Source organism: Pseudomonas fluorescens (assembly GCF_902497995.1).
Classification (GTDB): Bacteria; Pseudomonadota; Gammaproteobacteria; order Pseudomonadales; family Pseudomonadaceae; genus Aquipseudomonas; species Aquipseudomonas fluorescens_BK.
Window position 1 is genome coordinate 288,358 of sequence record NZ_CABVII010000002.1, and the last position, 55,998, is coordinate 344,355.

At 60.6% G+C, this 55,998-nt stretch carries 54 protein-coding genes (2 of these 54 cut by a window edge); 24 read left to right on the plus strand and 30 right to left on the minus strand.

Annotation, left to right across the window (positions count from 1 at the left end; genetic code table 11):
- On the minus strand, nt 1–404 hold the start of the coding sequence (gene leuS, locus F8N80_RS03255; RefSeq protein WP_150744020.1) for a leucine--tRNA ligase. 2,203 nt of this gene lie to the left of the window's left edge; the window shows 404 of its 2,607 coding nt (coding positions 1–404); its start codon is at nt 402–404; its stop codon lies beyond the left edge, outside the window.
- Nucleotides 405–682: 278 nt separating this feature from the next.
- On the opposite strand from leuS, the gene F8N80_RS03260 reads away from it, so the two are divergent.
- On the plus strand, nt 683–1,021 hold the full coding sequence (locus tag F8N80_RS03260) for a hypothetical protein (RefSeq protein WP_150744021.1): 339 nt from the start codon (nt 683–685) through the stop codon (nt 1,019–1,021).
- Nucleotides 1,022–1,111: 90 nt separating this feature from the next.
- Complete coding sequence (locus tag F8N80_RS03265; protein WP_150744022.1) at nt 1,112–1,891, plus strand: YdcF family protein; 780 nt, start codon at nt 1,112–1,114, stop codon at nt 1,889–1,891.
- Between the two features lie 133 nt (nt 1,892–2,024).
- Here the strand turns inward: F8N80_RS03265 and lnt are convergent, their stop codons facing one another.
- The 5 genes from lnt to miaB form a co-directional block, all read right to left on the minus strand.
- The gene (lnt, locus tag F8N80_RS03270) at nt 2,025–3,548 is read right to left on the minus strand and encodes an apolipoprotein N-acyltransferase (RefSeq protein ID WP_150744023.1); all 1,524 of its coding nucleotides are present in this window, start codon (nt 3,546–3,548) and stop codon (nt 2,025–2,027) included.
- A gap of 15 nt (nt 3,549–3,563) precedes the next feature.
- Nucleotides 3,564–4,403 (minus strand): HlyC/CorC family transporter, encoded by an 840-nt coding sequence (locus tag F8N80_RS03275; RefSeq protein ID WP_064675727.1) that lies wholly within the window; start codon nt 4,401–4,403, stop codon nt 3,564–3,566.
- Nucleotides 4,404–4,408: 5 nt separating this feature from the next.
- Nucleotides 4,409–4,903 (minus strand): rRNA maturation RNase YbeY, encoded by a 495-nt coding sequence (ybeY, locus tag F8N80_RS03280; protein ID WP_150783205.1) that lies wholly within the window; start codon nt 4,901–4,903, stop codon nt 4,409–4,411.
- A complete protein-coding gene (locus tag F8N80_RS03285; RefSeq protein WP_150744025.1) occupies nt 4,896–5,912 on the minus strand; it encodes a PhoH family protein in 1,017 nt (338 codons plus the stop codon). The genes ybeY and F8N80_RS03285 overlap by 8 nt, the downstream gene beginning before the upstream one ends.
- Nucleotides 5,913–6,119: 207 nt before the next feature.
- Entirely contained in the window at nt 6,120–7,448 is a 1,329-nt protein-coding gene (gene miaB, locus F8N80_RS03290) for a tRNA (N6-isopentenyl adenosine(37)-C2)-methylthiotransferase MiaB (protein ID WP_191632850.1), read from the minus strand.
- Nucleotides 7,449–7,582: 134 nt separating this feature from the next.
- Here miaB and F8N80_RS03295 point away from each other — a divergent pair, with 134 nt between their 5' ends.
- Complete coding sequence (locus F8N80_RS03295; RefSeq protein ID WP_007894425.1) at nt 7,583–7,912, plus strand: DUF1820 family protein; 330 nt, start codon at nt 7,583–7,585, stop codon at nt 7,910–7,912.
- 112 nt (nt 7,913–8,024) lie between these two features.
- On the opposite strand, the gene F8N80_RS03300 is transcribed toward F8N80_RS03295, so the two are convergent.
- The 4 genes from F8N80_RS03300 to F8N80_RS03315 all read right to left on the minus strand — a co-directional run bounded on the left by F8N80_RS03300 (nt 8,025) and on the right by F8N80_RS03315 (nt 11,573).
- Entirely contained in the window at nt 8,025–8,579 is a 555-nt protein-coding gene (locus F8N80_RS03300) for a tetratricopeptide repeat protein (RefSeq protein ID WP_150744027.1), read from the minus strand.
- Nucleotides 8,580–8,804: 225 nt separating this feature from the next.
- Nucleotides 8,805–10,088 (minus strand): glutamate-1-semialdehyde 2,1-aminomutase, encoded by a 1,284-nt coding sequence (gene hemL, locus F8N80_RS03305; RefSeq protein ID WP_150744028.1) that lies wholly within the window; start codon nt 10,086–10,088, stop codon nt 8,805–8,807.
- A gap of 31 nt (nt 10,089–10,119) precedes the next feature.
- A complete protein-coding gene (gene thiE / locus F8N80_RS03310; RefSeq protein ID WP_150744029.1) occupies nt 10,120–10,743 on the minus strand; it encodes a thiamine phosphate synthase in 624 nt (207 codons plus the stop codon).
- A 32-nt stretch (nt 10,744–10,775) separates the two neighbouring features.
- The gene (locus tag F8N80_RS03315; protein WP_150744030.1) at nt 10,776–11,573 is read right to left on the minus strand and encodes a hydroxymethylpyrimidine/phosphomethylpyrimidine kinase; all 798 of its coding nucleotides are present in this window, start codon (nt 11,571–11,573) and stop codon (nt 10,776–10,778) included.
- A gap of 301 nt (nt 11,574–11,874) precedes the next feature.
- Here F8N80_RS03315 and F8N80_RS03320 point away from each other — a divergent pair, with 301 nt between their 5' ends.
- The 4 genes from F8N80_RS03320 to F8N80_RS03335 all read left to right on the plus strand — a co-directional run bounded on the left by F8N80_RS03320 (nt 11,875) and on the right by F8N80_RS03335 (nt 18,378).
- Nucleotides 11,875–14,253, plus strand: a complete 2,379-nt coding sequence (locus F8N80_RS03320) for a hybrid sensor histidine kinase/response regulator (protein WP_150783206.1) — start codon at nt 11,875–11,877, stop codon at nt 14,251–14,253.
- Nucleotides 14,254–14,328: 75 nt separating this feature from the next.
- Nucleotides 14,329–15,978, plus strand: a complete 1,650-nt coding sequence (locus F8N80_RS03325; RefSeq protein WP_150783207.1) for an acyl-CoA dehydrogenase family protein — start codon at nt 14,329–14,331, stop codon at nt 15,976–15,978.
- A gap of 186 nt (nt 15,979–16,164) precedes the next feature.
- Nucleotides 16,165–17,664: an AMP nucleosidase gene (gene amn, locus F8N80_RS03330; RefSeq protein WP_191632851.1), complete on the plus strand. Its 1,500-nt coding sequence runs from the start codon at nt 16,165–16,167 to the stop codon at nt 17,662–17,664.
- Nucleotides 17,665–17,739: 75 nt separating this feature from the next.
- On the plus strand, nt 17,740–18,378 hold the full coding sequence (locus tag F8N80_RS03335) for a pseudouridine synthase (protein WP_150783208.1): 639 nt from the start codon (nt 17,740–17,742) through the stop codon (nt 18,376–18,378).
- Here the strand turns inward: F8N80_RS03335 and F8N80_RS03340 are convergent.
- From F8N80_RS03340 to F8N80_RS03355, 4 genes are all read right to left on the minus strand, one after another.
- Complete coding sequence (locus F8N80_RS03340; RefSeq protein WP_064675738.1) at nt 18,370–18,579, minus strand: DUF2788 domain-containing protein; 210 nt, start codon at nt 18,577–18,579, stop codon at nt 18,370–18,372. The genes F8N80_RS03335 and F8N80_RS03340 overlap by 9 nt on opposite strands.
- 212 nt (nt 18,580–18,791) lie before the next feature.
- Nucleotides 18,792–19,271 (minus strand): Lrp/AsnC family transcriptional regulator, encoded by a 480-nt coding sequence (locus F8N80_RS03345; RefSeq protein WP_150744035.1) that lies wholly within the window; start codon nt 19,269–19,271, stop codon nt 18,792–18,794.
- 343 nt (nt 19,272–19,614) lie between these two features.
- Complete coding sequence (locus tag F8N80_RS03350; RefSeq protein WP_150783209.1) at nt 19,615–20,520, minus strand: cation diffusion facilitator family transporter; 906 nt, start codon at nt 20,518–20,520, stop codon at nt 19,615–19,617.
- Between the two features lie 27 nt (nt 20,521–20,547).
- On the minus strand, nt 20,548–20,967 hold the full coding sequence (locus F8N80_RS03355) for a polyribonucleotide nucleotidyltransferase (protein WP_150744037.1): 420 nt from the start codon (nt 20,965–20,967) through the stop codon (nt 20,548–20,550).
- A gap of 110 nt (nt 20,968–21,077) precedes the next feature.
- Between F8N80_RS03355 and hrpB the strand changes: the two genes are divergently transcribed.
- A complete protein-coding gene (gene hrpB / locus F8N80_RS03360; protein WP_150783210.1) occupies nt 21,078–23,594 on the plus strand; it encodes an ATP-dependent helicase HrpB in 2,517 nt (838 codons plus the stop codon).
- A 103-nt stretch (nt 23,595–23,697) separates the two neighbouring features.
- On the opposite strand, the gene F8N80_RS03370 is transcribed toward hrpB, so the two are convergent.
- On the minus strand, nt 23,698–24,627 hold the full coding sequence (locus tag F8N80_RS03370) for a LysR substrate-binding domain-containing protein (protein ID WP_150744039.1): 930 nt from the start codon (nt 24,625–24,627) through the stop codon (nt 23,698–23,700).
- A gap of 13 nt (nt 24,628–24,640) precedes the next feature.
- Between F8N80_RS03370 and F8N80_RS03375 the strand changes: the two genes are divergently transcribed.
- Complete coding sequence (locus F8N80_RS03375; protein ID WP_150744040.1) at nt 24,641–24,877, plus strand: hypothetical protein; 237 nt, start codon at nt 24,641–24,643, stop codon at nt 24,875–24,877.
- A gap of 146 nt (nt 24,878–25,023) precedes the next feature.
- On the opposite strand, the gene F8N80_RS03380 is transcribed toward F8N80_RS03375, so the two are convergent.
- Nucleotides 25,024–26,097, minus strand: a complete 1,074-nt coding sequence (locus F8N80_RS03380; RefSeq protein ID WP_150783211.1) for an endonuclease/exonuclease/phosphatase family protein — start codon at nt 26,095–26,097, stop codon at nt 25,024–25,026.
- 69 nt (nt 26,098–26,166) lie between these two features.
- Entirely contained in the window at nt 26,167–26,841 is a 675-nt protein-coding gene (locus F8N80_RS03385; protein ID WP_150744071.1) for a YciC family protein, read from the minus strand.
- Nucleotides 26,842–27,019: 178 nt separating this feature from the next.
- Between F8N80_RS03385 and F8N80_RS03390 the strand changes: the two genes are divergently transcribed.
- From F8N80_RS03390 to F8N80_RS03410, 4 genes are all read left to right on the plus strand, one after another.
- Complete coding sequence (locus tag F8N80_RS03390; protein WP_150744042.1) at nt 27,020–27,778, plus strand: DUF2076 domain-containing protein; 759 nt, start codon at nt 27,020–27,022, stop codon at nt 27,776–27,778.
- A 137-nt stretch (nt 27,779–27,915) separates the two neighbouring features.
- Nucleotides 27,916–28,395, plus strand: a complete 480-nt coding sequence (locus F8N80_RS03395) for a LabA-like NYN domain-containing protein (protein ID WP_064675757.1) — start codon at nt 27,916–27,918, stop codon at nt 28,393–28,395.
- 22 nt (nt 28,396–28,417) lie between these two features.
- Nucleotides 28,418–29,029 carry a 3'-5' exonuclease gene (locus F8N80_RS03400; protein WP_150744043.1) on the plus strand — a complete coding sequence of 204 codons (612 nt, stop codon included), beginning with the start codon at nt 28,418–28,420 and terminating at the stop codon, nt 29,027–29,029.
- 529 nt (nt 29,030–29,558) lie between these two features.
- Nucleotides 29,559–30,077, plus strand: coding sequence for a BRO-N domain-containing protein (locus F8N80_RS03410; protein WP_150783213.1), 519 nt, complete (start codon nt 29,559–29,561; stop codon nt 30,075–30,077).
- 144 nt (nt 30,078–30,221) lie between these two features.
- Here the strand turns inward: F8N80_RS03410 and F8N80_RS03420 are convergent, their stop codons facing one another.
- Nucleotides 30,222–30,677 (minus strand): Lrp/AsnC family transcriptional regulator, encoded by a 456-nt coding sequence (locus F8N80_RS03420; protein ID WP_150783214.1) that lies wholly within the window; start codon nt 30,675–30,677, stop codon nt 30,222–30,224.
- 163 nt (nt 30,678–30,840) lie between these two features.
- On the opposite strand from F8N80_RS03420, the gene yedA reads away from it, so the two are divergent.
- Together yedA and F8N80_RS03430 are read left to right on the plus strand one after the other, a co-directional pair.
- Entirely contained in the window at nt 30,841–31,767 is a 927-nt protein-coding gene (yedA, locus tag F8N80_RS03425; protein ID WP_150783215.1) for a drug/metabolite exporter YedA, read from the plus strand.
- 78 nt (nt 31,768–31,845) lie between these two features.
- Complete coding sequence (locus F8N80_RS03430; protein WP_150744046.1) at nt 31,846–33,180, plus strand: DEAD/DEAH box helicase; 1,335 nt, start codon at nt 31,846–31,848, stop codon at nt 33,178–33,180.
- 199 nt (nt 33,181–33,379) lie between these two features.
- Here the strand turns inward: F8N80_RS03430 and F8N80_RS03435 are convergent, their stop codons facing one another.
- Nucleotides 33,380–34,621 carry a TIGR03862 family flavoprotein gene (locus F8N80_RS03435; protein ID WP_150783216.1) on the minus strand — a complete coding sequence of 414 codons (1,242 nt, stop codon included), beginning with the start codon at nt 34,619–34,621 and terminating at the stop codon, nt 33,380–33,382.
- 282 nt (nt 34,622–34,903) lie between these two features.
- Nucleotides 34,904–35,824 carry a histone deacetylase family protein gene (locus F8N80_RS03440; protein WP_150783217.1) on the minus strand — a complete coding sequence of 307 codons (921 nt, stop codon included), beginning with the start codon at nt 35,822–35,824 and terminating at the stop codon, nt 34,904–34,906.
- 87 nt (nt 35,825–35,911) lie between these two features.
- Here F8N80_RS03440 and F8N80_RS03445 point away from each other — a divergent pair, with 87 nt between their 5' ends.
- From F8N80_RS03445 to F8N80_RS03455, 3 genes are all read left to right on the plus strand, one after another.
- Nucleotides 35,912–36,481, plus strand: coding sequence for a GNAT family N-acetyltransferase (locus F8N80_RS03445; protein WP_150744049.1), 570 nt, complete (start codon nt 35,912–35,914; stop codon nt 36,479–36,481).
- 104 nt (nt 36,482–36,585) lie between these two features.
- Nucleotides 36,586–37,455, plus strand: coding sequence for an acyl-CoA thioesterase II (tesB, locus tag F8N80_RS03450; protein WP_150744050.1), 870 nt, complete (start codon nt 36,586–36,588; stop codon nt 37,453–37,455).
- Nucleotides 37,452–38,045: an HAD family hydrolase gene (locus F8N80_RS03455; RefSeq protein WP_150783218.1), complete on the plus strand. Its 594-nt coding sequence runs from the start codon at nt 37,452–37,454 to the stop codon at nt 38,043–38,045. Before tesB ends, F8N80_RS03455 begins: the two co-directional genes overlap by 4 nt.
- 99 nt (nt 38,046–38,144) lie before the next feature.
- On the opposite strand, the gene F8N80_RS03460 is transcribed toward F8N80_RS03455, so the two are convergent.
- The 4 genes from F8N80_RS03460 to F8N80_RS03475 form a co-directional block, all read right to left on the minus strand.
- A complete protein-coding gene (locus F8N80_RS03460; RefSeq protein WP_150783219.1) occupies nt 38,145–39,104 on the minus strand; it encodes an alpha/beta hydrolase in 960 nt (319 codons plus the stop codon).
- On the minus strand, nt 39,104–39,994 hold the full coding sequence (gene ypfJ / locus F8N80_RS03465) for a KPN_02809 family neutral zinc metallopeptidase (RefSeq protein ID WP_150744053.1): 891 nt from the start codon (nt 39,992–39,994) through the stop codon (nt 39,104–39,106). The genes F8N80_RS03460 and ypfJ (F8N80_RS03465) overlap by 1 nt, the downstream gene beginning before the upstream one ends.
- A 148-nt stretch (nt 39,995–40,142) precedes the next feature.
- Complete coding sequence (gene ypfJ / locus F8N80_RS03470) at nt 40,143–41,009, minus strand: KPN_02809 family neutral zinc metallopeptidase (protein ID WP_150783220.1); 867 nt, start codon at nt 41,007–41,009, stop codon at nt 40,143–40,145.
- 191 nt (nt 41,010–41,200) lie between these two features.
- A complete protein-coding gene (locus tag F8N80_RS03475) occupies nt 41,201–42,949 on the minus strand; it encodes an FAD-dependent oxidoreductase (RefSeq protein WP_150783221.1) in 1,749 nt (582 codons plus the stop codon).
- A 167-nt stretch (nt 42,950–43,116) separates the two neighbouring features.
- On the opposite strand from F8N80_RS03475, the gene F8N80_RS03480 reads away from it, so the two are divergent.
- The 4 genes from F8N80_RS03480 (at nt 43,117) to F8N80_RS03495 (ending at nt 46,993) form a co-directional block, all read left to right on the plus strand.
- Nucleotides 43,117–43,893: an IclR family transcriptional regulator gene (locus tag F8N80_RS03480; RefSeq protein ID WP_150744056.1), complete on the plus strand. Its 777-nt coding sequence runs from the start codon at nt 43,117–43,119 to the stop codon at nt 43,891–43,893.
- Nucleotides 43,894–44,133: 240 nt separating this feature from the next.
- Entirely contained in the window at nt 44,134–45,189 is a 1,056-nt protein-coding gene (locus F8N80_RS03485; RefSeq protein ID WP_150744057.1) for a Gfo/Idh/MocA family protein, read from the plus strand.
- Nucleotides 45,190–45,191: 2 nt separating this feature from the next.
- Nucleotides 45,192–46,007 (plus strand): sugar phosphate isomerase/epimerase family protein, encoded by an 816-nt coding sequence (locus tag F8N80_RS03490; protein WP_150744058.1) that lies wholly within the window; start codon nt 45,192–45,194, stop codon nt 46,005–46,007.
- A gap of 107 nt (nt 46,008–46,114) precedes the next feature.
- The gene (locus F8N80_RS03495) at nt 46,115–46,993 is read left to right on the plus strand and encodes a DMT family transporter (RefSeq protein ID WP_150744059.1); all 879 of its coding nucleotides are present in this window, start codon (nt 46,115–46,117) and stop codon (nt 46,991–46,993) included.
- Between the two features lie 122 nt (nt 46,994–47,115).
- Here F8N80_RS03495 and F8N80_RS03500 read toward each other — a convergent pair whose 3' ends face one another.
- Nucleotides 47,116–48,450 (minus strand): MFS transporter, encoded by a 1,335-nt coding sequence (locus F8N80_RS03500; RefSeq protein ID WP_150744060.1) that lies wholly within the window; start codon nt 48,448–48,450, stop codon nt 47,116–47,118.
- 594 nt (nt 48,451–49,044) lie between these two features.
- On the opposite strand from F8N80_RS03500, the gene quiC reads away from it, so the two are divergent.
- Both quiC and F8N80_RS03510 read left to right on the plus strand, forming a co-directional pair.
- Nucleotides 49,045–50,949, plus strand: a complete 1,905-nt coding sequence (quiC, locus tag F8N80_RS03505) for a 3-dehydroshikimate dehydratase QuiC (RefSeq protein WP_150744061.1) — start codon at nt 49,045–49,047, stop codon at nt 50,947–50,949.
- Nucleotides 50,950–51,051: 102 nt separating this feature from the next.
- Nucleotides 51,052–51,729 (plus strand): TetR family transcriptional regulator, encoded by a 678-nt coding sequence (locus tag F8N80_RS03510; protein WP_150744062.1) that lies wholly within the window; start codon nt 51,052–51,054, stop codon nt 51,727–51,729.
- Nucleotides 51,730–51,802: 73 nt separating this feature from the next.
- On the opposite strand, the gene F8N80_RS03515 is transcribed toward F8N80_RS03510, so the two are convergent.
- From F8N80_RS03515 to F8N80_RS03535, 5 genes are all read right to left on the minus strand, one after another.
- A complete protein-coding gene (locus tag F8N80_RS03515) occupies nt 51,803–52,657 on the minus strand; it encodes a shikimate dehydrogenase (RefSeq protein WP_150783222.1) in 855 nt (284 codons plus the stop codon).
- 5 nt (nt 52,658–52,662) lie between these two features.
- Nucleotides 52,663–53,103 carry a type II 3-dehydroquinate dehydratase gene (gene aroQ / locus F8N80_RS03520; RefSeq protein ID WP_150744064.1) on the minus strand — a complete coding sequence of 147 codons (441 nt, stop codon included), beginning with the start codon at nt 53,101–53,103 and terminating at the stop codon, nt 52,663–52,665.
- Between the two features lie 208 nt (nt 53,104–53,311).
- The gene (locus F8N80_RS03525) at nt 53,312–54,223 is read right to left on the minus strand and encodes a LysR family transcriptional regulator (protein ID WP_150744337.1); all 912 of its coding nucleotides are present in this window, start codon (nt 54,221–54,223) and stop codon (nt 53,312–53,314) included.
- 168 nt (nt 54,224–54,391) lie between these two features.
- Nucleotides 54,392–55,471 carry a tRNA (uridine(54)-C5)-methyltransferase TrmA gene (gene trmA / locus F8N80_RS03530; RefSeq protein WP_150744334.1) on the minus strand — a complete coding sequence of 360 codons (1,080 nt, stop codon included), beginning with the start codon at nt 55,469–55,471 and terminating at the stop codon, nt 54,392–54,394.
- A protein-coding gene (locus tag F8N80_RS03535) for an NCS2 family permease (RefSeq protein ID WP_150783223.1) crosses the window boundary here: on the minus strand, nt 55,468–55,998 show its end. 765 nt of this gene lie beyond the right edge of the window; only the last 531 of its 1,296 coding nucleotides appear in the window; its start codon lies off the right edge, out of view; its stop codon occupies nt 55,468–55,470. The genes trmA and F8N80_RS03535 overlap by 4 nt, the downstream gene beginning before the upstream one ends.

A 55,998-nucleotide genomic window follows, 5' to 3' on the forward strand; every position in this document is an offset into this window, starting at 1 on the left:
CAGCGGTAGTAATCCGGCTTGCACGTGGTGACCTCGCGGGACCAGTCCACCGCCAGGCCCAGGCTGCGCAGCTGGTTTTTCATGTAGGCGATGTTTTCGTAGGTCCACTTGGCGGGCGCTACGTTGTTCTTCATCGCGGCGTTTTCCGCCGGCATGCCGAAGGCGTCCCAACCCATGGGTTGCAGGACGTTCTTGCCTTGCATGCGCTGGTAGCGGGAGATCACGTCGCCGATGGTGTAGTTGCGCACGTGCCCCATGTGTAGCTTGCCGCTGGGGTAAGGAAACATCGACAGGCAGTAGAAAGTCTCCTTGCCTGGCTGTTCACTGACTTCAAAGGACTTTTGCTCGTCCCAGAACGACTGGGCGGCGGCTTCGATTTCACGGGGCTGATATTGTTCGTGCATGGCTACTTTTGAACTGAATAGGGGTGGCCTAGTCCTCTTCGATACACGCTGGACGGTGATTGCGCCAGATTGGCGCTTCGGTGTCCAGACGAGCTGGAAGTGGAGTTACAGGAAGCGTCGTAGCATACATGACCGCACTCTACCGAGGGAAACCCTGATTACTGCCCAAGACCTGGCAAAACCGGCTGCGAGGGCCGTTGGTCGCGGCACCCAGCCGGTTTATCCATGGAAGCTAAGCTCTAAAAGGGGAGCGAGTCTTATCTTCAATGAGGTGAGGGATGGTTGAGTCACGGCAAAAAGTTACAAAACCGGAGCTGTACGAAAGACTGATCGATCGTCTCGGAATGGCCCTGGACGCGGCAAAAACCGCTGACCGGCTGCGCGATGAGCGTCCCTTGGAGCTGGAACTGCGCGGCCTGAGCCCCGCAGAGTTTGCATTGGTCAAAGCGTATCTGGATCGCAGCGAACGTGAATCACATGGATGCTTGTCAGAAGCAGTGAAGCAACTCGACGCACCACGTTCGGCCAAGATCATCTGGCTCAAGGACAAGGTACCTGGCAGGGACTCGGTAAAGGTCCGGTCTTTGCAATTCAAGCAAGGGCACTTGAAGCCATGAAATAGGGTTGTTTAAAAGCATAGTCCTTCCGCATTTGTTGTCGCATTGCGTCAACCCACCTAGGCTTCGGGCATCTTCAGGAGATGCTCGATGCCTTTTCGTTATTTCGTCAAACAACTTCTACTGCCTCCCGGTGTTCTGTTGCTGCTGTTGCTGCTTGCCTGGTGGTTGCGCCGCTCATGGCCGCGACTGGCGGGCCTGTGCTTTGCCTTGGGCGTGGGTGGCTTCTGGTTGATGAGCCTGCCGATAGTGGTGGAGTGGAGCGCCAGGGCGCTTGAGCGTGAACCGCCGCTGGCTCGCAATGAATGGGCAACACTGGGTCGGCATGCGGATGCGATCGTGGTGCTGGGTTCGGGGCGCGAGCGTGGCGATCCGGCCTGGGGCGCCGACCAGCCGACCGGTATAGGCCTGGAGCGCCAGCGCTATGCGGCGCGGCTGGCCAAGGCGTCGGGCTTGCCGATCCTCACCAGCGGCGGACTGCATTACGGTACCCCGCCGACCGAAGCCAGGTTGATGGCGGACTCCTTGCACGATGATTTTGGCGTGACTGTGCGCTGGCAGGAAGGGCGCAGCCGCACGACCTGGGAGAACGCGCAGTTCAGCGCCGAAGTGTTGCTGCCCCAAGGCATCAAGCGTGTCGTGCTCGTGACGCACGCCTCGCACATGTCGCGAGCGGTCTGGAGTTTCAAGCAGGCGGGGTTCGAGGTGGTGCCGGCGCCGATGGGGTTTCTGGGCGTAGACAACGCCCGGCCACTGGGTGGGTGGCTGCCGGAGTTCAAGGCGCTCTGGCAGAGCGGGCAATTGATGAATGAGGCGGTGGGACAGATCGGGTATTCGGTGTTTTATCGAGGAGATGCCGGCGCTGATTGATTAGTTGCTAATGATGCCGCCTTCGCGAGCAAGCCCGCTCCCACATTGGAATCTTCAGTGAACACAATACTTGTGAACGACAGAGATTAACTGTGGGAGCGGGCTTGCTCCGGGCGGCGTTCCGACGAAGCTTTTAAACGGTTTTTGCCATCCGGCTAGCGATCAGTGCCCAGCCAAACAACAACACGCAAACAATGATCAGCGGCCACGAACGCCATTCCAGATAAGGCGTCAGGTTGTGCATCGGCACCACTTCGCCGTACAAAATACCCCGTTCGAACTGCGGGATCTGCACCGTGATCTGGCCGAACGGGTTGATCAGCCCGGTCACGCCGTTGTTGGTGGCGCGGATCATCCAGCGTCCTGCTTCAAGTGCGCGCATCTGCGCCATCTGCAAATGTTGCAGCGGGCCGATGGAGGTGCCGAACCAGGTGTCGTTGCTGATGGTCAGCAGCAAATCGCTACGGGCCGCGAGGCTGGCGGCGAATTCCGGATAGACCACTTCATAGCAGATGTACGGCGCAATCTGGTAGCCCTTTGCTTGCAGCATCGGCTGATCGGCAGGGCCACGGGCAAAGTCCGACATCGGCAAGTCGAAAAAGGCGATCAGCCCGCGCAACACCTCCTGCAACGGCACGTATTCGCCAAACGGCACCAGCTTCTGCTTGAGGTAAGTGCCATCGCCTTCGCCCACGACGGTGATGCCGTTGAAAAAGCGCTTCTGGTGATGCACTTCCTGGCGGATCGGTACGCCGGTAATCAGTGCGGATTTACGCTCTGCGGCGAAGTCTCCCATCATGTTCAGGTAGCCCTCGGCGGACTCCTTGAGCACCGGGACCGCGGTTTCCGGCCAGATCAACAGGTCGACCGGTTTGGAGCTGAAGCTCATGTCGCGGTACAGCGCCAGCTGCGCGTTGAGCTGTGCCGGGTCCCACTTCATGCTTTGTTCGACATTGCCCTGGATCGCCGCGACGCTCAGCGGCGCCCCCGCCGGGCTGGTCCAGGCATGCTCTTTGAGCGCCACGCCGGCCACCCATGGCCCGACCAGCAGCACCACACCAGCGGCGATGAAGCCTTTACGACCGGTTTTCACCAAGGGCAACGCGTTGTAGATCAACGCGGCCGTCAGGGCCAGGGTAAACGAAATCAGCCACATTCCGCCGACGGGGGCGAGCCCGGACAGAGGGCCGTCGAGTTGGCTGTAGCCGGAATAGAGCCAGGGGAAGCCGGTGAGAAACCAGCCACGAAAGGCTTCCTGGGCGACCCACAGTGCCGCGAACGCCAACGCATCGGCCAGCGGCGCTTCGTTACGGCGCAGCCAGCGCGCCCAGATCCAGGCGGGCAGGGCGAAGAACCAGGCAATCGCCGCGGTGAAGATCAGCATCAGGAAGCCGGCCAGTAGCACCGAAGCGCCACCAAAGTGGTGGATGCTGTAGTAAATCCAACTGGTACCGGCGCCAAACAGACCAAAACCGAAGCACCAGCCTCGGCCCAGGGCCTGGCGAGGGTTCAGTTCACGCAAGCCGGCATAGAACAAACCGACCGCCAGCAATGCCAACGGCCAGATATCGAACGGCGCCAGGGCCAGGGTGGTGATTGCACCGGCCGCCACGGCCAGCAGGTTACCGGGCCAGCCGGGGCGGGTGATCCAATGCATTTCTATCCTTAGGTGTTACCGGGCAATAGGCGTCAGGCGCAGCAAATGAATCCGACGGCTGTCGGCGTTCAGGATGCGGAAGCGATAGGGGCCGATTTCAGTGATTTCGTTGCGTTTTGGCAGGTGCCCGAATGCACTCATTACCAGACCGCCAACCGTGTCGAATTCGTCATCGGAGAATTGGCTGTCGAAGAACTCGTTGAAGTTTTCGATCGGCGTCAGGGCCTTGATCAGGAAGTCACCGCTGGGCAGCGGCTTGATGTAGCTGTCTTCTTCGACGTCATGCTCGTCTTCGATGTCGCCGACGATCTGTTCCAGCACGTCTTCGATGGTCACCAGGCCCGCCACACCGCCGTATTCGTCGATGACGATGGCCATGTGGTTGTGGTTGGCGCGGAACTCGCGCAACAACACGTTCAGGCGCTTGGACTCCGGCACGAAGGTGGCCGGGCGCAGCAGGTCCTTGATGTTGAAGTTGTCGCCATTCTCCTTGAGGATCAACGGCAGCAAATCCTTGGCCAGCAACACACCCATCACGTCATCGTGGCTTTCGCCGATCACCGGGTAGCGGGAGTGGGCCGAGTCGACCACGGCGGGCAGGAACTCGCGAGGGGTCTGGGTCGCCTTGATGCTGATCATCTGCGAGCGCGGGACCATGATGTCCCGTACTTGCAGGTCTGCAACCTGGATGGCGCCTTCGACGATGGCCAGCGCTTCGCTGTCCAACAACTTGTTCTGGTGTGCATCGCGCAGCAGCTCCAGCAGCTCCTGGCGGTTCTTCGGCTCGTGGGCAAAAGCCTGGGTGAGCTTACCCAGCCATGACTTTTGCCCGTTGCTCGATCGATCTTCGCTCATAGCGATTACTCTGAATCCTTTGTTGTGGCGATAGGGGATGTGTCTGTTTCGTCGTCCGCATACGGGTCGGGATAGCCCAACTCTGCAAGCAACGTTCGTTCCAGTGCTTCCATTTCTTCGGCTTCATCGTCATCTATATGGTCGTAACCCAACAGATGCAAGCAGCCGTGAATGACCAGATGAGCCCAATGGGCCTTGAGTGCCTTGCCTTGTTCGGCGGCTTCGCGCTCGACCACCGCCACGCAGATCACCAGATCCCCCAGTAGCGGGATATCCAGAAATTCGTCGGGAACGTCTGCGGGGAACGACAGAACGTTAGTGGCGTAATCCTTTTGCCGCCAGGTGTGATTGAGCTCACGACCTTCTGCTTCGTCGACCAGGCGAATGGTCATCTCGGAGTCAGCGGTGCGCTGGCGCAGGGCCAGTTCGCTCCATTGGCGGAACTCGGCTTCGCTGGGGGCGGCTCCCCGGCTTTCAAGCTGTAGATCAAGCTCAAGCATCGTGGCGATTGTCCCTGGAAGAGAACTTTGCCGGTTCATCGGCCACGCGATTCTCGAAGCGCTCATAGGCTTCGACAATGCGCTGCACCAGTGGATGGCGCACGACGTCCTTGGGCTGGAAGTGGGTGAAGCTGATGCCCGGCACGTCCTTGAGGACCTCGATCACGTGGTGCAGCCCGGATTTGGTGCCTTTTGGCAGGTCGACCTGGGTGATGTCACCGGTAATGACCGCGGTGGAACCGAAGCCGATCCGGGTCAGGAACATTTTCATTTGCTCGACCGTGGTGTTCTGGCTTTCGTCGAGGATGATGAAGCTGTTGTTCAGCGTACGACCGCGCATGTAGGCCAGCGGCGCGACTTCAATGACCTGGCGCTCGATCAGCTTGGCCACGTGTTCGAAGCCGAGCATTTCGTAGAGTGCGTCGTAGAGCGGGCGCAGGTACGGGTCGATCTTCTGCGACAGGTCGCCGGGCAGGAAGCCGAGCTTTTCGCCCGCTTCCACGGCCGGGCGTACCAGCAGGATGCGGCGAATCTGCTCGCGTTCCAGCGCGTCTACCGCGCAGGCAACGGCCAGATAGGTCTTGCCGGTACCGGCCGGGCCGATGCCGAAATTGATGTCGTTACCGAGGATTTCCTTCACGTAGCGCAACTGATTCAAGCCGCGAGGGCGAATCATGCCTTTCCTGGTGCGCAGGGCGACGGACGGTTCGGCGGGGGAGTGGTTGTCCAGCTCTTCGACGGCCGATTCCTGCAGGAACAGGTGAACCGTGTCCGGCGACAGCTCGGTACCTTTGGTTTCCCGGTACAGGCGACGCAGCAGGTTTTCCGCTGAGGTGGTGTGTTTGGGTTCGCCGATCAGTTCGAACTGGTTTCCGCGGTTACGGATCTCGATGGTCAGGCGCTGTTCGATCAAGCGCAGATGCTCGTCGAATTGCCCGCACAGATTGGCGAAGCGGCGAGCTTCAAAGGGCTCGAGGATGAAACGATGTGGTTCCATGGGTGCGTTCAAGGTCGTATTTAGCCGCCCTGGGGCAATTGAGATGAAATCAAGGATAACGCCAGTGGGCTGGGTGCGAAAGCTCTTAAATATCTCCACCCCGAACACCGTCCCCTGTAGGAGCGAGGCTTGCCCGCGAAGAACGTTAACGCGGTCAGTCAGGTAGAACAGCGGTGCTGCCTTCGCGGGCAAGCCTCGCTCCTACAGGTCAGGCGGCGGTTATTGGATCAACGAGCCCCGCAGCGAGTGCGGTTGCGCGGCATCGATGTGCACGTCGGCGAACTGCCCGATCAAGGTTGGAGTATCGCAGCGGAAGTTGACGATACGGTTATTCTCGGTACGGCCCTGCAGTTCACCGGGGTCCTTTTTCGAATAATCGGTGACCAGAATCCGCTGAACGGAGCCCACCATTTGTCGGCTGATCTCGAAACCTTGCTGGTTCAGGCGATGTTGCAGGGCGTTCAGGCGTTCTTTTTTCAGCGCTTCCGGCGTGTCGTCAGCCAGATCGGCAGCCGGCGTGCCCGGACGCTGGCTGTAGACGAACGAATAGGAGAAGTCGAAACCGACGTCTTCGATCAGCTTCATGGTCTGTTCGAAGTCTTTTTCGGTCTCGCCCGGGAAGCCGACGATGAAGTCCGAGCTGATGCAGATCCCCGGCACGGCGGCCCGCAGCTTGCGTAGTTTGGATTTGTATTCCAGTGCGGTGTGGTTGCGCTTCATTGCCGACAGAATGCGGTCAGAGCCCGATTGCACCGGCAAGTGCAGGTGTTTCACCAGTTCCGGCACGTCGGCATGAGCCTGGATCAGGCTGTCGGAGAACTCCAGCGGGTGCGAGGTGGTGTAGCGGATGCGGTCGATGCCCTCGACGGCGGCGACCACGCGGATCAGCTCGGCCAGATCCGCCAGGCGACCATCGTGAGTGGTGCCGCGATAACCGTTGACGTTCTGCCCCAGCAAGGTCACTTCACGCACACCGTTTTCGGCCAGGTGGATGATCTCGGCAATGACGTCGTCGAACGGACGGCTGACTTCTTCACCGCGGGTGTAGGGCACCACGCAGAAGGTGCAGTACTTGCTGCAGCCTTCCATCACCGATACGTAGGCGCTCGGGCCGTCGATGCGTGGCTCGGGCAGGTGGTCGAATTTTTCGATTTCCGGGAACGAGACGTCTACTTGCGGCAACTTGGTGGCGCGGGCGGCGTCGATCATTTCCGGCAGGCGGTGCAGGGTCTGCGGGCCGAACACCACGTCGACATACGGCGCGCGGTCACGGATGGCGGCGCCTTCCTGGCTGGCCACGCAACCGCCGACGGCGATCACCATGTCGGGGTTGGCCAGCTTCAGTTCGCGCCAGCGGCCGAGCTGGGAGTACACCCGGTCCTGGGCGCGTTCGCGGATCGAGCAGGTGTTGAGCAGGATCACGTCCGCGTCTTCGGCGCGAGCAGTGACTTCCAGGGCCTGGTGTTCACCCAGCAGATCGACCATGCGCGAGCTGTCGTACTCGTTCATCTGGCAACCGTGGGTTTCGATGTAAAGCTTCTTGGCCATGGATACAGTCATCACGTGATTCAAAGAACCGTGCATTATAGGGAACATGTCCCAAGGTTCCTACCGCTGTGCGTCCGGTGGCTATGCTATAGTTCGCGCCCTCATTTTTATCCCCGATGTGTTGCTCGCCCACCATGACCAAACGTGAAGCTCCAATCTACAAGGTGATTTTTCTCAATCAGGGCCAGGTGTACGAAATGTACGCCAAGCAGATCTATCAAAGTGATCTGTGGGGCTTCCTGGAAGTGGAAGAGTTCGTCTTTGGCGAGCGCACGCAAGTGGTCGTCGATCCGAGCGAAGAGAAGCTCAAGGCTCAGTTCGAAGGCGTTGTGCGCAGTTTTGTGCCGATGCATTCGATCGTGCGCATCGACGAGGTCGAGCGCCTCGGCACGCCGAAAATCAGCGAAGCCCGCGGCGCGGTCGGCAATGTCATGCCGTTTCCGATGCCGATGCCTGAGAAGTAGGTTTCAAGACCGAGTCGCACCCTTCGCGGGCAAGCCTCGCTCCTACAGGTCAGCGCTGTACTTGTAGGAGCGAGGCTTGCCCGCGAAGGGGCCAGTCAGAACAACGCAAAAATCAGGGCAGTGGCGAGAAAGGCGTACGCCCATCGGCGCTCTGCAATTCCATCAGATACTTACGAAATATTTGCCCCAGCACCTGCGTGGCCACCTCAAGTTCTTCCCGAGGCATCTTCTCGGCCACTTCGTCAGCCGTATCCAGCGCTTCTTCAGCGCCATTGACCGCGGCCATTTTCAGCACGATATACGCCTGAACGTTATTGGCCGGCACGCCTTCGCCGTGGAAAAACATGGTGCCGAGTTTGAATTGTGCCTGGGCGTGGCCTTGCAGCGAGGCCTTTTCGAAGTAGCTCAGGGCTTTTTTGAGGTCGCGCGGCGTATTTTTGCCGTCGTAGTAGAACTCACCCAACTCGTATTGCGCTTGCGCATCCCCTTCATTCGACGCTTTCTGGCAGGTGGCGAGTGCCTGTGCCAAATCTTGCGGCTGAGTATTGAGGGTGCAGCGACCCATCGCCGGGATTAACAACGAGTTGCCGCCTGCCTGTGCGAGCGCGAGCAGGGGCTGAAGGAGCAACAGGCAGCCCAATGCAAGGGTGCGGCCGGTGCGGTTCATGGGAATCGACTTACCTCTGGAGGGCGCGCGGACCCATCGAGGGGGATCCAATAAGCGCGCATTATGAAATAAGCAGGGCCAACCTTACAAAGTCTTTACTCGTTTTTCTGCTGCGCGGGGAATATATCGCCCACTTTGCCGGGAATTATTCGCAGATCAGCAGGAAAATGACGGGAGTGTAGGTAAAAGCTGACGCTGGCAATGGCCAGCGTCAGCGCCACCGGGTTATTTCAATGCGGCGAATGCGCGCTCGGCAGCATCCAGCGTCAATTTCAGCTCGGCTTCGCCATGGGCGATCGAAGTGAAGCCGGCTTCGAAAGCACTCGGCGCCAGGTACACGCCACCTTCAAGCATCAGGTGGAAAAAGCGCTTGAACAGATTGGCGTCGCTGGACATCACATCATCGAAGGTCACGATGTCGTCGGCACCGCTGAAGTACAGCCCGAACATGCCACCGGCCTGGGTGGTCACGAACGGGATGCCCGCGGCATCGGCGCGCTGTTGCAGGCCGTCGAGCAGGCGGCTGGTGTAGTCGGTCAATTCTTCGTGGAAGCCAGGGCGGCTGATCAGGCGCAGAGTCGTCAGGCCGGCAGCCATCGCCAGCGGATTACCCGACAGGGTGCCCGCCTGGTAGACCGGGCCCAGTGGCGCGATGTGCGACATGATTTCGCGTTTGCCGCCGAAGCAACCGACCGGCATGCCGCCACCGATGATCTTGCCAAAGGTGCTCAGGTCTGGCGTTACGCCGTAGTGGGCCTGGGCGCCGCCGAGGGCGACACGGAAACCGGTCATCACTTCGTCGAAAATCAGCACCACGCCGTGCTTGTCGCACAGAGTCCGCAGGCCTTCGAGGAAACCCGGTGCGGGCGGTACGCAGTTCATGTTGCCGGCCACGGGCTCGACGATGATGCAGGCCACGTCCTGGCCAACTTCGGCGAGCATGGTTTCTACTGCGTCGATATCGTTGAACGGCAGGGTCAGGGTGTGTTTGGCGAAGGCCGCCGGCACACCGGCCGAGCTCGGCACGCCCTGGGTCAGCGCGCCGGAGCCGGCCTTGACCAGCAGGCTGTCGGAGTGACCGTGGTAGCAACCTTCGAACTTGATGATGCTGTCGCGACCGGTGAAACCACGGGCCAGGCGAATGGCGCTCATGGTCGCTTCGGTGCCGGAGCTGACCATGCGCACCATTTCCATCGATGGCACGATCGAGCAGACCAGGTCGGCCATCTCGGTTTCCATCTCGGTCGGGGCACCGTAGGACAGACCGTGCTCAAGCTGTTTACGCACCGCGTCCAGTACGTCCGGGTGGCTGTGGCCGAGAATCATCGGCCCCCAGGAACCGACGTAATCCACATAACGCTTGTCGTCTTCGTCGGTGACGTAGGCGCCTTCCGCGTGTTTGAAGAACAACGGCGTGCCGCCAACGCTCTTGAATGCGCGAACAGGCGAGTTCACGCCACCGGGAATGTGTTTCTGGGCATTGGCAAACAGCGTTTCGGAACGAGACATGATCGGGCTCTCAAATCAGACTTTAAGCTACTTAAATAGACAGCAGTTCGTTGAATGCGCGGGCGCGGCGGGTCACTTCCGCCGTGCTCTCGGCACCAAACAGGCCATGGACCACCGCCAGCAGATCGACCCCATGGGCCACCAGCGGGGCGGCGTTATCCAGGGTGATGCCGCCGATCGCGCAGATCGGCAGGTGCAATTGGCTGCGGGCCTGGTCAAGCAGTTCGAGGCTGCAGGCTGGTGCGCCGGGTTTGGTGTTGGAGTTGAAGAAACGACCGAAGGCGACGTAACTGGCGCCTTCCTTGGCCGCTTGTTCGGCGAGTTCGAGTTGCGCGTGGCAGGTCGAACCGATGATCGCCTGGCGACCGAGCAGTGCGCGGGCCGGGGTCAGCGGCCCATCGGTCTGGCCCAGGTGCACGCCGACGTTCAGGCGTGCGGCCAGTTCGGCGTCATCATTGATGATCAGTCGGGTCTTGTAGCGCTCGCACAGATCGCGCAGGGCTTCGGCCTCGCGCAGGCGGCGGGCCTCGTCGCTGCTCTTGTCGCGGTATTGCAGCAGGGTGACGCCGCCTTCCAGCGCCGCCTCCACGTACGACAGCAATTTACCGGCCAGTAACTGGCTGTCGGTAATGGCGTAAAGGCCACGTAGTTTCATCGGACAATCCTTTTGGCTTTACGCATGGACAGTTACGAACAGAAATCCAGCGGCAGGCGGCGCGGTACGAACTGGCCTTTGCCCAACTGCTCGGCGTCACGCAGGGTACGCCAAGTGTAGTCAAGCGCGGTTCGCACGGCGCTGGGGAGGTTTTCACCCAGGGCCAGACGACCGGCCAGGGCGCTGGCCAAGGTGCAGCCGGAGCCGTGATAACTGCCGGGCAAACGCTGGCAGGTGAAGGTTTCACAGCTGCCATCACGGCTGTACAGACGATTGTGTATTTCGTCTTCATCGCCATGACCGCCGGTGATCAGCAAGTGCTTGACGTACGGCAAGAGTTTTTCAGCGCACTGGTCCGCGGTGCCTTCTGGCAGTTCGGCGAGAATGCGCGCTTCGGGAAGGTTAGGGGTGGCAATGATGGCCAGGGGCAGAAGACGTTCGCGCATGGCATAACCGACTTCGTCCTTGCCCAGTCGTCCGCCACCACCGGCGCGCAGCACCGGGTCGCAGACCATCGGCAAATGCGGGTGCGCCTGCAGCAGTTCGACCACGGTGTCGACCATTTCCAGGGAACCGAGCATGCCCAGTTTGACTGCCGCGACTTCGGCATCGTTGAGCACGGCATTGGCCTGGGCCAACACCCACTCACGGTCGAGGACGCGGAAGTCAGACACGTTGACTGTGTCTTGCACGGTCAGGGCGGTGACGGCCGGGGCTGCATGACAACCCTGAGCGAGCAGGGCTTCGATATCTGCCTGCAAGCCGGCGCCACCACTTGGGTCGTGGCCGGAGAGACAGAGGACAACGGGGCGAGAGCTGTAGATATTCATGGTGCGCGAGCTTACCACCAAACTTCGTTTTTCGGGTGTCGTCCGATCAACCTTCAAGGAGGAATACCCATGCCCGTTCGAGGCATTGTCGCAATCTGACCGGGGAAACAGCTCTAGCTCAGGGTGTACAGCTGGAACGCCCGTTCTAGAGCCTTTGTAGGAAAAATTTCAATGGTGCACAATAGCCATCAACGACTATGCTAGGGTGGATCCAAGCCAATACAGGTATACCGGTTTTACGTCTACTCAAAGGGAATGAGGGGCTTCCTGAGATAACCGGACAGGCCACGCTGGGGCTTAAATGCGCTATTTGCTGATATTGCTGGTGTGCTTGCCCCTCATGGCGAGCGCCGTCGAGTTCGATGAATTCACCCAAAGCCTTCCCCTGGGCCGAACCCTGCAAGTGTTCGAAGACGCGAGTGGTCAGGCGACCATCGCCGATGTCCGCGCGCAAGCCGCTGCCGGACATTTCAAAGCCCACGATAAAGACACCCTCAACGCCGGGTATTCGCGTTCGGCGTTCTGGCTGAAAATCGACCTGCATTACCGCCCGACCAACCCGGCGGCGCAACGGACCTGGCTGCTGGAGCTGGCCTATCCACCCCTTGATCACCTTGATCTGTACGTGCCCGATACGACCGGTGGCTATCAGCTGGCCAGGCAGACCGGCGATGCCTTGCCGTTCGCCAGTCGCGAGATTCGCCAGAACAATTATTTGTTCAATCTGGGGATCTCCCCCGATCAAGCGCAGACCCTGTACCTGCGTCTGCAAAGCGAGGGGTCGATCCAGGCGCCGGTGACGTTGTGGTCGAGCACCGCTTACCTCGAAGAACAGCCGGTGCGCCTTTATGTGCTGGGCGTGATCTATGGTGTGTTACTGGGGATGCTGGTCTACAACCTGTTCATCTACCTCAGCGTACGTGACACCAGTTATCTGTATTACATCTTCTATATCGCCTCGTTTGGCTTGTACCAGCTGTCGGTGAACGGCGCGGCCGTGGAGTATTTCTGGCCGGACAATCCCTGGTGGACCAACGCGGCGACGCCATTCTTCATCGGTTGGGCAGGACTGTTCGGCAGCCAGTTCGCTCGCAGCTTCCTGCAGACCGCCACCTACAGCCGCTGGCTCGACCGCTTGCTGTTGACGCTGATTGCGTTCGGCGCAGTGGTAGTCGGGCTATCGTTGATGACCAGCTATGCCCTGGCCCTGCGTCTGGCGACGGCCCTGGCGCTGACATTCACCGTGGTGATTTTTGCCGCGGGGATTTTCGTCTGGGTGCGCGGCCTGCGGGTGGCGCGGTATTTCATCATCGCGTGGTCGGCGTTTTTACTCGGGGGCATCATCAATACGCTGATGGTGCTGGGGTATCTGCCGAACGTGTTCCTGACCATGTATTCCAGCCAGATCGGCGCGGCGATTGAGGTGGCGCTGCTGTCGCTGGCCCTGGCCGACCGCATCAATGCCATGCGCGAGCAGCAGGCGCAGACGTTGTTTGGCGCCGGACAAAAGCTCGAAGTGCTGAACCAGCAACTGGCGCACAGCAACAGGCTCAAGGATGAATTCCTGGCGACCCTGACCCACGAACTGCGCACACCCATGAACGGTGTGATCGGTTCGCTGGAACTGATGCAGACTATCGAGATGGACGCCGAACTGGAGCAATACCAGCAAACGGCGGCGGGCTCGGCGCGCGACATGATGCGCATGGTCAATGGCATCCTGACCCTGACCGAACTCCAGGCCGGCAAGCCCAAGGCTGTTGCGGTCATCTTCAGTTTGCGCGGCGTGATCGACGCCTTGCGAGTGCAGTTCGAGGGCAATGCCTCGGGCAAGTCGCTGGATTTCAAGGTCGACGCGGCGCCGGGGCTGCCGGATCGCCTGCACGGTGACAGTGCCAAGTTGGCGCAATGCCTGGAATGTCTGCTGGATAACGCCATCAAGTTCACCCGGATCGGCGGGGTGGCGTTGCGGGTGACGGGTAAACCCGTGGGGGCCGACCGGCTGGCACTGTCCTTTGTGGTGATCGACACCGGCATCGGTTTCACCGACCTGGGAGAGGCGACTCTGTATCAGCGGTTTTTCCAGCTCGACGGTTCGATGACCCGTGAATACGGTGGCCTGGGCATCGGACTGGCGATCTGTCGGCAATTGATCGAATTGCTGGGCGGGCGTCTGACTCACCGCTCCGAGCCCGGGCGCGGCAGCCGTTTTCAGCTCGACGTCGAATTCGAACTGCCCGTGGTGGAACGCTCATCAGTGCCTTCGATGGCTCGGGCGCGCCTGCGACTGCCTGAGGACTGCACCGTGCTGTTGATCGATGACAACAGCGTCAATCAACTGGTGATGCGTGGCATGTTGCTCAAGTTGGGGTTCCGGGTGCGCACGGCCGACACCAGTAGCGCTGCGCTTGGTCATTTGCAGCGCGAAGCGTGCGACGCCGTACTGCTCGATAGCCAGTTGCCGCCACTGGATGGCATGTCCGTGCACTGCCGGATCCGCACATTGCCGGGTTGCGCCGAACTGCCGGTATTCGTGGTTGCCCCGGGCACTGCTCGGGAACGTTGCCCGACCGGCGCTTTGATCGATTACCTGAGCAAACCGGTGAAATTCGAGGACCTGCAGGCCGTGCTCTATCGTCGGGTGCTTTGTTCCGGACAAGGCGAAAGCGCCGACAGTTAGGCAGATATGACACTTTGTTCGGCCGTGGGGCGGTGCTTAACTGAAAATCCCTTGGCTGACCAAAGGAGCCCCGTCATGAACCTGCATCAGTTCGCCGAAACCCACGAAGTCACCAACCAGCCACCGTCGCTGGACGGCACCAACCTGTATCGCATCGACCTGCCCCTGCAGGAGTGGTCGCGGCGTTTTGGCGCCGGTTGGGCCGAGTCGCGGATCGACGCCTACGGCGCACTGGCCGGCGGGCCGCTGATGGAAGCGGGTTTTTTGGCTAATCTGAACAAACCGGTGTTCAGCAGTCACGATCGTTATGGGCATCGCGTCGACCTGGTGGAATTTCACCCGGCGTATCACCAGCTGATGCGCACGGCGGTCAAGCACGGCTTGACCTCATTGCCCTGGGCGCATCCGCAGTCCGGCGCCCACGTCGCCCGCGCCTCCATGACGTACCTGCACAGCCAGGCCGAAGCCGGCAGTGGCTGCCCGTTGACCATGACGTTTGCCAGTGTCCCGGCGATGCGCCTGCAACCGGATCTGGCGCAGCTGTGGCTGCCGAAAATCCTCGCCACCGAATACGACCCGCGCAACGTCGGCATGGCGCACAAGGCCGGTGTCACCATCGGTATGGCAATGACCGAGAAGCAGGGCGGCACTGATGTGCGGGCCAATACCACCAAGGCCTATCCGGTCGGCGCCAGCGGTCCGGGCCAGGCCTATGAACTGGTGGGCCACAAGTGGTTCTGTTCGGCACCGATGTGCGATGCCTTCCTGACGCTCGCCCAGACTGACAAGGGGTTGACCTGTTTCCTGCTGCCGCGCCATCGCCCGGACGACACGCGCAACCAGTTCTATATCCAGCGTCTGAAGAACAAGCTGGGCAATTGCTCCAACGCCTCCAGCGAAGTGGAGTTCCGTGGAGCCCTGGCCTGGATGGTAGGCGAAGAAGGCCGAGGTGTTCCCACCATCATCGAAATGGTCGCCATGACCCGCTTCGATTGCATGGTCGGTTCAAGCGCCTTGATGCGCCAGGCGTTGACCCAGGCCAGCCATCACTGCGCTCATCGCCGGGTGGGTGGCAAACTGCTTAGCGAACAACCCTTGATGCAAAACGTATTGGCCGACCTGGCGCTGGAAAGCGAGGCGGCCCTGGCCTTGAGCCTGCGCATGGGGCGGGCGCTGGATCATCTGGATGACAGTCACGAAGCGAAATTCGCCCGGCTGGTCACGGCGGTGGGCAAGTACTGGATCTGCAAGCGCGCGCCCGCAATGATCAACGAAGCCGCCGAATGCATGGGCGGCGCCGGCTATGTCGAAGACAGCATCCTGCCGCGTTTGTACCGTGAGGCGCCGGTCAATTCGACATGGGAAGGCTCCGGCAACGTGCAATGCCTCGACGTGCTGCGAGCGTTGTCCAAGGAGCCGGGTGTGCTTGATGTGTTGTTCAGCGAATTGGGTGATGGTCATGGCGACAAACGGCTGGCCGCGCATATCAGCCAATTGCAGGCCGCGTTCAAGGACACCGACGACATTCAGTACCGCGCCCGGCAGCTGACCGAAGACATCGCGCTGGGGCTTCAGGCCAGGCTGTTGCTGGAGGCGGGCAATGCGGCGGTCAGCGATGCGTTTATCGCCAGCCGCCTGGGTTCGGCCGGTCGGGTGTATGGCGCGTTGCCGCGAGGATTGGATGTGCAAGCGATAGTAGCCCGTTCGACCCCGCAAGGATTCTGACCCGGTTTCGTGAACGACACCGAACCCATGTGGGAGCGGGCTTGCTCGCGAAGAGGCCGTGTCAGTCGATAGATATGTCGACTGACACACCGTATTCGCGAGCAAGCCCGCTCCCACTTTGGATCTTCTGTGGACTTGGCATTTGTGTAACAACCACTGTTCCCGTGAAGCGATGTTGCAGGCAAGATGAAGGCCTGCAAGTCAGACCACAGGATGCTGATCGTGACCGAAGCTTTTATTGTCGTTCAAACCGCCGAGCAAGCCGTGGATCGGCTTGCGCTCTTGCACAATCGTGCAACCACCGCGCTGAACCAGGCGCTCAAGCGTTACCTCAAGGATCGAGTCGAACCGGACGCCGAACAGCGTGCAATGTTTCGTTATCCCGAATTGCGTCTGACCTACCACTGCCAGGGCGAAGTCCCGCAGACCACGCGCGCTTATGCCAAGGTTCAGCTGCCCGGAACCTATAGCGTCACCGTCACTCACCCGGCCGCTTTCCGCAAATACCTGCTGGAACAACTCGTTCCCCTGATGCACGACTTCACCGTGACCGTGGAAGTGGGCATCAGCCAGCAGAACATTCCTTATCCCTACGTGGTCGAGCAGGGCGATGAGCTGGCCGGCTCCGGCGTCACCGCCGCCGTGCTGGCGCGGGTCTTCCCCAGTACTGACCTGTCGGCCGCGACCGATGGCATTGCCGATGGTTTGTACGATTGGGAAAACACCGATCCGCTGCCGCTGGCGCTGTTCGATGCCGCACGGGTGGATTTCTCCCTGCGTCGGCTGGTGCACTACACGGGCAGCGACTGGCGTCATGTGCAGCCGTGGATTCTGCTGACCAACTACCACCGCTACGTCGACCAGTTCATCGTCCATGGCCTGGAACAGTTGCGCAATGATCCGCGTTTCGTGCGCATGGTTCTGCCGGGCAACGTGATCATTGAAAAGAGCATGGACCACGGCGAAGCCTCGGCAATTGCCGCGGGTGTGGTCTGGCACCGTTACCAGATGCCGGCCTATCACCTGATCGCCAGCGATGGTCACGGCGTGACCCTGGTGAACATCGGCGTCGGCCCATCCAACGCCAAGAACATCACCGACCACCTGGCCGTATTGCGCCCGCATTGCTGGTTGATGATCGGTCACTGCGGCGGCTTGCGTCAGTCCCAGACCATTGGTGACTATGTGCTGGCGCACGCTTACATGCGCCGCGACGGGATTCTCGACCGCGTGGTGCCGCCGAACATTCCGATTCCGGCCCTCGCCGAAGTGCAGATGGCCTTGCAGCAAGCCGCGGCGAATATCACTGGCGAGAAGGGTGACGAGTTGAAGAAACGCCTGCGCACCGGCACCGTCCTGACCTATGACGACCGCAACTGGGAATTGCGCTGGGCCCAGGAGCGGCCGTTGATCAACCTGTCGCGCGCGGTGGCGGTGGACATGGAAAGCGGCACCATTGCGGCCCAGGGTTATCGCTTGCGGGTGCCGTACGGTACGTTGCTCTGCGTGTCCGACAAACCCTTGCACAGCGAAATCAAACTGCCGGGCTCGGCCAACGCCTTCTATGAACGTGCGGTCAGCCAGCACTTGAAGATCGGCATCGAGGCGGTGGATCTGTTGCGCACCGAGCTCAACTCGCTGCACTCGCGCAAACTGCGCAGCTTCGACGAGCCGCCGTTCCGCTGATAGCGCGTTGTCATGGTCATTTGGCGGTCAGGGCACTAGCATTAGCAGCCCTGACCGTTAGATGTTCCCTTGCCCATGTCTCGTCCTCAACGTCCCGTCTCTCGCCGTCCTGGCGCGAATAATCCGCCATCAGCCCCGCGCCGTGTCGCCAAAGCGCCGCCGGCCGAGCCGAAGCTGATTCTGTTCAATAAACCCTTCGATGTGTTGACGCAGTTCAGCGATGGCGAGGGGCGGGCGACGCTCAAGGATTTCATCGATATCCCCGGGATTTACCCGGCAGGCCGTCTGGACCGCGACAGCGAAGGCCTGTTGTTATTGACCAACGACGGACAGCTGCAGGCGCGGATCGCCGACCCGAAACACAAACTGGCCAAGACCTATTGGGTGCAGGTGGAAGGCGAGCCGAGCGCCGGACAGTTGCAGCGTTTGCGCGACGGCGTCGAGTTGAACGACGGCATGACCTTGCCAGCCCAGGCGCGGCAGCTTGAAGAGCCGCAATTATGGCCGCGCAATCCGCCGGTGCGCTTTCGCAAGAGCGTGCCAACCAGCTGGCTTGAGCTGGTGATTCGCGAGGGTCGCAACCGTCAGGTGCGGCGCATGACAGCGGCGGTCGGCTTGCCGACGTTGCGCCTGGTGCGCGTCAGAATCGGCGACTGGTCGATCGAAGGGCTCGACCAGGGCCAGTGGAAGGAAGTGCCGGCGCGTTTAAATTGAGCCGGACTCGATCAGGCCGATGACCACGCTTTTGATCACGAACGCGGCCACGCCCAGACCGAGCACGAAGAACAGGATGAACGAGCCAAAGCGCCCGGCCTTGGATTTTTTCGCCAGATCCCAGACGATGAAACCCATGAAAATGATCAGGATGCTGACCAGTCCGGTCATCATCCACTCTTCGAATACTGCAGGATCCATCGGACATCTCCAGCGCGGGCGGGGCTAAAAGGCGCTGGAGTATACGTCATGGGGGAGTGGTGGGGGATTGACCTGCGGCAGTGTGTCGCAGCTATTCGTCGGCCTTTGCCGGCCCCTTCGCGGGCAAGCCTCGCTCCTACGGGTTTGTGCCGTTCACGAGATTACGGCCCACAACAACCCCGTAGGAGCGAGGCTTGCCCGCGAAGGCGTCTTCAGCTACGCAGATGAGTCAAAGGCAATTCAGTACTGTTGAGCACCTGATTCAACACAAAACTCGAGCGCACACTGGTCACCCCGTCAATCCGGGTCAGATGTCCCAGCAGCAGCTTCTGATAGTGATCCATGTCTGGCACCACCACCTTGAGCTGGTAGTCCGCATCCATCCCCGTCACCAAACTGCATTCCAGCACCTGAGGCAATGTCCGGATCGCGGCTTCGAAGTTCTCGAACCGCTCCGGCGTATGCCGGTCCATGCCGATCAGTACGTAGGCAGTCAGGCTCAGGCCGAGCATTTTTCGGTCCAATAGCGCCACCTGGCGGGAGATGTAGCCGTCGTCTTCCAGTTGCTTGACCCGGCGCGAGCAAGGCGAGGGTGACAGGCCGATGCGTTCGGCCAGCTCCTGGTTGGAGATGCGCGCGTCGCGCTGCAATTCCGCCAAAATGCTCAGGTCGTATCGGTCGAGTTTGCTCATCAATCAGGCCTTTGTCATATCAATTGCGGCAGATTATCTATCCAGGGTTAAAAATTGCGCAAGTCATGTTTATTTGAGCAATCTTCGCAATCCTCTGCCAAGGCCTCCAGCCTATTCTTATCACCAGAATCACTGCTCGGACAAACAGTCCACAGCGGCTCGCCCAATCAGGCCAGCTGCGGTCGCCACCCCCACAGGGGATGAGTCGGCCCCCGAGCTGCACACTGTCCAGAAGACGGCGTGAGGTGAGCCGGCGTCAAAAGCGTCGAGCACGGACGAAGTTCTCAAAGGGAGGCCGACGGGTCTCCCTTTTCTTTTGCCCGCCATTTACCTTCCGTCCTTATCAGGTGTCTTGTTGAGCCCTGGCTGCCAGCACCACTTCCTGCGGGTCGGCGTGCACCAGCACTTCGGCTCGCGGATAAGCCGCGTGAATCGCATCGGCGGCTTGGTCGCTGATGCCGTGGGCGACTGACAGCGTCAACTCGCCCGGCAATTCCAGGTGCAATTGCACAAACCACTGGTTACCGGAAACCCGCGTGCGCAGGTCATGCGCGCCCAAGACTCCCGGCACGCTGCACGCCAGTTCGAGCATGTGCTGGCTGACATCCGGCGGCAGTTCTTCATCCATCAGCACCGTGAAGCTTTCCCGGGCGATCTGAATCGCGCTCCAGAGAATGTAGGCGGCGATCCCCAGGCCGAACCAGGGGTCGACCTGATGCCAGCCAAACCCGGCCAGCACCAACGCCACCAGGATGCTGCCGTTGAGCAACATGTCCGAGCGGTAATGCAGGGAGTCGGCACGTACCGCGTTGGAACCGGTGGCCTTGACCACCCGATGTTGCAGCATCAGCAGCGCCAGGGTCAGCGCCAGGGAAAATACGATGACTCCGATGCTGATCCAAGGTGCTCCCACCGGTTCCGGGTGCTTCAACCGGTCGACGGCCTGCAAGGCGATCAGCACCGCGCTGCCGCCAATGAACAGGGCCTGCGCCATACCCGCCAACGACTCGGCCTTGCCATGCCCGTATCGGTGATCCTCATCGGCGGGGCGCAAGGCGTAATGCACCGCCAGCAGGTTGAGCAGCGAGGTGACGCCGTCGAGGGCCGAATCGGTCAGCCCGGCAAGCATGCTCACCGAGCCACTCAACCACCAGGCGATGGCTTTGGCGACGATCAACGCACAGGCCACCGCTACCGAGGCACGGGTCGCCAGCCGCAGCAGGCGGGCGTGTTCGGAGCTGGAGATCATAGGGGCGGCGTGTCCTTTCAGTGCGAATTATGCGGCAGGTTGCAGGCCGAACATCGCCAGTTGCTGAGCACTGCCCTTGTGCTGGATCAGGCGTGGGTCGTCCAGCGGGAAGCTGCGGCCCAGTTCGGTTTCGAGAATGGTCTGCAATTTATGGGTATCGACCTTGCCGTCCGCGCCGATGGCTTCCTTGAGTTTTTCCGGAGCCACCTGGGCGGTCTTGCCTGGCTCGAAGTAAATCGCGCCGGTAGCGAAGTCCACGGCAAAGGCGATCAGGCCGGGGATGATGTAGAACAGCAGGCCCACAGCATCGAGTACGGCGATGGCCGGGTCGATTTTACCGTCAATCTGGCCACGACGGTCAGGGTAGAAAATCGAACCGCAGGCGGTGACCTGGGTCAGCAACGTCGCGATCAGTACACCGCCAATCAAGCGAAAGGGAGCACGCATATGAAATCTCCTGAGTCATCTGGAAAACGAAGCGTCGTCAATATGAATTAGGACCGCGACAAACGCCGAGCAGTTCGCCGTTATACTCGCCGCTCTGTTTTGGAGCCAGCATGATTTCTTTGCCGATCGATGAAGTTTTACCCGCCCTGCGTGAAGCCTTGGCGACACGCCACGAAGCCGTGCTCGAAGCACCGCCCGGCGCCGGTAAAACCACCCGCGTGCCTTTGGCCTTGCTCAACGAGACCTGGCTGGCCGGGCAGACCATTCTGATGCTCGAACCGCGTCGGCTGGCCGCGCGGGCGGCGGCGGAGCGTCTGGCGAGTGAGCTGGGTGAGAAAGTCGGTGAAACTGTCGGCTATCGCATTCGTCTCGATAGCAAAGTCGGCCCCAAGACCCGCATTGAAGTGGTCACCGAAGGCATCCTCACCCGGCGTTTGCAGGACGACCCGGCACTGGAAGGCGTGGGCCTGCTGATTTTCGACGAATTCCACGAGCGCAGCCTCGATGCCGACCTGGCGTTGGCCCTGAGTCTGAATGGCCGGGAATTGTTTCGCGACGATCAGCCGCTGAAAATCCTCTTGATGTCGGCAACCCTGGAAGGCGAACGCCTGGCCGGGTTGCTCGATGACGCGCCGATCCTGCGCAGCGAAGGCCGCATGTACCCGGTGGCGATGCGCTGGGGCCGACCGTTCCAGCCGGGTGAATTCATCGAGCCGCGTCTGGTGCAAACCATTCTCGACGCCTTGAACGATGAAACCGGCAGTGTGCTGGTGTTTCTGCCGGGGCAGGCGGAAATCCGTCGCGTGCATCAACAACTGGCCGATGCGCTGGGTGAGAGCACGCAGGTGTTGCTCTGCCCATTGCACGGTGAGCTGGACCTGGCGGCCCAACGCGCCGCAATCGATCCGGCCCCCGCAGGCAAACGCAAAGTGGTGCTGGCGACCAACATCGCCGAGACCAGCCTGACCATCGACGGCGTGCGCGTGGTGATCGATGCCGGGCTGGCGCGGGTGCCGCGGTTCGATCCCGGCAGCGGCATGACCCGGCTCGACACCCAGCGCATCTCCCGTGCCAGTGCCACGCAGCGCGCGGGCCGGGCAGGGCGGTTGGAGCCGGGCGTGTGTTATCGGTTGTGGTCCCAGGATCAGCATGAACAATTGGCGGCCTATGCCAGTGCGGAAATTCTCTCGGCGGACCTCGCCGGCCTGGCCTTGCAACTGGGTCGTTGGGGTGTGACACCGGGACAACTGGTGTGGCTCGATGTGCCGCCAGCCGCCGCTTATGCACAGGCTCAGGACTTGCTTGATCGCCTGGGCGCCCTGGACGGTGAAGCGCTGACCCGTCACGGCCAGACAATGGCCCAATTGCCAGCGCATCCGCGTATCGCGCATTTGCTGTTGCGTGGTCAGGCACTCGGCCTGGCCGACATGGCGTGCGATGTCGCGGCGCTGCTCGGCGAGCGGGATATCTTGCGCGGCGCCGGGGCGGATCTGCACAGCCGATTGGCGCTGTTGTCCGGCGAAGAACGAGCCGCACGCGGCGCTCAGGGCGGGGTGCAACGGGCCCGGCAAATGGCGCGGCAGTATCGTGGTTACCTGCGTGGCAAAGCCTCGGAGCCAGTCAGCGATCCGGATCATCCGCGCTGGCTCGGCGCGTTGCTGGCGCTGGCTTATCCGGATCGCGTTGCCCAGCAGCGACGGGCCGGTGGTGCGGAGTATCGTCTGGCCAACGGGCGTGCGGCGCTGTTCGCCGAAGCCGACAGCTTGATGAAACAACCCTGGCTGGTGATCGCCGATCTCGGCAGTCGCCAGGGCCAGCGTGAGGAACGGATTTATCTGGCGGCGGATTTCGAGCCGGCATTGTTCGACTCGGTATTGGCGGAGCAGGTGCGCTCTGTCGATCACCTGGATTGGGATGAGCGCGAAGGCGTGTTGCGCGCCGAGCGCCAGCGCAAGGTCGGGGAACTGATCCTCAGCCGTGAACCCCTGACCGGCCTCGATGAAAGCGCCCGCAGCCAGGCGCTGGTGAATCTGGTGCGGCGCAAGGGCCTGGAACTGTTGCCATGGACCCCGGAGCTGCGTCAGTGGCAGGCACGGGTGGCGTTGTTGCGGCAGCTGGACCTTGGCAGCAAGGCCGAGAGTGAATGGCCGGATGTCAGCGACGCCGCCCTGCTCAAAAACCTCGAACACTGGCTGATGCCGTACCTGGGCAAAGTGTCGCGGCTCAGTCACTTCGCCAATCTGGACTTGTCGAACATTGTTCATAACCTGCTGCCGTGGCCGTTGCCGCAACGGCTGGATGACCTGGCGCCGCATCATCTGAGCGTGCCCTCGGGATCGTCGATTCGCCTGGATTACAGCGAGCAGCCGCCGATTCTGGCGGTGCGTTTGCAGGAGCTGTTCGGCCTGGCTGACACCCCGCGTATTGCCGGTGGCCGGCAAGTGGTCAAGTTGCACCTGCTGTCCCCGGCGCGGCGGCCAGTGCAGGTGACACAGGACCTGGCGAACTTCTGGCGCAGCACCTATGCCGAGGTGAAGAAGGATTTGAAGGGGCGCTACCCGAAGCACTACTGGCCGGATGATCCGCTGGTGGCCGAGGCGACGGCGCGGATCAAACCGCGCAAATAATCCCGCCACCCACCGCCTTGTAGGAGCGAGGCTTGCCCGCGAAGGCTTCACCGCGGTATGCCTGGGGAATCGCGTTATCGTTCTTCGCGGGCAAGCCTCGCTCCTACAGGGACGGGTGTGGTTTTTGAGCCTTCGCCGTCAACTGCTCCCGACAATAATCGGCAAACAACTGCGCCGGTTTGGTCAGTTGCCCACGCTTGAGCCACGCCGCCACCAACCCTGAGCCGGTGACGTCTTCGACGATGTCCACGCACACCACTTTCTGCCCGTCATAGGTGTACTCCGAATGGGGTCTGGTGACCAGGATCGAAAAACCGAATCCTTGGCCGACCATCCCCCGGACCATCTCGATCGAGGGTGAGCTGAAGGCGATATTTGGCGCCAGGCCCAGCTCTTCGAACAGGCTGACGAAGTAGGTCCGGCTCGGTTGCACGTCCAGCAGAATCATCGGTTCCAGGCACAGATCGCGCAGCGACACTTGCTTGAGTTGGGCAAAGCGATGATCCGCCGGCAGCAACGCATAGGGCCGCTGCGCCGGCATCAGTGGTTCGGTCTGGATTGTGGCGTCGAGGTCGTGTTCATACAGGATCGCCAGGTCGAAAGTGCCGGAGGTCAGGCCTTGCACCAACTCCTGCTGCTCGCCGTCGCGGATGCGGATTTTCACCCCCGGGTACAGCGCCGAGAATCCGGCAATCAACTGCGGCAGAAGCAGCGGCGCGACCGTTTCGAAGCAGCCGATATCGATTTGCCCCGCCACCACGTCGTTGTCGGCGAGGGCGTTCTGTTCGAACTCCTTGGCCATGCGCAGCAGTTCCTGGGCCTTGCGGTAAAAGCGTGCACCGCTGGGGGTCAGGGACACGCCCTGGGCGTGATGGCGGATCAGCAATTGCACGCCGAAGCTGTCCTCCAGGCCTTTGATCGCCGTGGAGATCGCCGGCTGGGCGATGTACAGCTTGCGCGACGCCTCGGCCACACTGCCGCACTCGACGGTGGTGATGAAGTATTTCAGTTGACGCAAGTTGTAGGCAGCCACGGCAAACCTCGGTGTGGATGGTCTCGACATCCAGGTAAATTTCGCGCCGCTCGCGTCCGTTCCGACGACGGTGTTGTCATGCCTGAACAATAACCACATACCGCTCAACCGGGGGGATTGGCTGCCCAGTTTTTTCATGGTCTGCGAAGACATTTTTACTGTGTTGCATTCGCCGATCGAAAAGCGCTCGTCCATCGAGATGAAGTGCAAGATCCAGGGGCTGTTGCAGGATGAGCTGGAAGAACATTGACTTCACCGCACCCCCCTTGGAGCTGGCTTGTCGGATCGCCGCACCGCAGTGAAGGCGGCTGCACATTCAACATTAATGTTGCCTGACACACCGCCTTCGCGAGCAGGCTCGCTCCCAAAGGTTTTGCATCGTCCTGGAGTCCGGCGCTAAGGCGCAGCCGGCAACAGGAACCGCGCAATCACCGGCAAGTGATCGGAGATGCGCAACGTATCGTCCTGCCTCACCATCGCCGCGACCCGTTTGATCCGCGGGCTGTAGAACAGGTAATCGACAGTCCGGTCCGGACCGTCCAAGCCTGGATCATTCGGATAATGGGTCAGCCAGCGCGCCCGCTCGACACCGCCGGCTTCGTTGTTGGTCGGGATCATCGGGTACTTGTCCCACAACACATGCAGCGCGCTGTCGGCGGAGTAGACCGTGCGTTGCGCGTCGGGCAGGCGTCGATATTGTCCCAGGGGCAACAGATCGAAGTCGCCGCCGATCAGCCACGGCGTACCACGGCTTTCGAGCTTATCGATTACTTTGGCCACGGCGCTCACCTGGGCCTGCGTATCGTCGGGAGGGATGACGTGGTCCAGATGGGTATTGAGCACCGCGACCTGAGCGCCGTCGCTCAACGGCAGGTACGTGACCAACAAGGCGTTTTTCGGTTTGAACTGGCGGCTGATCAGGTTGGCCGGCACCTCTGGTAATTGCAGGCGTTCGGCGTGTCCGATCCGGTAGCGGCTGAGGGTCGCCAGTTGCCGGCCGACGCTACCGAAGATGTGCGGTTCAGGCACGAAGTCGGCCTTCCAGTCAAAGGCGTGGGTGCTGCACGGATACAGATCGGCGAGCCGTTCCTGGAGCAGTTTGAACTGGTTCTGGTAGTTAGTGGCCTTGGCGCCGTCGTCGAGCTCTTGCAACAGCACGATGTCCGGCTGTTCGTCACGGATCACCCGTGCCACTTCATCAAGACTGAAGGCCATGTCTTCGGTGGTGGGGCTTTCGTCGGTGCCGGCGGCCAGGTCGTTCCAGAACACATAGCGCTTGCCCGCCAGAAACTGAACGTTCCAGGTCATCACCTTCAACGCCTGGCCGGGGACCAGGGTGGGCGCCTGGGCGCTGCAACTGACCGGCAGCGCTTCCCTGGCTTCGGGGCGCCAGGTCAGGCTGTAGATCAGCACGCCAATCAGACCGACGATCAACAGGCCCAGCAGGGTGTAGCGCAGTAGACGGGTCATGGCTCGGCTTATCGCGTTACAAGAGTTGCCCCGAGCATAACCGAGAGCCGAGCCCATGGGGTAGAGCGGTCACAGTGGCCCGTCAGTTTCCTCGGGCACGACGCTGATCAGCATGAACAAGCGGAACAGCACCACGCTGGTGAACAGTTGCAAAAAGCTGTGGGCACTGTCGATCAGCACGGCAACCACCGGGTTCTGCGGTTCAGGATACGCCTGCAGGGTCACGCCCTTGAGCAGCCACAACGGGGCCATCACACACAGAATGCACACCAGGATGCGCAGGAAGTTGCCGCGGGTCAGGCGCAGGCTTTCCTTCATCGCCGCCAGCGGGGCCATGCCGCGCAATACCAGCAGGTATTCGCCGAACGCCAGCGTCACCATCAGCCAGATGCCCGGCAGGAAATACAGCGACAGGCCGATCAGTATCAGCAGGGTATTGAGCGCGGTGAGCAGGGCGAAACGCGGCCACAAGGTCGCGGACATGGCCAGCAGGTCACGGTTGCGCGGTGACTCGCCACGGCTGCGGGCATCGAGAAACAGAATCAGCGCGGCGGTGTACAGCGGATAGACCAGCAAGCCGACCATCACGCTGATACCGGGGAAACCCTCCGGCTCGGAGGAGTGGTCGACCACTTGTTGCAGCAGCGCTTCGAAGATCACCAGCGGCAGGCACAGCTGAACGATCTGGCCCAGATTGCGCTTGAAGAAATACAGGGAGTCACGCAGTACATCTAACGGATTCATCAGTCGGTATCGCAGGTTGAAAGCAGTGCTCCACTTTAACCGATGAAACCCTTCGGGGCGCAAACGTAAACGTTCGGTAAAGGTCATTGAAACATCCTGTATCAGCCTCCATTACGCAGGGGCACCTTTTCCGTAGTGGAAAAGGGCGACGATATTCCCGGCAATCTACGAGGTCGCCATGAACAGCGAAGAACAAACCCTGATCGATGGCCTGTTTTCCCGGCTGCAACAGGCCGAAACGGACTCAGCCCCGCGCGACGCCCAGGCCGAGGCGCGGATCAAGGAACACCTGACTCGCCAGCCAGCGGCAGGCTATTTCATGACCCAGGCGATTCTGGTGCAAGAGGCAGCGCTCAAAAGCCTCGATGAGCAGAACCAACAACTGGCCCGGCAAGTCCAGCAATTGCAGGCAGAACTGCAATCGGCCAAGACCCGGACGGCAGCTCCGGCACCGGCCAGTGGTGGCTTTTTGTCGAGCATTTTCGGCGGCGGCCCCCGTGATCCGCAGCCCGCACCGACTCAAAGTGCGCCCGTATCGAGCGGGGGTGGCTGGCGTGAACCGGCGCGGCCGTCGTTCAATACGCAGCCGCCCCAGCAAAACTTTGGCACCGCACCCCCTCAGCAGAACTACGCGCCGCAACAACAGGCCGGCAGCGGCTTTCTCGGCGGGGCACTGAAAACGGCGGCTGGCGTGGCGGGTGGCGTGATGCTGGCACAAGGCATCAGCAGCCTGTTCCATCACAATCAGCAGCCGGAAGTGGTTGAGGTCATCAAGGAAGAACCGGCCCAGGTCAACGATCAGGGCGACAGCGGCAATGGCTGGGGCGACGACCAGCGGGTGGCTGACAACGCCAGCGATCAGGGCGGATTCGCCGACGCTGACTACAGTGACGACAGCTCATCGTTCTTCGGCGGTGACGACGATTCCTTCGTCTGACACGCCATTCGTCCGGAGCGCAACGGCGCTCCGGGCCGATTATTCGCGGAACAATCCTTCAGGCTGGCATACTGGGCAACTTTTCGGGCCTGGTGCCCGATCCTGTCCGCGCGCCAGCGCTCCAACGAGGATGCACGGTGAAAAAGATCGCAGTATTCGCCGATGTCCAGAACCTCTATTACACCGTGCGTCAGGCCTATGGTTGCCACTTCAACTATGCCGCGCTGTGGGCTGACATCAGCAAACAGGGGGAGATCGTCGAGGCCTATGCCTACGCGATCGATCGCGGCGACAGCAAACAACAACAGTTCCAGCAGATCCTGCGCAACCTCGGTTTCACCGTGAAGCTCAAGCCCTACATCCAGCGCAGCGACGGCTCGGCCAAGGGCGACTGGGACGTGGGCATCACCCTCGATATCATGGACGCCGCCGATCATGTCGACGAAGTGGTGCTGGCCTCCGGTGACGGTGATTTCGACATGCTGCTGGAGCGCATCATCGCCAAGCACGGGGTGCAAGCGGTGGCCTACGGCGTGCCGGGCCTGACGGCCAACTCGCTGATCCGTGCCGCCAGCCGCTACGTGCCGATCGAAGGCGCGTTGTTGCTCAAAAATTGATTTTTACGGAGTTGAAACAGGTTTGGAACGCATAGCAGTCATCGACTTTGAAACCACCGGAATCTCCCCGAGCAGCAGCTGCCGGGCCACGGAAATCGCCGTGGTGATCCTTGAACAGGGGCGCATCGTCGAGCGTTACCAAAGCCTGATGAACGCCGGCGTGCGCGTGCCGGCCTTCATCGAACAGCTCACCGGCATCAGCAATGCCATGTTGCGCACCGCGCCATCGGCTGAACAGGTGATGAACGAGGTCAACGAGTTCGTCGGCATCACCCCGCTGCTGGCCCACAACGCCGCCTTCGACCAGAAGTTCTGGGACTTCGAGCTGGGGCGCATCAAACGCACGCGCCTGCAGAACTTTGCCTGCTCGCTGCTCCTCGCCCGCCGCCTGATGCCTGCGGCGCCGAACCACAAACTCGGCACCCTCACCACCTTCGCCAAACTGCCCCACACCGGCCAGGCTCACCGGGCCATGGCCGATGCCGAAATGGCGGCCAACCTGACGGCGTATCTGGCCCAGGAACTGCGGCAAAAGCATGGGTTGCGTGAGTTGTCCCATGAGCTGCTGGTCAGCTTGCAGAAAGTGCCGGCGGCGAAGATCAATGAGCATCTCAAGCGCCATCGCGGGTTCTAATACCACCACAGAACCCCTGTGGGAGCGGGCTTGCTCGCGAAAGCGGTGGGTCATTCGACGTTGATGTCGACTGACACTCCGCTTTCGCGAGCAAGCCCGCTCCCACAATGGATCTGCTGCAACTCTGGATCGACGTCATCTCCAGCTGCCCCACGGCACCCCGCATCCACCCCTTGTGTCATGCATTTTTCAAGGTTGTTTAATAACGCCTCCAGTCTGGCGAATGATCCTACCGAACATTAAGTATTGTCTGTCTTGCCCGCCATCTGCGGCATCGATAACCTCTGGGACGTCGCTGCCAATTCAGCGACCGGGACTGCAAGCCCACCTAAAATTTGTTTGGCGCCTATCGGCACACCTATAATCGCGTCGCTTTACTTGGCGACCATCGATTTATGGTGGCTGTGTGCGGGAGACCTTCGGGTCTGCCGGGGTTGCCGAACGACTCGGTCTTGCAGACCTGCACACAGCTGCCACCCATTACCTGCAAGTGATGCTGGCCGCTTCAATTCTCGTTCGGAGATTCACCATGATCAAAGTTACCCCCAATCCCCCCGAAGACTCTGCGCAATCAGCTGCGTACGAAGCTCACTACCTTCCCAAAACATTCATCCGTCACCACATTCAGCTACCTGCGCTTTTATTGCACGCGGAACCCTGGTTCTGCGCCCGCGATATCGGCCGGTTGATGGGTGTTGATATAAACGGCAGACAAGCGCTCAAGCTCGATGCGGATCAGCGGCGGATGATGCGTCTGTCTGAAAACGATGACTTGCAGGAGACCTTGATGCTGAGTGAGTCGGGCGTGTACGCCATGTTGGTGTATCACTACTGCCCGGAAAACCGCCATTTGCGGCGTTGGTTGACCCATCATGTGGTGCCTATGTTGCGAGAGGAGGCAGGGTCCGTTTCGACTCAGGCGTCGCATATGCGGGCGATGGAGTGGGCCGGTGGGACGCTGAGGCTGCTGCATTGGCGCAAAGAGCCTTGGGTTCGCCTGCGCGATATGCCGGGTTTGTTGTCAGCAGGTTACAGCGGCGTTTTATAGATGGATTCGCGGGCAAGCCTCGCTCCTACAGGGTTTCATCGTACCTGTGGGGCTTGCCCGCGATAGCGGAGTGTCAGTCGAAATCAGTGTTGTTTGACACACCGCAATCGCGGGCAAGCCCGCTCCCACAGGGACCGTGTCCTATTAACCTTTTCCATTGCCTTCGATGTGCCCCAACGGCACCCGCTTCTCGATCGCACTCGACAACACGATCGACGTCTTGCTGAACCCGAACTTGGCAATCTTGTTGATCAACTCCTCCAGCTCCGGCATCGACCCCACCGCCGCCTGCATGATCACGCACGGATCGCCCGTCACCCGGTGGCACTCCGTCAGCTGTGGGATTTTGATCAGGTCGTCGTAGGCCTTCTGATTACCGTGCTGGTTCAGGCGCAGTTCAATGACGCACTGGATCGGCAGGCCGAGTTTGGCCATATCGACTTTCGCCTGATAACCGGTGATCACCCCGCAGGCTTCAAGTTTGGCCACGCGCTCGGCCACGGCCGGGGCGGACAGGTTGACCTTGCGCGCCAGGTCGGCGTAGGACGCACGACCGTTTTCCAACAGGGCGCCGAGGAGCATGCGGTCGTATTTATCCATCGTCTTGCTCCTGAAAAATGCCCGACTTTCGAAAGCACGGTTTATAGCCTTTATCTCCGTGTTTTGAAAAGTGTACTGGCGCTATAAACAGGTTTTGTAGCTTATTTTCCGCCGTTGGCCTTTCTAGAATAGCTGTTCACCTGTCTTGCCTGCGAGCTGCCCAATGCCTGGCCTACGCCGCTTTCCCTTACCGTTGATCGCCGCCTTTTTTGCGTTGTACGTGATTTGGGGCTCGACTTACCTGGTGATTCGCATCGGCGTGCAGTACTGGCCGCCGTTACTGCTTGCCGGTATTCGCTTCGTGATCGCCGGTTCGCTGATGTACGCCTTCCTGCGCTGGCGCGGGGCGCCGGCACCGACTTGGGTCCAGTGGAAAGCCGCGGGAATCATCGGGATTTTGCTGCTGACGTGCGGCAACGGGGCAGTCAGTGTGGCCGAACATACGGGCGTGGCCTCCGGCGTGGCCGCGCTGGCAGTGGCGACGGTGCCGCTGTTTACCTTGCTCTGTGGATATTTCTGGGGCGCACGTAATACCCGTCTTGAATGGGCCGGGATTGCGCTGGGGTTGATCGGTATTGCCATGCTCAACCTCGGCTCGAACCTGCAATCGAGCCCGCTGGGTGCCGCGTTGCTGATCTTCGCGGCCGCGGCCTGGGCCTTCGGTTCGGTGTGGAGCAAACACTTGCCATTGCCCCAGGGCGCAATGGCCAGTGCCGTGGAAATGCTGGTCGGCGGCGTGGCGCTGCTGATCGGCAGCGCACTGAGCGGTGAGCATCTGGAAGCCATGCCGCCGATGGAAGGTTGGGCGGCCCTGGCCTACCTGACGTTCTTCGGCTCGATCATCGCCTTCAACGCTTACATGTATCTGTTGAAAAACGTGCGTCCGGCGGCGGCCACCAGTTATGCCTACGTCAACCCGGCGGTGGCGGTGTTGCTGGGGATCGTGTTTGTGGGCGAGACCATTGGTATCGAAGAAATGTTGGCCATGTTGGTGATCATCAGTGCCGTGGTGTTGATCGGTTTGCCGCAGTGGCGCCGGGCTCCCCAACGACCTGCTGCCGTGGTACGGACAGAATCGAGCGTGAATTAGGGTAAACTGCGCGCCATTGCATCTTGTTTTGCACACTTATTTTGAAAAACCCGCGCTGAATTTTCCTACGGTAATCCCATGACTTTCGCCACCCTTGGCCTGATCGAACCCTTGCTGCGCTCTCTCGAGACGCTCGGCTACCAGACCCCGACGCCGGTTCAGGCGCAAGCCATTCCGGCAGTGCTGGACGGTCGCGACCTGATGGCCGCTGCCCAGACCGGTACCGGCAAGACCGCCGGTTTCGCGCTGCCGCTCCTGCAGTTGCTGGCCATGGAAGGTCCGAAAGTCACCGCCAACTCGGTGCGGGCCCTGATCCTGGTGCCCACTCGCGAACTGGCTGAACAGGTTCACGAGGCCGTGCGCCAGTATGCCGAGAACCTGCCGTTGAGCACCTATGCGGTGTACGGCGGCGTCAGCATCAACCCGCAAATGATGAAACTGCGCAAAGGCGTCGACCTGTTGGTGGCGACTCCTGGGCGCTTGCTTGACCTGTTCCGGCAGAACGCGCTGAAGTTCAACCAGCTGCAAACCCTGGTGCTGGATGAAGCCGATCGGATGCTCGACCTGGGCTTTTCCGAAGAGTTGGGGAACATTTACCGGGTGCTGCCGAAGAAACGTCAGACGCTGTTGTTCTCCGCGACCTTCTCCGACGCCATCCGTCTGCTGGCCGGGCAAATGCTCAACGATCCGCTGAGCATCGAAGTCAGCCCGCGCAACGTAGCTGCCAACACTGTTAAACAGTGGGTGGTGACGGTGGACAAGAAGCGCAAGCCGGAGTTGTTCGTGCACTTGATGCGCAAGAGCAAGTGGAAGCAGGTGCTGGTGTTCGCCAAGACCCGTAACGGCGTGGACGCCTTGGTGGAAAAACTCCAGGGCCTGGGCATCAATGCCGATGGCATCCATGGCGACAAACCTCAAGCAACCCGCCAGCGCGCTCTGGACCGTTTCAAACTCAGCGAAGTGCAGATCCTTGTCGCCACCGACGTTGCGGCCCGTGGCCTGGATATCGAAGACTTGCCGTTGGTGGTCAACTTCGACCTGCCGATCGTGGCCGAAGACTATATTCACCGGATCGGCCGTACTGGCCGCGCGGGTGCAACCGGGGAGGCCATTTCCCTGGTGTGCGCCGATGAAGTGAATCTGCTGTCGGCCATCGAGACCTTGACCCGTCAGACGCTGACTCGCCAGATGGAGCAGGATTTCGAACCCGAGCACCGGGTGCCGGATACCGATGCCAGCGGTCAGGTGGTCAAGAAGCCGAAAAAACCGAAAAAGCCCAAGACCTCGAGCGGCGGCAAGCGCAATCTGGGCAAGTGGGTCGAGAGCGGTGATGCGTCGGCGCCGGAGCCTTCGATCAAGCCTGTGCGCAAAGTGCCGGTGTTTAACACTGGGCCGCGCAAGCGTAAGCCTTAATAGTCGCTGCGTCCTTTAAGCCGCCTTCGCGAGCAAGCCCGCTCCCACAAGGGATCTGTGGTGTGACATAGATCCAGTGGGAGCCACAACAGGGGATTTGGTGTGACATGGAATCCAGTATGGGAGTCCACAGGGGATTTGTGGTGTGACACAGATCCCCTGTGGGAGCGGGCTTGCTCGCGAAGGGCGCGCCGCGGTCTCAATCCTTGCGCTTCAACCACTCCACCATCCCCAACCCCGCCGCCCGCCCACTGGCGAAACACGCGGTCAGCAGATAGCCGCCCGTCGGCGCTTCCCAATCCAGCATCTCCCCGGCACAGAACACGCCGGGCAGTTGCTTGAGCATCAAACGTTCATCCATCGATTCGAACATTACCCCACCGGCGCTGCTGATGGCTTCGTCCAGCGGGCGGGTTTTCACCAAGGTCAGTGGCAATGCCTTGATCGCTCCGGCCAGCAATGCCGGATCAGCGAAGCATTCGGTCGCCGTCACCTCTCGCAGCAACGCCGCTTTCACACCCTCGAGCCCAAGCTGGCTGTGCAGGTGCTTGGCCATGGAGCGCGAGCCCCGCGGCTTGCTTAGCGCCGCCTGGATTTTATCCACAGGCTTGCCCGGCAGCAGGTCGAGATGAATAGTCGCCGAGCCATGCAGATTGATGGCTTCGCGGATCGGTGCAGACAGGGCGTAGATCAAGCTTCCTTCAATACCCGTCGCTGTAATCACACATTCCCCGAGCCTTGGGACGTCGTCATTAAGACCAATAGCGATATTTTTCAGCGGCGCTCCGGCGAATTTGCTGATCATCAGCTCGCTCCAGGCCTGCACTTCGAAGCCGCAGTTGCTCGGCTGCAGAGGCGCCAGTTCCACGCCGCGCTGTTCCAGCGGCAGCATCCAGGCACCGTCCGAACCCAGACGCGACCAGCTGCCGCCGCCGACGGCCAACAAGGTTGCATCGGGTTGAAGGTTTTTTTCGCCGTCAGGGCAGGACACTTTCAAGCTGCCATCGCCATTCCAGCCGAGCCAGCGATGACGGGTGTGGATAACTACCCCGGCGTCTCGCAGGCGTTTGAGCCAGGCGCGTAACAAAGGTGCGGCTTTCATGTCGGTGGGGAACACCCGGCCGGAGCTGCCGACGAAGGTTTCGATGCCCAGGTCATGAATCCATTGGCACAGTGCGTCAGCGCCAAATGAGCGCAACAGCGGCGCAATCTGCGGCGCCCGTTCGGCGTAGCGCGAGAGGAATGCCGGGTAGGCTTCGGAATGGGTGATATTCATCCCGCCGACACCTGCCAGCAGGAATTTTCTCCCGACCGAAGGCATGCCGTCATACAGGTCGACCTTGATCCCGGCCTGGCTCAACACTTCAGCCGCCATCAAGCCGGCGGGGCCGCCGCCGATGATTGCGACGCGAGGGGGGAGGGAAGTCGAGGGCTGAGTCATGGAATGCGCTGCGGTCTGGGGGAATGAAGCCGGGCATTCTACCGCAGAGATCAATGTGGGAGCGGGCTTGCTCGCGAAAGCGGTGCATCAGTCACATCAATGCCGGATGTGCCGACGCTTTCGCGAGCAAGCCCGCTCTCACATTTGATCTACGGTGGATTCAAAATGACTGATCAAAAAACAATCACCGCTCTGAACCCTATACACCGCCTGACCTGCAGCCCCTTTCACTCAGGTTATCCACAGGCGGCTCCACAGCCATTGTGGGTAAAGACCCACACCTCAATGACAACCTGATGACTGCCAGACCCGTTGCGCGCTGTGATGCAGGATCCCATGACGACGTGCCAGGGCCTTGCGGTCCTTGCTGTAGCCGCCGCCGATCACCCCCACCAGCGGGATATCCCGGCCCAGGCAATGCCGCATCACGCTTTCATCGCGAGCGGCGACGCCTTCGTCCGTCAGTTTCAGGTAGCCGAGTGCGTCATCCTTATGCACATCGACGCCAGCGTCATACAGCACCAGATCAGGCTGGTAGAGCGGCAGCAAATAGTTGAGCGCGTCGTCCACGACCTTCAGGTAATCGGCATCGCCCATGCCCATCGGCAGGGGAATATCCCAGTCGCTTTCGGCCTTGCGTGCAGGAAAATTCTTTTCGCAGTGAAGGGAAACGGTTATTGCCTCCGGGGTGTTGTGCAGGATTCGTGCAGTCCCGTCGCCCTGATGCACATCGCAGTCGAAGATCAGCACCCGATTCACACGGCCACTTTCCAGCAGGAAATGGCTGATCACCGCCAGGTCATTGAAGATGCAGAAACCGGCGGGATGGTCGTAGTGCGCGTGATGAGTGCCGCCAGCCAGGTGACAAGCCAGGCCATGTTCCAGCGCCTGCTCGGCCGCCAGCAGGGAACCGCCAACCGCCCGCACCGTGCGCCGGGCCAGGGCTTCGCTCCAGGGCAGGCCGAGTCGCCGCTGGTCTTCGCGGGACAACTCGCCACCCATGTAGCGTTCGATATACGCAGGGTCATGAGCGAGGGCGAGAATCTCTGGCGGGCAGAGCTCCGGGCGCAGCAGGTCGGTGTCTCGGGTCAGTCCGCTGTCCACCAGGTGATCGCGCAGCAGGCGAAACTTGTCCATGGGGAAGCGGTGATCCGCCGGGAACTCGGGACTGTAGTCTTCGTGGTAGATCAGCGGCAGAGGCATAACGGGCTTTTATCAAGTACGGCAGGTAGGAATGAAGGAAGGATCGTACCAGCGATGTAGACTTGCGGCATGGGAAAGGGGGATACGATGGAGCCGATACTGAAACTCGAGAGCGCGCGACTGCTGTTGCGGCAGTGGCGGGACGAGGATTTGCCGGAGTTTGCGGCGATGTGCGCCGATCCCCAGGTCATGCGATATTTTCCGGCACCCTTGAGTCGGCTGGAGAGTGCGTCGCTGATCGGACGGATTCGTGGCCACTTTGCCGAGCATGGCTTCGGTCTCTGGGCGCTGGAGCGCAAGGACACCGGCGCATTTATCGGATTTACCGGATTGGGTGAGATCGGCTTCGACGCGCCCTTCACCCCGGCCATCGAAATCGGCTGGCGCCTGGCCCGCGAGCATTGGGGGCTGGGCTACGCCAGTGAAGCGGCATGGACCGCTCTGCGCTGCGGCTTTGACCGGTTGGCGTTGAATGAAGTCGTATCCTTCACCAGCGAAACCAACCTGCCATCGCAGAAAGTCATGCAGGCAATCGGTATGCACCATGATTCAGCCGATGATTTCGAACACCCCAGGCTCGCGATCGATCATCCCCTGCGTCACCATGTGCTGTACCGCATCACTCGTGAACAATGGCTGCAAACCTTGCATGGATAAGCTGGCACGGGCGTTTACAATAGCTCTCATGGGCACTGGCCAGAAACTGAATCGACCGCCGCAGCCAAGACTGCGCGGCATTGCGTTGTGTGAGGAGAGACTGAATGAGCCAAGTGTTGGATGATCTGGTCGACCTGCTGACCCTGGAGCCGATCGAAGAAAACCTGTTCCGTGGCCGCAGCCAGGACCTGGGTTTTCGTCAGCTGTTCGGTGGCCAGGTGCTCGGCCAATCCCTGTCTGCGGCCAGCCAGACCGTAGAAGAAGCGCGTCATGTACATTCGATGCACGGTTATTTCCTGCGTCCGGGGGATGCCGGGTTGCCGGTGGTCTATCAGGTTGACCGGGTTCGCGACGGTGGCAGTTTCAGCACGCGCCGGGTGACGGCGATCCAGAAGGGCAACCCGATTTTCACCTGCAGCGCGTCGTTTCAGTATGACGAAGAAGGTTTCCAGCACCAGACCGAGATGCCGACAGTGGTCGGTCCGGAAAACCTGCCGACAGAACTGGAACTCATCCAGCAGCGTGCGCACCTGATCCCTGAACACATGCGCGAAAAACTGCTGTGCCCGAAACCGATCGAATTTCGACCGGTAACCGAGGAAGATCCCTACAACCCGAATCCGTCCGATCCGATCAGGTACATCTGGTTTCGCGCCGACGGTGCCCTGGTCGATTCCCCGGCGCTGCATAAATACCTGCTGGCCTACGCCTCGGACTTCAATCTGTTGACCACCTCGATGCAGCCCCATGGCAAATCGGTCTGGAACAAGGACATGCAGGTTGCCAGCCTCGATCACGCCCTGTGGTTCCATGCCGATCTGCGCGCCGATGACTGGTTGCTGTACGCGATGGATAGCCCATGGGCCGGCAATTCCCGTGGATTCTCCCGCGGCAGCGTGTTCAATCGTGCCGGACAATTGGTGGCTTCGGTCACTCAGGAAGGCCTGATCCGTCACCGCAAGGATTGGGCATGAGCCTGGCCGAGGTGCGGCACTGGGTGTTCGACATGGACGGCACCCTGACAGTGGCTGTGCATGACTTCGCGGCAATCCGCGTGGCGCTGGCGATCCCTGCCGAAGACGACATCCTGACCCACCTCGCCGCGCTGCCGGCCGATGAAGCGGCGGCCAAGCATGCCTGGTTGCTGGAACACGAACGCGACCTGGCGCTGGGATCGAAAGCGGCGCCGGGTGCGGTGGCTCTGGTGCGTGAGCTGGCCGGACGTGGTTATCGCCTGGGCATTCTCACGCGCAATGCCCGTGAGCTGGCGCACGTCACGCTGGAGGCGATCGGTCTGGCCGACTGCTTCGCGGTGGAGGATGTGCTGGGCCGTGATGAAGCGCCACCCAAACCTCATCCGGGTGGTTTGCTGAAACTGGCCGAGGCCTGGAATGTGCCAGCGAGCGAGATGGTGATGGTCGGTGATTACCGCTTCGATCTGGATTGCGGTCGGGCGGCGGGGGCTCGGACGGTGCTGGTGAATCTGCCGGATAATCCGTGGCCTGAGTTGACTGACTGGCATGCGGCGGATTGTGGGGTGTTGCGGGATATGTTGTTCACATGAGGGCCCCTTCGCGGGCAAGCCTCGCTCCTACAGTGGAATGCGGTCTACTGTAGGAGCGAGGCTTGCCCGCGAAGGCGTCGGTTCAGCCGCCACAAAAACTCACTGACCAAACAACGCTTTCTGCCCCTCCGGCGAATTGAACATCCCATCCCCATCATGCCCAACCCCCGGCACTTCGATCAGCTGCTGACTCATCCCCTGAGGATACAGGCGCTTCAGGTAATCAAAATAATTGCGCCCACGAGCCAATCGATTCGCACCCTGGGCTTTTGCCTCACAACGTTTATCCAGCGCCGGATGATTCGGGTCGGTGTCCTGCTGCCCCAGTAGATAAACGATGTCACGCTTGGCGTAGTTTTCCTCCAACTGCGCGGGGTTTTTTCCCTCGGCATAGGCGGGAAGATCCGCCAGCCCGTATTTCCAGCGATTGAAGTCCGGGCAACCGGCGTGACTGAATGCCACGGGCCGACGTTCATCGAAGTACGCATAAGAAGACGGGTTGGCGACGACGTAACGCACCTGCACGCCGGCCGCCTTGAGCTCGGGTTGATCGTGACCCAGCAACGCATAGCGCTGAACTACCTGGGCGCCACCGGAGTGACCGGCGATGACGATCTGCTTCACATCGGGAAACTGCTGGCGATCGCCGATTCGGGCGAGGACTTCGTCGAGTGCTGCGTAAGAACTCAGGGTAAACGGCGCGGTGGACAAGCCGCCAGCCATCCAGTCATTGCCTTGCCAGCGCAATACGCTGTCAGCCACTGGGTGAAGTGCGATGTCGGACTCATTGAGAAATTGCGGAGCAATCACCAGGGTGGTCGCGCTTTGTCCTGCCTGTTCAGCCGCGTGTTCTGCACGCTGGCGCCAGGTTTCGGCATTGCGCGGGCGGCCATGGATGATGATCAACACCCGTTCGATTTTGGTCGGCGCCGGGCCGATGCCCACTGCGATCTCACCCGAGGTCAACAGCAGGCGACCGGGGCTGAGTTCCTTGACCCCATGCTCGGCAGCCTGGGTGCTTGCGCAGGTGAACAACAGAGCCAGCAGCCACGTTTTCATTACAGGTTTTTCGCCGCAAAGGTATCGCACTGGCCGACCTGGCCCTGGGCGAATCCGGTTTTGAACCAGCGCACCCTTTGCGCCGACGTTCCATGGGTAAACGAGTCCGGCACCACGCGACCCTGGCCTTGCTGTTGCAGACGGTCGTCGCCAATGGCGTTGGCGGCGTTCAAGGCTTCTTCGATGTCACCCGGTTCCAGCCAGTTCAGGCGTTGCTGGGCATTATGGGCCCAGACCCCGGCCAGGCAATCGGCCTGGAGTTCCTGGCGCACCAGCAAGCCACCGTCGCCTTCCATTTGCCGGCCTTGTTGGCGCGCGGTCTGAATTTTCGCCGATACGCCAAGCAAGGTCTGCACGTGGTGCCCGACTTCGTGAGCGATCACGTAGGCCTGCGCGAAATCGCCCGCAGCGGAAAAGCGTTGGGACATCTCCTGGAAAAAACTCATGTCCAGGTAGACTTTCTGGTCCGCCGGGCAATAGAACGGACCGGTCGCGGAAGTCGCCAGGCCGCATGCCGAGTTGACGCGGTTGCTGAACAGCACCAGGGTCGGGTCCTTGTATTGACGGTCGGCCTGCTGGAAAATCTGCCTCCAGGTGTCTTCGGTATCGCCCAGGATCGAGCGCACGAATTCGGCCCCTTCATCATTGGCCGGTGGCGCCTTGCGGGTTTGCGTCGGGGCCGGCGCCGATTGCTCGCTCATCTGCCCGGTGAGTTGCCCGAGGATCTGCAAGGGGTCCTGGCCAGTGAGCCAGCCGATCCCGACGATCAGCACGATCGCCGTCAGGCTCAGGCCCTTGCCGCCACCGAAACGCATTCCGCCACCACCGCCGACGTCATCGCCCCGGGCATCGACCACGTTGTCGCTGCGTCGACCTTTTTTCCATAGCATGGGGGGATCCTCGTTACTGGCTTGATGAAGAAGGGTCGTGGTGAGTGTTGCTGCTGAGTGAGAGCGGCGCCAGTCCGGTCATCAGACAGCCTTGAACGGCGCCGGTTCTGTGCAGGCGGTGACATTAACCTCTTCGTTGACGGACGGGTCAAAGGTCCTCGGCGGCGAAGGTGTCGCAAGCCTCGGTCCGGCCTGTGGCGAAACCGGATTTGAACCAGTTCGCGCGCTGCTGCGAAGTGCCGTGACTGAACGTCTCTGGCCGAACTGTGTCGTTTCGGGAGCGTTGCAGGTTGTCGTCACCGAACGCTGCCGCGGCGTGCAAGGCGGCTTCGATATCGCCAGGTTCCAGCCAGTCCAGGCGTTGTTGCGCATGGTGCGCCCAGACGCCGGCCAGGCAATCGGCCTGCAACTCCGCACGCACCTCCAGGCCGCCATCGCCGGTGACCGGTTGCTGGTCCAGCAAGGCTTTCTCGAAGGGGGCGGACAGTCCCAGCTCAAGTTGCACGTGATGGCCGATTTCGTGAGCGATGATGTAGGCCCGTGCGAAGTCACCGACCACTGAAAACTGCTGCTCCAGTTTGGCGAAGAACGCCAGATCGAGGTACACCTGCTGGTTGCCTGGGCAGTAGAACGGGCCACTGGCGGAGCTGGCGTACCCGCATCCGGAGACCACCCCATTGTCGAATAGCGTCAGCGTGGGTTCCGGATAATGCCGTCCCGTCTGCGCGAAAAGTTGTTTCCAGGTGTCTTCGGTGTCGCCCAGTACTGACTGTACGAACCTCAGTTGCAGATCTTCGGTGTCAATTGAAAGGGCGACGCCGGGTGGGTTAAGGGTGTTCGACGAGGTCAGGGGAGCCTCGTCCGGTGTCGTACCCAGTGTCGAATAAAGTCCTGCGCTTGCCAGTGCGACGGCGGCCAATCCGGCGCCCAGCGTTTTCCCTGTGAGTGTGCGGGCATCCTTGCCCTCCCGAGTGTCGTTCACGTTGTCGCTGCGTCTTGCCTTGTTCCATAACATGTTTGCGGTCTCTCATGGATGATGGGGCGTGTATCGCCGAATCCATGAATAACCGCACTGGCAAAGATATGTGGGTGAATTATGTAAGGATTAGTAAGGCCATTGTCATTGGGACTGTTGTCGTGGATCTGACGTGGCCAATTCGCGGTGACCGGTCGAACGGGTCCCGAGGCCGAGCGGTATGTTCAAACTCAACGATGGGCTGCAGGGTCGATCTCCTGTTCGTAAGCTGTGATGCCTGCGATATGTCGTGCGGCGATGTAGCCGAACGTCAGCGCCGGGCCGAGATTGATGCCGCCGGCGGGGTAGTGCCCACCCATGATGCTGGCCATGTCGCCGCCCGCTGCGTACAGCCCGGTGATGACTTGACCGGATTCGCCGAGGACCTGGGCATGTGCGTTGACCTTCAGGCCGGCGAAGGTGCCGAAGCAGCCGGGCTGGACCTTCACGGCATAGAAGGGGCCTTGTTCGATCGGTGCGATGCAAGGGTTGGGGCGCTGCAACGCATCACCCTGTTTGCGGTTATAGGACGTCGAGCCGCGACCGAACTGAGGGTCTTCACCCTTGTGTGCATGGCGGTTGTATTGCGACACGGTACGGCGCAAACCGTTCGGGTCTATGCCGCAGTTCAGGGCCAATTCCTCCAGGGTATCGCCGGTTTTCAGATAGCCGCTGCGGATAAAGGATGACAGGGGCACCGGAAAAGGCCGGGAAATCCCGAGGCCATAGCGCCGCTGAAATCCATGGCTGCAGATCAGCCAGGAGGCGACTTCCTCGCCCTGCGGTGCAGCGGCGACCATGGCTGTCACATAGTCGTAGTAGCCGTCAGCTTCGTTGACGAAGCGCTGGCCGTTGCTCAACACCCCGATGATCCCGGGTTTGCCGCGCTCGATGATGTGCGGGAAGTGGCCGATGCTGCCATCTTTGTGCGGCACTTGCGAAACCGGTGCCCAGGCAACTGGCGATACCATGTCGGTGTTGACCCGGGCGCCGGCGAGTTCGCCCAGGCGCAGACCATCGCCACTGACGCTCAGGGGCGGCAATGCCAAGTGTTCATGACCTGTGGGTGTGCGAGGGAACAATGCCTTGCGCCGCTCAATGTCATTGGCGAAACCCCCGGCGGCGAGCACCACCGCCTTGCGCGCATGAATACGGATCTGGCCCTTGGCGGTGCTGATCACCGCGCCCCGGACATGACCGCCCTCTTGCAACAACTCGGTGACCGGCGCCGATTCCCAGAGCAATACGCCAAGGTTTTCGGCGGATTTTGCCAGCCGGGCCACCAGTGCGACGCCGTTGACCAGTTGCATCGCCCGGCCATGAATGGCGAGGTCGAGCAGGTGACGGGTGAAGCGCCGGGTCACATGCCAGGCTGCCGACAGCGAGCGTGTGAGGTTGAGAAACGCGCCAAGGTCCGCGCCCGCCATGATCGGCATGCCCATGAACGAAGTTTCGCGCATGGTTGTGCGCAGACGCTTGAGCAGCTTGCCGACTTTTCGTCCGTCATAAGGCGCAGCGATCACCGAGCGCCCGCCGGTACCGGCTCCCGGGGTGTCACCATGAATATCGGCAATCGCGTTGCCGTCGGCGAATTGCAATGAGGTGTGCTGTTCGAAGAACGCGACCATTCGCGGGCCGGCCTCGAGGAACGCATCAATCATTGCCGGCTCGTAACGCTCGCCGAGTTCATGTTTAAGGTAGGTGCGCGGTTGCTCGACGTCTTCGACGATACCCGCGCGACGGGCCAGGGGGTTGCACGGCACCCACGCCCAACCACCCGACCAGGCCGTGGCGCCGCCAAACACCGAGTCTTTCTCGACCACAATGACTTTCAGACCGTGCCATGCAGCAGTGACTGCAGCAGACAGTCCGGCTGCCCCGGAGCCAATGATCAGCACGTCGCAGTCAGTATCCGGAGCGTTGTGTGGTTGGGCAGGCATGTTGGAAAACTCATGTTTTTAGAATTTGATTCCAGAAAATATATGAGCATGATCAGACTCGGCAACCATCGACCGTGCAAAGCGGGCGGTTATCGGACAGCGGGTTCCAGATTTCGTATTGGGCAGTTTGTCTTTTAGAATCTGCCAAATTTTGCGTGGAGCCTCCCATGGCCGGCAGTCAGATCGAACGTGTTTTCAGTGTGCTGGAAAACCTCACCAGCGACCCTCGCGGTCTGCCGATGCAAACGCTGGCAGAGCAACTGGATATCCCCAAAAGCGCGACCCATCGCCTGCTCGCCGAACTGATTCGGCTGGGCTACGTACGGCAGAATCCGGAAAATCTGCGCTATCACCTGTCCACCAAACTGGTAGCCATGGGGTTTCGTTACCTGTCGAGCAGCGGCGCCGATATCGTTCAGCCGGTGCTCGATCGCCTGGCCCGGGAAACCGGTGAACTGGTGCGCCTTGGGGTGATCGAAGGCGAGCGACAGACCTGGATCGCAAAATCCCAGGGCGCCCGTTCCGGTCTGCGCTACGACCCGGATATGGGCCGTGATGCACCTCTGTTCTATACCGCGTCAGGGCATGCATGGCTGGCGTGCATGAGCGATGCCGAAGCCTTGTCGCTGGTGGAGCGCCAGGGCGGTGAGCGCCCGAAAGACCTGGGGCCGAATGCACCGCGCTCCAACATCGAATTGCTGGAACGCCTGCGGCTGGCGCGGGAACAGGGCTATGCCTGGGTCGAGGAGAGCTCGGCGGTGGGGACTTCGGCGATTGCGGCGGTGGTGCGGCACCCGGGTGATCGCCGGGTGATCGGGGTCCTCAGTATCGCCGGCCCGAGCGCGCGAATGCCGGGGGCGCGGTTGCATGAGTTGGCGCCGTTGTTGTTGAAGTACACCGAGGAGTTGTCCGCGGCGAGTCAGGCTTCGGAGTTGTTCGTTTAACCTTGGGCACCGCTGATTCAATGTGGGAGCGGGCTTGCTCGCGAAAGCGGTGTTTCAGACACATCAATGTCTACTGACATTCCGCCTTCGCGAGCAAGCCCGCTCCCACATGACGGTCTTCGAACGCCCAATATGTGCGTTGTTCGCACACTTTTGTGGTTTATCTGTGTAAGAATCTGGAATCTGGTTCTAAATTGTTGAAGTCATTCCTTCCAACAATAAACACAAGAGAACCAACCCTTGAATTCCCCCCTTCGCATTGCCCTGATCGGCGCTGGCAATATGGGCCAGCAGCATTACCAGCATTTGAAAACCCTGACGGAGGCGACCTTGTGCGCGGTGGCCGATCCCGGGCCGCAGGCAGAGGCTATTGCCACGCAATGGGGCGTGGCCTATTTCGCCGAACACCATCAGATGCTGGAGCAGGTGCAGCCGGACGCCGTGATCGTCGCCAACCCGAACAACCTTCACGTCAGCACCGCGCTGGATTGCCTCGCGGCTGGCGTGCCGGTGCTGCTGGAAAAACCGGTGGGCGTGCACATGGACGAAGTCCGTCAGCTGGTGAACGCTTCGAAAGCCACGGGCGTGCCAGTGTTGGTGGGGCATCATCGGCGCCACAATCCACTGATCGCCCGTGCTCATGAACTGATCCACAGTGGTGCCTTGGGTCGATTGACCACGGTCACGGCGCTCTGGCAGTTGCGCAAACCCGACAGTTATTTCGAGACGGCCTGGCGCCGCGAGCCCGGTGCGGGAATGTTACTGACCAACCTGATTCACGATCTCGACTTACTCCGGCACCTGTGCGGCGAAGTGCGGCAAGTGCAGGCAATCACCAGCAATGCGGTACGCGGATTTGCCAACGAAGATTGCGCGGCGGTGTTGCTGCAATTCGACAGCGGTGCGCTGGGCAGCCTGACCGGTTCCGATGCGGTGGCGGCACCCTGGAGTTGGGAGCTGGACTCCGGGGAGAACCCGGTGTATCCGCGTCAGGCCGATCAGCCTTGTTTTATGCTGGCCGGGACGCGGGGGGCGTTGAGCATTCCGCAGCTCAAGCGCTGGCACTACGCTGAAGCCGATGCGGGGTGGCATCAACCGTTGCTGGAGGTTCAGGAAAGTTTCAGCCTCGATGAAGCGTTGCGTTTGCAGTTGCAGCATTTCGTGCGCGTCGCGCGCCGGGAAGTCGAGCCGTTGGTGAGCGTCGCCGACGCCGCCCGCACCCTGGCGCTGATCGAGGCGATCCGCGAAGCCGCGCAAACCGGCCGCGCCTGCGCCCCTTCGCTGATTGAGGGATGAACATGAATGAACGGATTTATTCCCTGGCCAGTCTGACGGTACTCGAGTTGTCACCGCCCGAGATGGTCGAGGTCGCGGCGCGGGCCGGCTACAGCCATGTCGGATTACGGCTGGTGCCGGCAACACCTGAAGAACATCATTTTCCACTGGTGGCCGATATCGGGTTACGGCGCAGGACTTTGGCGTGTTTGCGTGATACCGGCATTCGCGTTCTGGATGTTGAGATTTTGCGTCTCGAACCGGAAACCGTCGTCACCGATTTCGAGAAAATACTGGAGGTCGGTGCGCAGTTCGGCGCCAGTGAATTACTGGTGGCGGGTAACGATTCGGACGAACACAGGCTCACGGAGAATTTCGCCCGGCTCTGTGATCTGGCGGCGCGTTACGGGCTGCATCCGCATCTGGAGTTCATGCCCTGGACCGATGCACGCAATCTGGAACAAGCGGTGCGCATTGTCGAAACCGCCGGCCGTGAAAACGGCGCGGTTTTGGTGGACGCTTTCCATTTCGATCGTTCGGGGTCGCGGCTGGAAGATCTGGCCAGGGTTGCCCCGTCACGGTTACGGTATGCCCAGTTGTGCGACGTGGCGGGGCCGCGGCCGACGGACATGACGGAGATTCTGCGCCAGGCACGTAATGAACGGCGCTTCCCGGGGGAGGGCGATTGTGATCTGGCGGGGTTGTTGCAATGTCTACCGGTCAATGTTCCGTTGAGCCTTGAGATACCCACCCTGAAGTTGCTGGAGCAGGGCGTGAGTGGGTTGCAACGGGCGCAGATGGCACTGGATAAAACCCGTGAATTGATGGCGCGGCTGTAAGCGGTGCTGCGCACCTGTTGCGGGCAATCCACACTTCCACAGGTTTGAACAACCCTGTGGGAGTGTGGGCTGCCCGCGAAGCTTTTGACTTTAAGTAAGGAAACCCAATGACCCTCAGCACCCCGCTTTCCGGCGTCAATCAGCCCTTCAAGGGGATCATGCTGATCGTTGTCGCGACCTTTCTGTTTTCCAGCCATGACGCGTTGTCGAAATTTCTTTCAGGGTTCTACCCGATCATCATGGTGGTCTGGGCCCGATATCTGATTCACACGTTATTGATGGCCGGGATTTTTCTGCCGCAATCCGGGCTGAGTGTCCTGCGGACCAGGCGACCGTTACTGCAGTTGCTCAGGGCGTTGTGCCTGCTGGGCACCAGTCTGTTTTTCACCACCGGCTTGCAGTACATCCCGTTGGCCGAAGCCACGGCAGTCAACTTTCTTGCCCCGGTCCTGGTAACCGCACTTTCGGTGCCGCTGCTGGGTGAGCGCGTCACCCGTGGCCAATGGATCGCGGTGATTTGCGGGTTTATCGGCGTAGTGATCATTGTCCACCCCGGGGGCGACCTGTTCACGCCAGCCGTGTTGTTGCCGCTCTGCTCGGCACTGTTTTTCTGCTTCTATCAATTGCTCACCCGCAAGCTCAGTGAGATCGACAGCCCGACCACCAGTAACTTCTTCGCCGGCCTGTGCAACACCTTGGTGATGAGTGCGCTGGTGCCGTTCTTCTGGCAAGTGCCCAGCCTCGGACATGGTTTCATGATGGTGGCGCTGGGGGCTTGCGGGATGACCGCGCATTTGTTTTTGACCCAGGCTTTCCGTCACGCCGCGCCCGCTCTGCTGGCGCCGTTCGGCTATTGTCAGATTGTCTTTGCCGGTTTGCTGGGCTGGTTGCTGTTTGCCCACACGCCGACCCTGACCACAGTGGTCGGGATCGCGGTGATTTGCTGCAGCGGGTTGGCGGCGGCCTGGCAACAGAGCCGTCGGTAAACGGTAAACGACCTGTGGGAGCGAGCTTGCTCGCGATGGGGCCTGATATTCACCATCGCTGGTGACTGTCAGGCCGCTATCGCGAGCAAGCTCGCTCCCACAGGGGGATTTGCGTCGGGGTATCAGTCGGTGACGGTAGGAATCTTGCGCGGTGCCATGAAGTACATCCAGATCAGCGCGATGAAGTACATCGCCGGAATCATGGTGAACAGCACGGTGTAATTGTTGTTGGTGATGGTCAGGATGTGTCCGACCAACTGGGTCATGAACATCCCGCCGATGGCGGCGCACATGCCGCCGAAACCGAACACCGTACTCATCATGTGCTTGGGCGTGTAGTCCATGACCAGGCTCCAGATGTTCGCCGTCCAGGCCTGGTGCGCACCGATGGCCAGGGAAATGGCGGCCACGGCAACCCACAGATTGCTGGAGCCTGCCGCCATGATCACGCCGATGATGCAGCAGGCGAACAGGAACATGGACAGCAGTCGCGCCTTGATCGGGTTCATTCCGCGGCCAATCAGGAACGAGGACAGGATCCCGCCGCCGACGCTGCCGAAGTCGGCGGTCAGGTAGATGATAATCAGCGGGATACCCATCTGGGTCACGTTGATCCCCAGGTTATATTGCTGATTCAGAAACGGCGGCAGCCAATAGAGGTAGAACCAGAACACCGGCGCGGTCATCGAATAGGCGAGGGCGAAGGCCCAGGTGCCACGCATGCGCAGGATTTTCGAGAACGGCACGCGGGTCTGTTCCGGTTCGACTTCATTCTGGATGTAGTCCAGTTCCGATTGTTTAACGCTTGGGTGATCCTCCGGGTTGAAGTATTTCAAGCCCCAGAACAGCAACCAGATCCCGCCCAGTGCCGACATGCACAGGAACGCTGCCTGCCAGCCCCACACGTGGAGGATCAGCGGCAGCAGCATCGGCGTGAACATCGCACCGACGTTGGTGCCGGCATTGAAGATGCCGGTGGCCACGGCACGTTCACCGGCCGGGAACCACAACCGCGTGGTTTTCACGCAGGCCGGGTAGTTGGCGGCTTCGGTCAGGCCCAGGATGAAGCGGCAGACCATGAAACCGACCGCCGAAGTGGCCAGGCCGTGGGCACCGGTGGCCAGGCTCCAGAGCAGTACCGCACAGAAGAACACGCGTTTCACGCCGACCCGGTCGATCAACCGGCCCTGCAGCACGAAACCGATGGCGTAGCCGACCTGGAACCAGAAGTTGATGTTGGCGTAGTCCATCGCCGTCCAGCTCATTTCCTTGGCCAGGATCGGCTGCATCACGCCCAGTGCGGCGCGGTCGATGTAGTTCAGGGTGGTGGCGAAAAACACCAGCGCGAGCATGCCCCAACGGGTTTTGCCGACCGCCATGGCGCCGCGGATCTTGTCGCCGATGCCGCCGGCGGTGCCGATGGCCGGAGCCATGCGTGAACTCTGAGAAGGAATCATTTGTGCCATCCGTTCAATGACTGACAAGCGAAGCTCGTCGGGACTTCAAGGGCGCGTGATCAATCGGTGGCGCTGGATGCGGGGCGATTGACCGGCTGAGGTGCTTTTTGTCAGCTGACGAAAGCGCGTTATTCAGCGAGCGGCACGGTTCGGCCTGGGGCGCGAGACGGTCGGATGGACGCCAGGCAGCGTGTGTGGGAATTCGAGCGAGGGAGCAAGGCGTTGAATGAGTGCATGAGCGTGTACCCGTTTTTTGAAATTTTTATGTGGTGTTCAGGGTCTTTGGTAACCGGGCCCCATTGTTTATGACGGGACCCAATGTGGTGTTGATGTTGCGCAGTGGACGAAAAATCGTCAATTCGCCAAAGGCCATTGTGTTCGATAATCGCACGCAAAACTAACTGGGTAGTACACTTTAAATTGCTGTGCCGGATCTGGCAGTCAATAATTTACTTCAGGAAAAAACGCGGTCCCTGTAGGAGCCCGGCTTGCCGGCGAAGACATCCGTGAGATCGCCATCGCCGGCAAGCCGGGCATCTACATAAAGCGCTCGAAGCCTCTAACAAAATGGTCTCCACCACCGGGAGTCGAAAAATGCAGCGTTCCATTGCCACCGTGTCCTTGAGCGGTACCCTGCCGGAAAAACTCGAAGCCGTTGCCGCCGCCGGTTTTGACGGGGTGGAGATTTTCGAAAACGACCTTCTCTACTACGACGGCAGCCCGCGGGAAATCAGGCAGATGTGCGCCGATCTCGGGATCGCCATCACCCTGTTTCAACCCTTCCGGGACTTCGAGGGCTGCCGTCGCGATCGTTTGCCGCGTAACCTGGAACGGGCCGAGCGCAAGTTCGACCTGATGCAGGAACTGGGCACCGACCTGGTGCTGGTGTGCAGCAACGCCTCGGCCGATTCCATCGGTGATGAACAGATTCTCGTCGACGACTTGCGCCTGCTGGCTGAACACGCCGGCGCCCGTGGCCTGCGGATCGGTTACGAAGCGCTGGCCTGGGGCCGGCATGTGAACACTTGGCAACAGGTGTGGAACATCGTCCGTCAGGCAGATCACCCGAGTCTGGGCGTGTTGCTGGACAGTTTCCATACGCTCTCGCTCAAGGGCGACCCGAGCGCCATCGCCGACATTCCCGGCGACAAGATTTTCTTTGTGCAAATGGCCGACGCGCCAATCCTGGCCATGGACGTGCTGGAGTGGAGCCGGCATTTCCGTTGTTTTCCGGGCCAGGGCGAATTCGATTTGCCAGGGTTCCTCGCACCGATCATCAAGAGTGGCTACACCGGGCCGTTGTCGCTGGAAATCTTCAACGATGGTTTTCGTGCTGCACCACCCCGGGCCAACGCCGCCGATGGTCTGCGTTCCTTGCTCTATCTGGAGGAGAAAACCCGCGAGCGGCTGGCGCAGGATGATGCCAAACCCGCGGCCAACCTCGATATCCTGTTCGAGACACCTGAAGCCTGCGAATACAACGGCATCGAATTTCTCGAGTTCGCCGTGGACGAAAGCCTTGGGGCCAAGCTATCCCATTGGCTGCAGCGTCTGGGTTTCGTCAAGGCCGGGCAACACCGCTCCAAGAATGTGAGTCTGTTGCGTCAAGGGGATATCAATCTGATCCTCAACGCCGAGCCCTATTCGTTCGCCCACAGTTTTTTCGAAGCTCACGGTCCATCGCTGTGCGCCACCGCTGTACGGGTCAAGGACAGCGCCAGCGCGCTGGCCCGGGCCGTGGCTTACAAGGGTCAACCGTATCGCGGACTGGTCGGCCCCAACGAACTGGAGCTGGCCGCCGTACGCGCGCCGGATGGCAGTCTGATTTATCTGGTCGACCAGGACGCCGACGTCTATGGCACCGATTTCAATCTGCAACCTGCCGCCGTGGCCAGCGGCGGTCTCAAGCGCATCGACCACATGGCCATGGCGTTGCCGGCCGACAGCCTCGACAGTTGGGTGCTGTTCTACAAGAGCCTGCTGGATTTCGAAGCGGATGATGAAGTGGTACTGCCCGACCCGTATGGCCTGGTGAAGAGCCGGGCGTTGCGCAGCCGGTGCAGCTCGATCCGCTTGCCGCTGAATATTTCCGAGAACCGCAACACCGCGATTTCACACGCGCTGTCGAGTTATCGCGGCTCCGGCGTGCATCACATCGCTTTTGATTGCGACAATATCTTTGCCGAGGTCAGTCGTGCGAAAGAGGCCGGTGTACCGCTGCTGGATATCCCCCTCAATTATTACGATGACCTGGCAGCACGCTTCGATTTCGACGACGAGTTTCTCAGCGAACTGGCGTATTTCAACGTGCTTTACGATCGCGATGCCCAGGGCGGTGAGCTGTTCCATGTGTACACCGAACCCTTTGAAGGACGGTTTTTCTTTGAAATCATCCAGCGCAAGAATGGCTATGCGGGTTACGGTGCGGCGAACGTGGCAGTTCGGCTGGCGGCCATGGCCAAATCGCGAAGCGGTGCCATCCGTCAGGCAAAGTTGTAGGAAATTCGTAAACGCGAGGTCAAACCGCTGTCGCACGGCTTCCTTCACTGTGCGGCGCGGCCCATAATCGCCAGCCTGTGCAGTGATGGCCGTGAGCCCGCAATGACAATAACTTCAGAACTCTCCGCAGCGCCCGACGAACCAATTGCAGAGCCTCGCAAGAGTCGCAAGAACAACCCGGAAAAGACCCGAGAGAACATTCTTCAAGAAGCCATTGTCGAGTTCGTCCAGCAGGGGCTTTCCGGTGCTCGCGTCGATGCGATCGCTGAGCGCATCCACACCTCCAAGCGCATGATCTATTACTACTTCGGCAGTAAGGAACAGCTCTACGTCGAGGTACTGGAGAAACTCTACGGCGATATTCGCAGCACCGAAAACCGTCTGCACCTGGCGGAACTGGCGCCGGTGGAGGCGATTCGGCGGCTGGTCGAGTTCACGTTCGATCACCATGATCGCAACGTCGATTTCGTGCGTATCGTCAGCATCGAGAACATTCACAACGCCGACTATGTGAAGCGCTCCGATGCGATCAAGGCGATGAACAACACCATCCTCGATTCACTGGGCGAGATTTTGCGTCGCGGGGTCGAGGAGGGCGTGTTCCGTGCAGGGCTAGAGCCGTTGGATGTGCACCTGCTGATCAGTTCGTTCTGCTTCTATCGCGTGTCGAACCGCCATACCTTCGGTGAAATCTTTCAGATCGACCTGCCGGATGAAGGCATCAAGCAGCGGCATCGGGAGATGATTTGCGAGTCGGTTTTGCGATACCTGCAGGCCTGACGCCTTCGCGGGCAAGCCTCGCTCCTACCGTTCTAGGTGAACCTGTAGGAGCGAGGCTTGCCCGCGAAGTTTTTTAGCCATTCATGCTCTGAAAATGCGCCAGCATCCGTTGCGCATCCGGCACTACGCCGCTGAACAATTCAAACGCCTTCACCGCCTGAAACACCGCCATGCTGCCGCCATCCAGCGTCCGGCAGCCCAAGGCGCGGGCGTTGCGCAGCAGTTCGGTTTCCAACGGGAAATAAACGATTTCCGCCACCCACAGCTCACCTCGCAACAGCTCCACAGGCACTGGTGTGCCCGGCAGTTTTTTCATGCCCATGGGCGTGGTGTTCACCAGGCCGTCGGCCTCGGCCAGGGTGTCCTGCAAATCATGCCCGGCGACCGCGCGGCCAGCACCGAAGTGTTGATTGAGGTTGTTCGCCAGCGACTGCGCGCGGCTGGTATTCACATCAAAAATGCTTAGCAGCTGTACGCCTTCGCTCAGTAACGCATGGGCCACCGCTGCGCCTGCGCCACCTGCGCCCATTTGCACGACGCGTTCAAGGGCAACGCCCTGCAAGCCACGGCGAAAACCTTCGGCAAAGCCCAGGCAATCGGTGTTGTGGCCAATGCGTTTGCCGTCCTTGAGCACCACTGTGTTGACTGCGCCGATGCCGCGGGCTTCCGGCGACAGTTCGTCGAGCAGCGGGATGATGGTCTGTTTGCATGGAAAAGTGATGTTCAGACCGGTGAAGTTCATTCGCTCGGCGGCCATCAACAGGTCGGGCAAGGCACTGCTGTCGAGTTTCAACGGGTCGAGATCGATCAGGCGATAGAGGTAGCGCAAACCCTGTGCATCGCCTTCATGCTCGTGCAGTGCCGGGGTGCGGGAAGCCTGGATGCCGGCACCGATCAGTCCGGCCAGTACAGCTTTGTTCTGAGTCATGGCGCTCACCCCTTCAGCCGCAGGCTGAAATGTTCCAGCGCCAGGCGATAACCGTGGCTGCCGAAACCGGCCATTACGGCGGTGGCAATGGCTGAAACGAAGCTGTGGTGCCGGAATGGCTCGCGGGCATGGACGTTGGAGAGGTGGACTTCGATCACCGGCAGTTCGCTGGCGACCAGGGCATCGCGGATCGCAACCGAGGTGTGTGTCCAGGCCGCCGGGTTGATGACGATTCCAGCGCAACGGCCGCGGGCGGCGTGAATCCAGTCGAGCAGTTCGCCTTCATGATTGGTCTGGCGAAATTCCACCGCCAGCCCGAACTCTTCGGCGGCACGTGCGCACAACGACGAAATGTCGGCCAGGGTCTCGTGACCGTATGTCGCCGGCTCACGGGTGCCGAGCAGGTTCAGATTGGGGCCGTTGAGCACCAGAACGATAGGGGCCATCAGGGTCTCTCCACTTATTGTTTTTGGAATCGGCCAAGTGCTTCGGCCTGTGGAGATAAAATGTACTAGCTGGTTAGTTTGGTCAATTGAAGAGGAGGCGCGGCGGTTTTTTGTGTGCGGTGATCGGACGGGCGCAAAAGATCGCTGCCTGCGGCAGCTGTATTTGAAATACATTCCCCTGTAGGAGCTGCCGCAGGCTGCGATCTTTTCAGCGCGGGAGATGTTCAACGAGGAAGTCGATGAAAGCCCTCAATCGCAGCGGTACATGACGACTCTGGGGGTAGAGCAGGGTGAACGGCCGTGAGCGCCCGCCATAAGGCTTGAGCACTTCCACCAGCGAGCCATCGGCCAGTTCGTTTTCGACAATGAAGCGATAAGTCTGAAACAGCCCCGCCCCGTGTTTGGCCAGAGTCACGCCACCCAGCACGTCGTCGGAACAACAGAGGCTGCCCTCGGCAAGCATTTCTCGCTGCACGCCATCATCGTTGAACAACCAGGCAATGCGCCGGCCACTGCTGGGCAGTTCGTACTGAATGCATTCATGCTGTTGCAGGTCGTCGAGGGTTTGCGGGATGCCGGCACGTTTCAGGTAATCGGGACTGGCGATCATTACCAACGCTGCGTCTTCCAGGTGTCGGGCGATGAGGCCGGAATCCGGAATCGCCCGCACACGGATGGCCATGTCATAGCCTTCGCCAACGAAATCGATGTTGCGATTGCTGATGTGCGACTCGACTTTCACCGCCGCAAAGCGCTCCCGAAACGCTGGCAGCAACGGCAGGATGCGGTGATGGGCATAAGTGGTGGGAATACTGATGCGCAAGGTGCCGGAAGGCTCCTGCTGCTGGCCCATGACCTCGCGCTGGGCCTCGACCAGTTGCGCCAGCGCCTGGCGACACTCTTCGTAATAGCGCCGGCCACTGTCGGTCAGTTTTACGCTGCGAGTGGTGCGCGCAAACAGCCGCACGCCCAGGCGTTCCTCCATGCGCGACACCGATCGGCTCACGGCTGCCGGCGTCACACCGGCCACCAGCGCAGCAGCAGTGAAGCTACCGGCCTCGGCGGCCAGGCAAAACAGCTCGATGCTGCCCAGCTGAAGATCGTCGAACTGTCGCTGCATGATTGATTACACCGGGGATCAAATGGAGTGATTGGCTCTTTGTTTATCAAATCCCGACACACAAATACAGGCCGACTGGACCGGCAGCCCGGTTCGGGCAAATCGGCCCTTTGAGCGCCCACAAAAAAGCCGTCGTGATGACGGCTGATTCGTATGGGGCAATGGCAATCAACGCCGGGTCAACAACACCCCGGATTCCATATGATGGGTCCATGGGAACTGATCGAACATCGCGCAGCGAGTGATGCGATGGGTGTCGTGCAGTTGGGCGATGTTGGCCGCCAGCGTTTCTGGATTGCAGGAAATATAGAGAATGTTGTCAAAACGCCGGGTCAGTTCGCACGTGTCCGGGTCCATGCCCGCACGAGGCGGGTCGACGAAGACGCTACCGAATTCGTAGCTCTTGAGGTCGATGCCGTGCAGGCGGCGGAACGGGCGCACTTCGTTCAGGGCTTCGGTCAATTCCTCGGCGGACAGGCGCACCAGCGTGACGTTATCCACCGCGTTTTCGCTGAGGTTGCTCAGCGCCGCGTTGACCGAAGCCTTGCTGATTTCGGTGGCCAGCGCCTTGCGCACACGGGTCGCGAGCGGCAGGGTGAAGTTGCCATTGCCGCAGTACAGCTCCAGCAAGTCGTCAGTTCGATCACCCAGTGCGTCATAAGCCCAGTTGAGCATCTTCTGGTTCACCGTACCGTTGGGCTGGGTGAACGCGCCTTCCGGCTGGCGATAACTGAAAGTGCGGCCACCGACTTCCAGTTTCTCGACCACGTAGTCATGACCGATGACTTCGCGCTTGCCCTTGGAGCGGCCGATGACGCTGACATTCAGCTCGGCTGCCAGTTTCGAGGCGGCTGCGTGCCAATGCTCGTCCAGCGGGCGGTGGTAGCACAGCGTGATCATTGCATCGCCGGCCAAGGTGGTCAGGAACTCCACCTGGAACAGCTTGTGACTCAGCGCCGCGCTACCTTGCCAGGCCGCTTTGAGCTGCGGCATCAATTGATTGATGCGCAGGCTGGCAATCGGAAATTCTTCGATCAGGATCGGCGTGCGTTTGTCTTCCTGGGAAAACATCGCGTAGTGACGCTCGCCGGCTTCGCGCCATAGGCGAAATTCTGCGCGCAGGCGGAAGTTTTTCAGCGGCGAGTCGAACACGGCAGGTTCTGGCGCATCGAACGGGGCCAGCAGATCACGCAGGCGCGTGACCTTTTCTTCGAGCTGAACGGCGTAAGCCTGGGTATCAAAAGTCATGCGTTGAACCAACCCAATTTGATCACGAACAGAATCGACAGGATCACCAGCGCCGAATTCAATTCACGGCCGCGACCGCACAGCAGCTTGATTGCGGTCCAGGAAATGAAACCGAAGGCGATGCCATTGGCGATGGAATAAGTGAATGGCATGGCCAGGGCAGTGACCACGACCGGTGCCGCAACGGTGATGTCGTCCCAGTCTATTTCGGCCAGGCCGGATGTCATCAATACTGCGACGAACAGCAGCGCAGGCGCGGTGGCGAACGCCGGAACGCTGGCGGCCAATGGCGAGAAAAACAACGCCAGCAGGAACAGAATCGCAACCACGACAGCCGTCAGGCCGGTGCGGCCACCGGCACTCACGCCGGCGGCGGATTCGATGTAGCTGGTTGTCGTTGAAGTCCCCAGCAAGGAACCGGCCATGGCTGCGGTACTGTCGGCGATCAGGGCGCGCCCCATTTTTGGCATGTGGCCATCCTTGCCCATCAGGCCGGCGCGCTTGGCCACGCCAATCAGGGTGCCGGA

Bases quoted from the DNA above. Each gene is read 5' to 3' on its own strand.
- ypfJ (WP_150783220.1), bottom strand. From the start codon at position 41,009: ATGTTATGGAACAAGGCAAGACGCAGCGACAACGTGAACGACACTCGG.
- F8N80_RS03385 (WP_150744071.1), bottom strand. From the start codon at position 26,841: ATGAATCCGTTAGATGTACTGCGTGACTCCCTGTATTTCTTCAAGCGC.
- aroQ (WP_150744064.1), bottom strand. From the start codon at position 53,103: ATGGCCCCTATCGTTCTGGTGCTCAACGGCCCCAATCTGAACCTGCTC.
- tesB (WP_150744050.1), top strand. From the start codon at position 36,586: ATGAGCCAAGTGTTGGATGATCTGGTCGACCTGCTGACCCTGGAGCCG.
- F8N80_RS03260 (WP_150744021.1), top strand. From the start codon at position 683: ATGGTTGAGTCACGGCAAAAAGTTACAAAACCGGAGCTGTACGAAAGA.
- thiE (WP_150744029.1), bottom strand. From the start codon at position 10,743: ATGAAACTACGTGGCCTTTACGCCATTACCGACAGCCAGTTACTGGCC.
- F8N80_RS03340 (WP_064675738.1), bottom strand. From the start codon at position 18,579: ATGGATCCTGCAGTATTCGAAGAGTGGATGATGACCGGACTGGTCAGC.
- F8N80_RS03525 (WP_150744337.1), bottom strand. From the start codon at position 54,223: ATGCAGCGACAGTTCGACGATCTTCAGCTGGGCAGCATCGAGCTGTTT.
- F8N80_RS03510 (WP_150744062.1), top strand. From the start codon at position 51,052: ATGACAATAACTTCAGAACTCTCCGCAGCGCCCGACGAACCAATTGCA.
- F8N80_RS03440 (WP_150783217.1), bottom strand. From the start codon at position 35,824: ATGCCTCTGCCGCTGATCTACCACGAAGACTACAGTCCCGAGTTCCCG.
- trmA (WP_150744334.1), bottom strand. From the start codon at position 55,471: ATGACTTTTGATACCCAGGCTTACGCCGTTCAGCTCGAAGAAAAGGTC.
- F8N80_RS03295 (WP_007894425.1), top strand. From the start codon at position 7,583: ATGACCAAACGTGAAGCTCCAATCTACAAGGTGATTTTTCTCAATCAG.
- F8N80_RS03265 (WP_150744022.1), top strand. From the start codon at position 1,112: ATGCCTTTTCGTTATTTCGTCAAACAACTTCTACTGCCTCCCGGTGTT.
- F8N80_RS03500 (WP_150744060.1), bottom strand. From the start codon at position 48,450: ATGATTCCTTCTCAGAGTTCACGCATGGCTCCGGCCATCGGCACCGCC.
- lnt (WP_150744023.1), bottom strand. From the start codon at position 3,548: ATGCATTGGATCACCCGCCCCGGCTGGCCCGGTAACCTGCTGGCCGTG.
- F8N80_RS03320 (WP_150783206.1), top strand. From the start codon at position 11,875: ATGCGCTATTTGCTGATATTGCTGGTGTGCTTGCCCCTCATGGCGAGC.
- F8N80_RS03300 (WP_150744027.1), bottom strand. From the start codon at position 8,579: ATGAACCGCACCGGCCGCACCCTTGCATTGGGCTGCCTGTTGCTCCTT.
- F8N80_RS03515 (WP_150783222.1), bottom strand. From the start codon at position 52,657: ATGACTCAGAACAAAGCTGTACTGGCCGGACTGATCGGTGCCGGCATC.
- F8N80_RS03390 (WP_150744042.1), top strand. From the start codon at position 27,020: ATGAACAGCGAAGAACAAACCCTGATCGATGGCCTGTTTTCCCGGCTG.
- miaB (WP_191632850.1), bottom strand. From the start codon at position 7,448: ATGGCCAAGAAGCTTTACATCGAAACCCACGGTTGCCAGATGAACGAG.
- F8N80_RS03460 (WP_150783219.1), bottom strand. From the start codon at position 39,104: ATGAAAACGTGGCTGCTGGCTCTGTTGTTCACCTGCGCAAGCACCCAG.
- yedA (WP_150783215.1), top strand. From the start codon at position 30,841: ATGCCTGGCCTACGCCGCTTTCCCTTACCGTTGATCGCCGCCTTTTTT.
- F8N80_RS03335 (WP_150783208.1), top strand. From the start codon at position 17,740: ATGTCTCGTCCTCAACGTCCCGTCTCTCGCCGTCCTGGCGCGAATAAT.
- quiC (WP_150744061.1), top strand. From the start codon at position 49,045: ATGCAGCGTTCCATTGCCACCGTGTCCTTGAGCGGTACCCTGCCGGAA.
- F8N80_RS03480 (WP_150744056.1), top strand. From the start codon at position 43,117: ATGGCCGGCAGTCAGATCGAACGTGTTTTCAGTGTGCTGGAAAACCTC.
- F8N80_RS03315 (WP_150744030.1), bottom strand. From the start codon at position 11,573: ATGAATATCTACAGCTCTCGCCCCGTTGTCCTCTGTCTCTCCGGCCAC.
- F8N80_RS03350 (WP_150783209.1), bottom strand. From the start codon at position 20,520: ATGATCTCCAGCTCCGAACACGCCCGCCTGCTGCGGCTGGCGACCCGT.
- hrpB (WP_150783210.1), top strand. From the start codon at position 21,078: ATGATTTCTTTGCCGATCGATGAAGTTTTACCCGCCCTGCGTGAAGCC.
- F8N80_RS03430 (WP_150744046.1), top strand. From the start codon at position 31,846: ATGACTTTCGCCACCCTTGGCCTGATCGAACCCTTGCTGCGCTCTCTC.
- F8N80_RS03355 (WP_150744037.1), bottom strand. From the start codon at position 20,967: ATGCGTGCTCCCTTTCGCTTGATTGGCGGTGTACTGATCGCGACGTTG.
- F8N80_RS03345 (WP_150744035.1), bottom strand. From the start codon at position 19,271: ATGAGCAAACTCGACCGATACGACCTGAGCATTTTGGCGGAATTGCAG.
- F8N80_RS03495 (WP_150744059.1), top strand. From the start codon at position 46,115: ATGACCCTCAGCACCCCGCTTTCCGGCGTCAATCAGCCCTTCAAGGGG.
- F8N80_RS03410 (WP_150783213.1), top strand. From the start codon at position 29,559: ATGATCAAAGTTACCCCCAATCCCCCCGAAGACTCTGCGCAATCAGCT.
- F8N80_RS03435 (WP_150783216.1), bottom strand. From the start codon at position 34,621: ATGACTCAGCCCTCGACTTCCCTCCCCCCTCGCGTCGCAATCATCGGC.
- ybeY (WP_150783205.1), bottom strand. From the start codon at position 4,903: ATGCTTGAGCTTGATCTACAGCTTGAAAGCCGGGGAGCCGCCCCCAGC.
- F8N80_RS03325 (WP_150783207.1), top strand. From the start codon at position 14,329: ATGAACCTGCATCAGTTCGCCGAAACCCACGAAGTCACCAACCAGCCA.
- F8N80_RS03475 (WP_150783221.1), bottom strand. From the start codon at position 42,949: ATGCCTGCCCAACCACACAACGCTCCGGATACTGACTGCGACGTGCTG.
- amn (WP_191632851.1), top strand. From the start codon at position 16,165: ATGAAGGCCTGCAAGTCAGACCACAGGATGCTGATCGTGACCGAAGCT.
- F8N80_RS03380 (WP_150783211.1), bottom strand. From the start codon at position 26,097: ATGACCCGTCTACTGCGCTACACCCTGCTGGGCCTGTTGATCGTCGGT.
- ypfJ (WP_150744053.1), bottom strand. From the start codon at position 39,994: ATGCTATGGAAAAAAGGTCGACGCAGCGACAACGTGGTCGATGCCCGG.
- F8N80_RS03420 (WP_150783214.1), bottom strand. From the start codon at position 30,677: ATGGATAAATACGACCGCATGCTCCTCGGCGCCCTGTTGGAAAACGGT.
- F8N80_RS03445 (WP_150744049.1), top strand. From the start codon at position 35,912: ATGGAGCCGATACTGAAACTCGAGAGCGCGCGACTGCTGTTGCGGCAG.
- F8N80_RS03490 (WP_150744058.1), top strand. From the start codon at position 45,192: ATGAATGAACGGATTTATTCCCTGGCCAGTCTGACGGTACTCGAGTTG.
- F8N80_RS03455 (WP_150783218.1), top strand. From the start codon at position 37,452: ATGAGCCTGGCCGAGGTGCGGCACTGGGTGTTCGACATGGACGGCACC.
- hemL (WP_150744028.1), bottom strand. From the start codon at position 10,088: ATGTCTCGTTCCGAAACGCTGTTTGCCAATGCCCAGAAACACATTCCC.
- F8N80_RS03275 (WP_064675727.1), bottom strand. From the start codon at position 4,403: ATGAGCGAAGATCGATCGAGCAACGGGCAAAAGTCATGGCTGGGTAAG.